Source organism: Sulfuritalea sp., assembly GCF_017302275.1.
GTDB lineage: Bacteria > Pseudomonadota > Gammaproteobacteria > Burkholderiales > Rhodocyclaceae > Sulfuritalea.
Genome location: NZ_JAFLDR010000004.1, coordinates 57672 through 112415, shown reverse-complemented (window position 1 = coordinate 112415; position 54744 = coordinate 57672). Strand labels below are relative to the sequence as shown.

Below are 54744 nucleotides of genomic sequence, written 5' to 3'. Positions count from 1 at the left end.
AGGCCGTCCTCGCCACCAGTAAAGGGCGCTTGCAGGAAGAAGAAGAACACCATCTGCGCCAGTGCCAGCGTCACCATGGCGAAATAGATGCCTTGGCGGCGGATGGCGAGGCTGCCGATCACCCAGCCCAGCAGCGTCGCGGCGCCGGCGCCGGCCAGCAGGCCGAGCAGGGTCGGCAACTCCCATACCTTCAGGGCGTGGCCGGTGACATAGGCGGCGCTGCCGAGGAACACCGCGTGGCCGAAGGACAGCAGACCCGTAAATCCCAGCAGCAGGTTGAAGGCGCAGGCGAACAGCGCGAAGCACAGCACCTTCATCACCAGGATCGGATAGATGAACATCGGCGCCAGCAGCAGCAAGCCGAGTCCGATCAGGTAGGCAATGCTGACGCGCCGGCTCATTTCTCCCTCCCGAACAGGCCGGCCGGACGGATCATGAGCACCACCGCCATGATCATGAACACCACGGTGGCACTGGCTTCCGGCCAGAAAACCTTGGTCATGCCCTCGATGATGCCGAGCGCGAGGCCCGTTACCACCGAACCGAGAATGGAACCCATGCCGCCGATCACGACCACGGCGAAGACAACGATGATCAGGTTGGAGCCCATCAGCGGCCCGACCTGGGAAGCCGGGGCGGCCAGCACGCCGGCAAATCCGGCGAGGCCGACGCCGAAGCCGTAGGTCAGCATCACCATCAGCGGCACGTTGATGCCGAAAGCCTGCGTCAACCTGGGGTTTTCGGTGGCGGCACGCAGATAGGCGCCGAGCCTCGTCTTTTCGATCATGTACCAGGTCAACAGACAGACCGACAGCGAAGCGACGATGGTCCAGGCGCGATACTTGGGCAGGAACATGAAGCCGAGGTTGAAGGCGCCGGACAGTTCCTCGGGGATCGAGTAGGGCTGGCCGGCGACGCCATACAGATCGCGGAACAGGCCTTCGATCATCAGCGCCAGGCCGAAGGTCAGCAACAGGCCGTAAAGGTGGTCGAGCTTGTACAGCCATTGCAGCATCAGTCGCTCGATGGCGATGCCGATCAGGCCAACGCAAACCGGCGCCAGCAGCAGCGACCACCAGTAGCCGACGCCAAGGTATTCGAGAAATATCCAGGCCAGCATGGCGCCGGTCATGTAAAGGGCGCCATGGGCGAAGTTGATGATGTTCAGCATGCCGAAGATCACGGCCAGCCCAAGACTCAGAACGGCATAAAAGGACCCGTTGACCAGCCCGAGCATGAGCTGGCCGAACAGGGCCTGTATGGGTACGCCGAAAATCTCCGTCATGCGAACATCCCCTGCATTGGCAGACGGCCTACTTTTTCGCCACGGCGGCGCAGCGCGACAGCGCCATCGGCTGGAACGCCTCCTCGGCGGGAATCACCTGCTTCACGTGGTAGTAGTCCCACGGCTCTTTCGACTCGCTCTGCTTCTTGACCTCGACCAGGTACATGTCATGGATCATGCGGCCGTCGTCGCGAATCTTGCCGCCCTTGGCAAAGGCGTCGTTGATCGGCGTGGCCTTCATCTGCTTCATCACCGCCGCCGTATCGTCGGTACCGGCCGCCTGCACCGCCTTGAGGTAATGCAAAACCGCCGAATAGGTACCGGCGGGCAGCATGTTGGGCATCCCCTTGTGCTTGCTGAAGAAGCGGCGGCTGAATTCGCGCGTTTCCTGGTTCAGGTTCCAGTAGAAGCCCTCGGTGAACATCATGCCTTGCGTGGTAGGCAGGCCGAGCGCATGGATGTCGACAATGGTCGTCAGCAGGCCGACCACGGTCTGGTTCTTGGTCAGGCCGAACTCGTTGGCCGCCTTGATCGAGTTGATGGTGTCGCCACCGGCGTTGGCGAGGCCGACCACCTTTGCCTTCGACGCCTGGGCCTGGAGCAGGAAGGACGAGAAGTCCGACGCATTCAGCGGATGGCGGACGGCACCGAGCACCTTGCCGCCGTTGGCCTTGACCGCATCGGTAGTATCTTTTTCCAGCGAATGGCCGAAGGCGTAGTCGGCGGTCAGGAAGAACCAGCTGTCCTTGCCCTGCTTGGTCACCGCCTTGCCGGGGCCGTTGGCCAGCGCGTAGGTGTCATACACGTAGTGCACCACGTTGCTGGGCGCGCAATCCTCGTTCGTCAGGCGTGTCGACGCGGCGCCGGTGTTGAGCATGATCTTGTTCTTTTCCGTGGTGACCTTGGCCACGGCAATCGCCACGCCGGAATTCAGAACGTCCGTGACCATGTCCACGCCCTGAGTGTCGTACCACTCGCGGACCTTGTTGGAACCCACGTCGGCCTTGTTCTGGTGGTCGGCGGAGACAAGTTCGATCTTGAACTTGGGCTTGAACTTGGCCTTGAAATCCTCGATCGCCATCTCGGCCCCCAGCACCGAACCCTTTCCGCCCAGCGCGGAATACACGCCGGACATGTCGGTCAGCACGGCGATCTTGACCACGTCGCCGGATATCTTTCCGGCCTGCGCCAGCGCGGACCCGGCGGCCGGCAGGAACAACGCGGAAAGGGTCAGGGCCAGCAGCTTGCGTTTCATCATGGTGTCTCCTCCTTGAAAAAAATGATCAGGGCCGGAAGCGTCAGACCCCGAGGTATTCCTGCAGCAAATCCTGCTTCTGTTCGATCTCGCCCTGCAGGATTTCCGCTACCACCTGGCCGTGCTCGACGATGAACATGCGATCGGCCAGGGGGGCGGCAAAGCGGAAATTCTGCTCGACCAGGATGATGGTGTAGTCACGTTCCTTGAGTTGGCGGATGACCTCGGCTATTTTCTGCACGATCACCGGCGCCAGGCCTTCCGACACCTCGTCCAGCAGCAGCAGGCGCGCCCCGGTGCGCAGGATGCGTGCCATCGCCAGCATCTGCTGCTCGCCACCCGACAGCCGCGTCCCTTGGCTGTTGCGACGTTCCTTGAGGTTGGGGAACATCTCGTAGATCTCGTCGAGTGTCAGTCCGCCGCTGGCGACCTGCGGCGGCAACAGCAGGTTCTCCTCGCAACTCAGGCTGGCATAGATGCCGCGCTCTTCCGGGCAGTAGCCGACGCCAAGCTGGGCAATGCGATGCGAGGGCATGTTGATCACTTCGCGCCCGTTGAGCATGATCGAGCCGGTGCGCCGTCCGGTCAGGCCGAGAATCGCGCGCAGGGTGGTGGTGCGCCCCGCACCATTGCGGCCGAGCAGGGAAATGCATTCGCCGCGCCGCACCGCGAAGTCCATGCCATGCAGCACATGGGACTCGCCGTAGAACGCATGCAGGTCGGATACGCGGAGGAACTCGGTAGCGCTCATCAGTGACCCGCCGGCGAGGCCAGTTCCGCGACCTCGGTACCCATGTAAGCCTCGATTACCAGGGGATTGGCCGCCACTTCGGCGTAAGGCCCTTCGGCCAGCACCGAGCCACGCGCGAGCACGGTCAGCGTGTCGGAAATTCCGGCCACCACCTTCATGTTGTGTTCCACCATGAGGATGGTGCGGTTGGCCGACACCTGCTTGATCAGCTCCATGACCCGGTGCACGTCTTCATGGCCCATGCCCTGGGTGGGTTCATCGAGAAGCATGAGTTCCGGGTCGAGCGCCAGGGTCGTGGCGATTTCCAGCGCACGCTTGCGGCCGTAGGGCATCTCCACTGTCACCATGCCGGCATGGGCTTCCAGTCCGACCGAGGTCAGTAGTTCCATGGCGCGGCCGTTGAGCTGGTCAAGGCTGCGATCGGACTTCCAGAAATGGAAGCTGGTGCCCAGATTGCGCTGCAATGCGATGCGCACGTTCTCCAGCACGGTGAGATGCGGAAACACGGCGGAGATCTGGAAGGAGCGCACGATACCGCGCCGCGCGATACGCTCTGGAGTATCGCGGGTAAAGTCGACGCCGTTGAAATGTATACTGCCGCGTGTCGGTTCGAGGAACTTGGTCAGCAGGTTGAAGCAGGTGGTCTTGCCTGCGCCATTGGGACCGATCAGCGCATGGATATGCCCGCGCCTGACCTTGAGGTCTACGCCATTGACCGCCACGAAACCGCGAAATTCCTTGACGAGACCCTTCGTCTCCAGAATGCAATCGTCTGCCATCAAGCGCCAGTCGTCGGGATGGGTGCGCCGGTCGGCGACACATGAATTGTTGTGTCGGTCGATTATGCGGTGGCGCTCTCGAATGCGCAAGCCTGTGGGATCATCCACGGCGCCAGCCTTCGAACGAGTCTGCGTTGCCCTTCGGCGAGCCGATCCTGCGCTCGCGGTGGAGGACTCCCTTGAGCCTGTTTCGGACATTTCTGGTGGTAGGTGAAACAGCCGCCGGCACGGCGACGGGCTACGCCCAGCCGGTGATTCCCGGCTTCACGGCCTTCTGTGTCCACGAAGTGCCGATTGACGAAACGGGCAAGCGGCGTTGGATCAACCTCGGCATCATCCAGTTCGTCGAGCCTACTCGCTGTGAACCAAAGATCTCTTGCGTTGGTGGCGCCTTCGGCAGCGGCCGCGAAGCCATGATTCCGGTCAACAGCATGGTAGAGGCGCTCGTCGTAATCGAAAAGCTGCATCGTGTCGCCGCCGCATGCTGCTGAAACATCGCACCGACTCACCGCTGCGATGCTCCGCCATCACGCCTCATCGCCACCGAGATCCGGTTCGCCGCATTCCCTGAGGATCACCGCTCGTGCCGCATCACGCGTGCGCAGCGCGGCGGCCCAGCCATCGCCTTGGACGGCGACAGCTTCACCGATGCTGACACGGACGCCACTTCGCTTCGGCAGCCAGGACTCGTCGCGCAGGACATCACGGGTACCCGCGAGAGCGACCGGCGTGACGCTCAGGCCGTTCTGCACGGCAATCTGGAACGCGCCGAGCCGGAATGTTCGCAGCCCGGACCTCCGCGTGAAGGTTCCTTCGGCAAAGAAGAACAAGGGCCTCGTGGCGGCAAGCACGGCCAGGTGACGCACGTCATCCACCCCCTGGCGAACGTCAAAACGCTGGACGAACTCCACGCCAAAGCGGCGCAGGAGTCGGCCCGCCAGCGGGTGGCTGGCCAATTCGGCCTTGGCGACGAAGGCGACGGGGAACGGCAGCGCCGCGATCACGATCAAACCATCGATGTAGCTGGCGTGGTTGGCGACAAAAACCTGGGGGCCGGGCAGCAGGCGCTCCAGTCCATCCACCTGTAGCGGGATGCCGCACAGGCGCAAAGCGGTCCGCACCAGGCCAGCGCAGCAGCGCCAGCGCCAGCCAAGGCCGGGTACCAGGAGTGCGATGGCGGCAAACGGCACCACCAACGCGCCGAGAATGCCCCATGCATAAACGCCGTACAGCATCGCGCCGAAGTTGTCCAGGCGGCGCCAGGCTCCGGCCACCGCCAGGCGCAGCAACTGTCGCCACGGAGCCCGCGGACGATGACCGAAGCCATCGCCGCAATACGCATCCCGCGTGGCCGCGCGCCGGATCTTGCCGCTGGAGGTCTTGAGTACGGAGTTGGGCGCCGCCAGCACCACTTCGTCCGGCGGCGCGCCGAGCAGATCCACCGCCAATGCATCGATGCGCCGGACCAGATCCTGTCTTGCCGCGGCATCCGTCAATCGGCTTTCGGCCACCACCACCAGTTTCTCTGTCCCCAGCCCCGACACCTTGGCACCGAACACGGCGACGCAGCCGCGGCGCACGCCGGGCAGGCCGCCGACGGCGTCTTCCAACTCGTAGGGGTAGAGGTTGCGCCCGCCGCGGATGATCATGTCCTTGAGGCGGCCGGCGATATATATGTCGCCATCGGCAAGGTATGCCAGGTCACCGGAATCCAGCCAGCCATCGCGCATGAGCAAGGCGGTGGCCTCCGCATTGCGGTAGTAGCCGCGCGTCGCCGAGGGGCCACGGAATTCCAGGCGACCGACGCGGCGTGGCGGCAATTCGCGGCCTTCAGCGTCAACGATGCGTACCTGGTGGCGGGGCAGTGGCCGGCCACAGGCCACGATCTGCAACGCCTCCGCGTCATCGTTCGCCGCCGGGAGTGCCTCGCCCAGGGCCAATGCCTCACGCTGCACCCGGTCGATCAGCGGGCCGCGACCCGGCGGCGAGACGGCGAGCCCGACCGAACATTCGGCGAGACCATAAACCGGCGCCAGCGCCTGGCCGCGAAAGCCGTAAGGACGAAAGGCCGCGGCAAAGCGGGCCAGCGTATCGGCCGCCACCGGTTCGGCACCGTTCGCTGCGTAGCGCCAGGAAGCCAGGTCCAGGCCCTGCAGTCGCTGCGGGTCGAGATGGCGCAGGCACAGTTCGAAAGCGAAGTTGGGTGCGGCGGTTACGGTACCGCGATGCTCGTGGATCGCCCACAGCCAGCGTTCGGGGCGCGCGAGGAAATCCAGCGGCGACATCAACACCAACGGGCAGGCGTGATACAGGCTGCCCAGCCAGGCGCCGATCAGGCCCATGTCGTGGTACAGCGGCAGCCAGCTGACCACCACGTCGGCCGGGGTCAAGGCGACGGCCTCGCCCCAGGCCCGGATGTTGGCCAGCAGGTTGCGGTGATCGAGCGTCACGCCCTTGGGGCTGCCGGTCGAACCCGACGTGTATTGGAGGAAGGCGATCTCCCCGGGCGTGCCGGGATGGTCAAGCTGCCCTACCCCGTCGGCGCCCGCCCGGCAAAGGTCTTCCGCCGTGGTCACCGTGCGCAGGCTGGGCACCAGGCTGGAAAGTATGTGGGCCACCATGCGCGCGGCATCGAAGCTCACGAGCGCGACCGCTTCGCAGTTTTTCAGGATCCCGGCCTGGCGTCGCAGGTGATCCTCGATCTGGCCCGGCCGCGTCGGCGGGTAGATCGGCACCGGTACGGCGCCCGCGAGCAGGATGCCGTAGAAGGAGTGGAAGAACTCCAGCCCGGTCGGCAGCATCACCGCGACGAAATCCCCAGGCCGCACGCCGCGGTCGCGCAAGCCGGCAGCAAGCCGGCGCGCGGTGGCCAGCAGATCATCGTAGGTCAGCGTCACGATTTCCGTCGGGCCGCGCTGGAACAGGACATGCGGCCGCGCCGGATGTTGCCGCGCATGCCAAAGCAGAACCTCGACCAGGGTTGCCGCCTGGTCCGGAACATCCGTATGGCTCGAATCCAGCGCCGCACGGCGCTCGTGTGGGCGGTCATCGGCCCCGACCTCGCCACCGCCGACGATGGCGGCGAGCAGGTCGCGCGGCGTCTCGGCGCTGCCGAGCAGGGCCTCGCCCAAGCGGATGCCGAATGTGGCTTCGATGCGCGCCAGCAACTCGACCCGGGCCAGGCTGTCCAGCCCCAGGTCCCTGTCCAACCGGCTGTCCAGCCGGGCCATCGCGCGCGCACCCGGCCTCAACTCGGCGACAAGCCCGTCGACCAGCGCGAGCAGGCTCGATGCCGGATCAGCGGATGGCGACTGCGTCATCCCCTCAATCGCCGTTGCGCCAGCGCCGACTCTTCAGTACGTCAGCGATGCTTCCACTCCGGCTTGCGCTTGTCCATGAAGGCGTCGATGCCGGCGCCGGCGTCCTCGGACATCATGTTGCAAGCCATGGTCTCCGAAGCAAGCTGGTAGGCGCCTTCCAGGCCCATTTCCAGTTGCTTGTAGAACATCTGCTTGCCCATGCCGATGGCGACGGCGGACTTGGCACAGATCGAATCGGTGAGTTTCTTCACTTCCGCGTCGAGCTGCTCGAGCGGCACGACGCGATTGACCAGCCCGCGCCGCTGCGCCTCGGCCGCATCGATGAAGTCGCCGGTGAGCAGCATCTCCATGGCCTGCTTGCGGCCCATGGCGCGTCCCAGTGCAACCGAGGGCGTCGAACAAAACAGGCCGAGATTGACACCGGAGACGGCAAACCTGGCGCCGTCCGCCGCCACCGCCAGGTCGCACATGGCGACCAGCTGGCAACCCGCCGCGGTGGCGATGCCGTGGATGCGGGCGATCACCGGCTGCGGCATCGCGACGAGGGTCATCATCATCCGCCCGCACTGCTTGAACAGCTTCTGCATGTAGGCCTTGGAGTGGTTGGCGCGCATCTGCTTGAGGTCGTGGCCGGCGCAGAAGGCCTTGCCGGCGCCGGCGATGACGACGACACGCAGCGATGGATCGCGAGCGATCGCATCCAGGGTCGCCTGCAATTCGCTCAGCATCTCCTCGGACAGGGAATTGAACTGGCTCGGCCGGTTCAGCGTCAGCGTGGTCACGCCGTCGCGATCTTCACGCAATAGCAGCGGGGCCAGGGTTTCGGGTGCGTTCATACTTGTCTCCTCGGGATCACCTTGATTACTCGATGGCGGCAGTGGACTTTGCCTTCTCGCGCAGCACGAACTTCTGGATCTTGCCGGTCGATGTCTTCGGCAGCGGCTCGAAAATGAAGCGCTTGGGTACCTTGAAGCGGGCCATCCGCTCGCGGCAGAACTCGGTCAGTTCCTCGGCCGTCACCGTCGCTCCCTCGCGCAGCTCGATGAAGGCGCAGGGCACTTCGCCCCACTTGGGGTCGGGCGTGGCAACCACGGCGACGCCCATCACCGCCGGATGGCGGTAGAGCATGTCCTCGACCTCGATCGAGGAAATGTTCTCGCCGCCGGAAATGATCACGTCCTTGCTGCGGTCCTTGATCTTCACGTAGCCGTCGGGCTGCATCACGGCGAGGTCGCCGGTGTGGTACCAGCCGCCACGGAAGGCTTCCTCGGTAGCCTTGGGGTTCTTCAGGTAACCCTTCATCACGATGTTGCCGCGGAACATGATCTCGCCCATGGTCTGGTCGTCCCAGGGTACGGACTGCATGGTCTCCGGGTCCATCACGGTGATGCCTTCCTGGCAGTGGTAGCGCACGCCCTGGCGGCCATTGAGACGCACCTGTTCATCGAGCGGCAGATCGAGCCAGGCCTCGTGCTTGGCGCAGACCGCCGCCGGGCCGTAGGTTTCGGTCAGGCCGTAGACATGGGTGATGTTGAAGCCGATCTGGTTCATGCCCTCGATCACGGCGGCCGGTGGCGGCGCCGCAGCGACCAGCGCCGACACCTTGTGGTTGATCCCGGCGCGCCACTCGGCCGGGGCGCTGATCAGCATCGAATGCACGATGGGCGCGCCGCAGTAATGGCTGACCTTGTGTTCGCGGATGGCATCGAGAATCAGCTTCGGATCAACGCGGCGCAGGCAGACATTGGTGCCCGAGTTCGCCGCCACGGTCCACGGGAAGCACCAGCCGTTGCAATGGAACATCGGCAGCGTCCACAGGTAGATCGCCTGTGGTGGCATGCCCCAGGAAACGATGTTGGACAAGGCATTGAGATAGGCGCCGCGATGGTGATAGACCACGCCCTTGGGGTTGCCGGTGGTGCCCGAGGTATAGTTGAGCGAAATCGCATCCCACTCGTCCGCGGGTGTCTGCCACGCATAGTCGGGATTGCCGCCGGCGATGAAAGCCTCGAAGGCTATGCTGCCGAGGCGCTCGCCGGGCCCGAAGTATTCGGGGTCGTCGACATCGACGACGAAGATCTCGCGACCCAGTTCGGCCAGCGCCTTCTTCACCATCGGAGAATATTCGCGGTCGGTGATCAGTACCTTTGCCTCGCCGTGGTTGAGCATGAAGGCGATGGTCTCCGCATCGAGGCGCGTGTTGAGCGTATTGAGCACGGCGCCGCACATCGGCACGCCGAAATGGCACTCAAACATCTCCGGCGTGTTGTTGAGCATCGCCGCCACCGTGTCGCCGGCGCCGACTCCCTGAGCGGCCAGCGCTGAAGCCAGGCGCCGGGCCCGCTCGTATTCCTGGCGCCAGGTGTAGCGTCGCTCGCCGTGGATGGTGGCCACGTGGTCGGGATAGATATAAGCCGAGCGCTCGATGAAGGATAGCGGCGTCAGCGGAACATAGTTCGCCGGGTTCTTGTCCAGTCCTGAAGCGTAGGGATTGCTCATGGGGGAATTCCAGTCAGGTCGGTCAGGTCCGGCAACGATCAAGGATGCCGGGATTTTCGCGCGCAAGATCGGCCAGCCAGCGACCCAGATCGTCACCCAGTGCCTGCACGGCATCACGTGCCGCGCCTGCGCCGCCGCGCGCATCGGCGGTGGCCGCCGGCCGCGCGCTGCGAAAGCCGCGGCGCACCAGGGAATCGCCACCGCGTGCCGGCACCAACTGGGCGCGCAGCTCGATCACCGCCTGGCTGTTCTGCAGGTCGTCGAAGCGCTGCTCGAACTCGTCAAGCACCAGTTGCAGCCGGCACCCCGCGCCACGCGCGTTCGGGTCCACTGCCGCCAGGCGACGCCTCAGCGCGCTTTCCAGCAATTCGGCCGGAGCGGCCGCCCAACGGCTGCCTGCATAGCTCTGGCGGCGCAGAGGTTCGGCAAAGCCGAGCCGATAATGCATCGCAGGTCCCGCAAGCCATGACGCCGCCTGAACTTCCACCGCACCAGGCGAAACGGGCCAGGCAGTGCCGCCCGCGCCCGAACTGCCAAAATCATAGTGGACCACGTCCCCGGCCCGCGGATTCGCAGCACATGCCACCAGCAAGATCCCGGCGCACAGTGCAAGCAGCCACGTCTTCATCGATTCCCCCTCATTCATTGGTTGATTCGGCACATTCGACTGGCGTTGTGCAACTCAGTTGACGCCGGCACGCGTCGCGGGCGCCGAAAAACCTGGTTCGCCCGGCCCGGGAGCCGCCGCATCACGGCCGAACAAGAGCATTTGCGGATTGTTTTCGAGGCCATCGAGGACGCGGTTCAACTGGCGCGAACTGGCCGCCAGTTCATCCATCAGCGCATTCGCGCGTGGCAATGTGCTGGTCGCAAGCTGCTCGCCGGTACTCCCGGCCAATTGGTCGACACGCCGTGCCAGGCCACCCATGGTCTTTACCAGTTCGCGCATCTCCGTGGCGAGCGGCGCGGTTTCGCCGGCGGTCTTCTCGACATGGGCGAGGACTTGCCGCAGGCTGCGCAGGTTCGACGCCGACAGAACTTCACGCATCGACGCCAGGATCGCCGGCATCTCGCGCAGCCCGTCGGACGCATTGGCGAGGTTGTCCAGCGTACGCGAAAGGTTGCGCAGGTTCTTCTCATCCAGCAACTGCGCCAGGCGCAGCGCAACGGTATCTATCTGGCCGACGATACCGCCCGCTTTGTCACCCAGCGTATCGAACAAGGTGGGTTTGAGCGCCAGGCGGGGCATGACCCCATCCTTGGCCGCCAGCGGCTCGACCGACGAACCGTCATCCTCGATCTGCACGTAAGCGAGGCCGGTGACGCCCTGGTAACCGAGCGTCGCGGTGCTGGCACGGGTCAGCCTGAAACGATTGTCGACACTGATGGTGACCAGGATCAGGCGCGGGTCGGCCGCATCCGGCTCGATCGCCGCCACCTTGCCGGCGCGAATGCCGCGATAGCGGACCTGCGCCTGGACGTTTAGTCCGGTCACATTGCGTCGCGTTTCGAGGACATAGGTCGTGGTCGAGGCGTCGCTCTGGCCCAGCCACCAGATGGCGATGGCGGCAGCGACGCCGAACAGCAGCGTGAATATTCCGGCAGCAAGCGCGTGGGATCTGTTTTCCATGGTCTCAGTTTGGCACAGCCGGAAGCCCGGAATTCTGCAGGGCGCGCACGCTGCGCTCGGAAAGGAAAAAATTGCGGATGAAGGGATGGTCGATGTGCATGATTTCGTCGATGCTGCCGTAGGCGAGGATACGCTGCTCGGCCAGCACGGCGACCTTGGTCGACAGTGCGGCCAGGGTATCGAGGTCATGGGTAACGAGCATCACGGTGAGGCCGAGTTCCTCGCCCAGCATGCGGATCAGGCGCACGAAGCTGTCGGAGCGGTCGGGGTCGAGTCCCGCGGTCGGCTCGTCGAGCAGAAGCAATTCCGGCTCCAGCGCCAGTGCGCGCGCCAGCGCGACGCGCTTGACCATGCCGCCGGAAAGTTCGGCCGGCATAAGGCGGCCGTGGCGCGGCAGCAATTCCACCATCGACAGCTTGAGCATCACCAGATCGTGGATTGCATCTTCGTCGTAGCGCTTGAGTTCCCGCAGCGGAAAGGCGATGTTGTCGAACACGTTGAAGGCGGAAAACAGCGCACCGTGCTGGAACAGGACCCCAAACCGCTGGCGCAACTCGCGCTCGCGGGCGATGCCGCCGCCGAACAGCGGTTCGCCAAAGAGCTCGATGCCGCCCTTGTCCGGCAGCAGCAAGCCGACCACCATGCGCAGCAGGGTGGTCTTGCCGCTGCCGGAACCGCCCACCAGCGACACCATTTCGCCGCGCTCGACGGCAAGATCGAGTCCCTTGTGGATCCACACCTCACCGAAGCGGGTGGAAAGCTCTCGAATGCGGATCACGGGAGTGTTCATACCGCGAAATTACATCGGCAAGCCGATGCCGCGCGTAGCGATGGCAAAGAAGGCATCGAGGATGATGACCACGGTGATCGCGGAAACTACCGAGGCCGTGGTGTTGGAAGACAGGCTTTCGGTATTCGGTCGTACGCGCAGCCCGAAGTGGCAGGCCACCAGAGCGATGAACATGCCGAACACCGCCCCCTTGGCCAATCCGATCCAGAGGTTGGCGGCCGGCACCACGCGCGGCAGGGTCTGAAAGAAGAACCCGTACGAAATGTCGAGTTGGACCTGGGCGGAAACCATGCCGCCGATCAGGGCGATCGCCGTGCTCCACAACACCAGCAGGGGCAAGGCGACGATCAGCGCCACCACCTTGGGAAACACCAGCCGCAATCCGCGCTGCACGCCCATCGTCGCCAGGGCGTCGATTTCTTCCGTAACGCGCATTACGCCAAGCTGCGCGGTCATTGCCGATCCGGAACGACCGGCAACGAGGATCGCCACCAGCACCGGACCTAGTTCGCGCACGATGCCGAGGCCAATGATGTTGACGATGAAGATGTCGGCACCGAACTGCTTGAGCTGCAGCGCCGAAAGGTAGGACAGCACCACACCGATGAGGAATCCGACCAGGGCTGTGACCGGCATCGCACGCACGCCGCTCTTGTAAAGGTTGGCCGAAATCTCGCGGCGCGGCAGGTCCGCGGGAAAGCGCAGAACATGCACCAGGTTGAGTCCGAACTGGCCGATCAGGGCCAGGAAGTCCATCACATGGCGGCCAATGCCGATGGTTGCCGAGCCGACCACGATCACGCCGTGCAGCGGCGAAATCGGGGCGTCCACCGGGCGCGGCTCGTGATCGGCGGCTTCGATGCGTTCGAATACGCGCCGGTGTTCGGGCCGAATCAGCAGAAACCCGGGCAGCTTCCTGCCCCAGGCGCGCCAGAGCAACATGGCGCCGGCGCTGTCGATCGCTTCGAGGCCGAGGCAATCCCAGCCGGCTCCGGGTTGCGCGGCGTCCTTCAGTTCCGCGGCAAGGCTGGTCGCGTCATTTGACGTGGTCGCCAGCGTCCACAGCCCGGACAGCCTGACCACGCGTTCGTCATCGTGAATGACCAGTTCAATGCGCGCGACGGACATCGTTGGGGTGCCTGCGGATGCGATTGGAGAGCGGCCGATTATAGCCACGCACGCTGCCGGCGGTGGTCAGGCGTTTCGATTGATCCGCAGTTCGCCGCCGATTCCGCTCCATTGTTGTGCCTCGTCCTCCAGCGCCGCCGCCGTGAGCGGCAAATCGTCCAGGCCGCGGGAACCCAGCGTCAATTGGAATCCGCTGCGAGTGAAACTCGCGGCCAGCGCCGGCAACGGCTGGTCGTCGCGCGACCGATGCAGCAGCACCGCCGCCCGCAGGCAGAAGATCAGCGTCCATTCCGGCGCCTCGCCACGCAGCGGCTGTGCGCGTTCCAGCTTGCCGCGATGGGCCAGCACCAGCCGTGACAAGCGGGCCTGGTCGCGCCGGGAAAACCCCGGCATGTCGGCATTGCCCAGGATGTAGGCACTATGCTTGTGGTAACTGGAATGCGCCACGGATATTCCCACTTCATGCAAGCGCGCGGCCCAGACGAGAAACTGCGCATCCGTGTTCCCGGCCTCCCGACTCGCGGGCACCAGTTGGCCGAGCAAGCCGATTGCCGTGTGCCCAACGCGCGCCGCCTGACGACGATCCACGTCGTAGCGCTGCATGAAGCGATTCACGGTCGCTTCTCGCAGGTCGTCGTGATGGAAGCGCCCGAGTTGGTCGTACAGCACGCCGAGACGCAGCGCCCCCTCGGAAAACGCCATCCGCTCCAGCCCGAACTCCTTGAAGATGGCCGACATGATGGCCAACCCGCCCGGCAACACCGGAATCCTATCCGGACGCAGGCCCTGCAGTTTCAGGCGCGCCGCATTTCCCGCACGCAGCAACTCGCCGCGCAGCTTTTCCAGTCCGTCCCGGGTCAGGCCGTGGTCCGACCAGCCGTTCAACTCCAGGAGGTCGACCAGGGCCTTGGCGGTTCCGGATGAACCGATGGCTTCGTCCCAGCCGGATTCGCGGAATTGGTGGACGATGGCTTGCAGTTCCCGCCGCGCCGCCAATTCGGCCTCGCGAAACGCGTACTTGTCCACCCGTCCGTCGGGAAAGAAACGCAGGCTGAAGCTGACGCAGCCCATGTAGAGCGATTCCAGACGGATAGGATCGAGGTTCTGGCCGATGATGAATTCGGTCGAACCGCCGCCGATATCCACCACCATCTGCCGGGTCTCGGGTCTGGCCAGGGTGTGGGCGACGCCAAGATAGATCAGTCGCGCCTCCTCCCGCCCGGCAATCACCTCGATCGGAAAACCCAGCGCCGCCTCCGCCTTTTCCAGGAACTGTTCGGCATTCTTTGCCACGCGCAGCGTATTGGTGGCCACCGCACGCACCGCACCGGGGTCGAAATCGCGCAGGCGTTCGGCGAAGCGCGCAACGGCGTCCAGGCCGCGCTTCTGCGCCGCCGCATCGAGGCGCTTGTCCGGGGTAAGGCCGGCAGCCAGCCGCACCGATTCCTTGAGCCCGTCCAGGGGATAGATCTGGTTGGCGACGATCCGCCCCACCTGAAGGCGAAAGCTGTTGGAGCCGAGGTCGACAGCGGCGATCAGTTCGTAGGCCATGATCCAATTCTACCGATTCGCGGATTCCCGTCCGTCGCTACATGACTGTAATATTTGCTGCTCCCTGCCCCGGTAGAATTCCCGCTTCCGCCCCCCATAACCACAACTTCTTCCAATGTCGACCGCGCGCCGCTTTGCCAACGAACATTTCCTGAATCGCGAGCTATCGCTGCTGGCGTTCAATCGGCGCGTGCTGGCCCAGGCCGCCGACGATCGCGTACCCTTGCTGGAGCGTTTGCGCTTCTTGTGCATCGTCTCCTCCAACCTCGACGAGTTTTTCGAAATCCGCGTTGCCGGCCTCAAGGAGCAGATCAAGCTGGCGAGCCACACCGCGAGCGCCGACGGCCTTCCGGCGCATGACGTGTTCCGGCGCGTCACGGAACAGGCACACGCGCTGATCGCGGAGCAGTACGTGCTGCTCAATGACGAAATCCTGCCGGCTCTGGCTGCCGAGGGCATAGCCTTCGTCCGCCGCAGCCTGTGGAACGACGAACAGCGCATTTGGATACGTGAATACTTCCGCAGGGAAGTGATGCCGGTGCTGACTCCGATCGGGCTGGACCCCTCGCATCCCTTTCCACGGGTCCTGAACAAGAGCCTCAACTTCGCCATCGAACTGGAAGGCACCGATGCCTTCGGCCGCAACTCCGGCGCCGCCATCGTGCAGGCGCCGCGCGCCCTGCCCCGCGTGATCCAGTTGCCGAAGGACCTTTGCGGCTTCGACTATGGTTTCGTCTTCCTCTCGTCGGTGATGCACGAATATGTCGACGAATTGTTCGCCGGCATGAACGTGCTCGGCTGCTATCAGTTCCGCGTCACGCGCAATTCCGACCTGTTCGTCGATGACGAGGAGGTCAAGAACCTGCGTATTGCGCTGCAGGGCGAATTGCCGCAGCGCCACTTCGGTGATGCCGTGCGCCTCGAGGTAGCCGACAACTGCTCCGAGGTCATGACCGAGTTCCTGCTGCAGCAGTTCGACCTCGAACGCAGTGACCTGTACCGCGTACCGGGCATCGTCAACCTGGTGCGCCTGATGTCGGTCCCCGACCAGGTCGATCGACCGGACCTGATGTATCCGCCGTTCCAGCCCGGACTGCCGAAAGTGTTGGCCAAGCGCTACGACATTTTTGCCAGCATCCGCAAGCACGACATCCTGATGCACCACCCGTTCCAGTCATTCAGCCCGGTGATCCAGTTGCTGCAGCAGGCGGCCGACGACCCTCAGGTGGTCGCGATCAAGATGACCGTTTACCGCACCGGTACCGACTCGGTGCTGATGGAACACCTGCTGCGCGCCGCGGAAAAAGGCAAGGAAGTCACCGTGGTGGTCGAACTCATGGCGCGCTTCGACGAGGAAGCCAACCTGTCGATCGCCGCCCGTCTCGAGCAGGTGGGCGCGCACGTGGTGTACGGAGTAGTCGGCTACAAGACGCATGCCAAGATGCTGATGGTGCTGCGCCGCGAGGATCACGGCTATCGCCGCTACATTCACCTCGGTACGGGCAACTACCATCCGCGCACCACGCGCTTCTACACCGACTTCGGCTTGCTGACCGCCAACACGGAAATCGGCGACGACGTGAACGAGGTATTCAAACAACTCACCGGTCTGGGCAAGGCCACTGCCCTGAAGCACCTATGGCAGGCGCCGTTCTCATTGCACCCAAGAATGCTCGAGGCGATCCGGGGCGAAATCGACGCCGCCCGCGCTGGCCATCCAGCACGCATCATCGCAAAAATGAACTCCCTGCTCGAACCGGAGATCATCGAAGCGCTCTACGACGCCAGCGCTGCGGGAGTCACCATCGACCTTATCGTGCGTGGCGTCTGTTCGCTGCGCCCCGGCGTCAAGGGTCTGTCGGAAAACATCCGGGTGCGCTCCGTGATCGGCCGCTTCCTCGAACACCACCGCATTTTCTATTTTCACGGCGGCGGCAGGCAGGACATCTATCTGTCCAGCGCCGACTGGATGGAACGCAACTTTTTCCGCCGCATAGAGATCAGCTTTCCGGTCCTGGACCCGAAGCTCAAGCGCCGCGTGCTGAAGGAAGGCCTGAAGTCCTACCTGGCCGACAACTGCCAGGCCTGGGAAATGAACGGAACGGGCGAGTACCGGATCAAGCCGGCTCGACGCAAACGCGTCAGCGCACAGGAACTCCTGCTGGCCGACATGGGTGTCGGCGTCGTCAGCGCAACGTAATCCGCGTCAGCACGTTGGCCATGCCTTCGGCCATGTCGGCGCCGAACTGCTTGGCGAACTTCTCGGCGAAATTCTGCTTCACGCTGAAATCGCGAACGTCGCTGGCCTTGAACACATCGCGCGCCACGCTTTCGACCGTGCCGTAGCCATCGGCCAAGCCCAGCTCGATGCTCCTGGCACCGCTCCACATCAGTCCGGAAAACATGTCGGGCGTTTCCTTGAGCCGCTTGCCGCGGCCCTTCCTGACCACGTCGATGAATTGCTGGTGAACCTCGCCCAGCATCTGCTTCGCATGATCCTTATGGCTCTCGTTCTGCGGTGAAAATGGATCGAGGAACCCCTTGCTTTCGCCAGCTGTCAGCAGGCGTCGCTCGACGCCGAGTTTGTCCATCGTGCCGGTGAAACCGAAGCCGTCCATCAGCACGCCGATCGAACCGACGATGCTGGCCTTGTCCACGAAGATCTTGTCCGCGGCCGCGGCGACGTAATAGCCGCCGGAAGCGCAGACGTCCTCGACGACCGCATGCAGGGGAATCTCGGGATGCTTGGCGCGCAGGCGCCGAATCTCGTCGTTGATGATGCCCGACTGGACCGGGCTGCCACCGGGGCTGTTGATGCGCAGGATCACGCCTGCCGTGTGCTTGTCCTCGAACGCGGCCTGCAGGGCGCTGATCACGTGCTCGGCATTCGCATCACCCCTGGCTTTGATGACCCCGTCGAGATTGACCAGGGCGGTGAACTTCGACCCCTCCGCAATCCCGTCACCGCGCCCCCAATCCATCGCAATGCCCAGCAGCACCACCAGGTAGGAGAATCCAAGCAACTTGAAAAAAATGCCCCAGCGACGCCCGCGCCGCTGCTCCGCGAGCGCCTCCATTGCCAGCTTCTCGAGTACCTTGCGCTCCCACTGCTGATCATTGCTGTCCGACACGTTCTCCGCCTTCCTCAACCAAATAGATTTGCCCGCCGTCTTCGACCACAGCCAATGCGATCAGACCCTTTCCGTTGCAGCGGCCCCCCAGACAACGCCCTGATTCCGGCGCATAGAGCGCGCCATGCGTGGCGCAAATCAAGTATAAGCCTGAATGATCGAAGAACTCGCCTTGCTGCCAGTCGAGTTCGACCGGCACATGGCCGCACCGGTTCAGATAGGCCCGCGCTTCGCCGCGAAAACGAACCGCGAATGCCGGCTCGCTGTGACCGTGCCGATCCACCATAAAACGCAGACCGCGGCCGCCCTCCACCAGGTCGTCGCTGGCGCAAAGCAGGCGCCGATCCGGGTTCAAGCCTGTTGCCGCAGCCAACCCGCCAGTTCGGCCACGTCGGCCGCACAAAAAAGCGGAGCTTGCGCCTCCAGGCTTTCGCGCGGATGTGCGCCGTAAGCAACCCCCAGCGCGGGAACCCCGGCGTTCCTCGCCATCAGCAGGTCATGCGTGGTATCGCCGATCATCAATGTGGCCCCCGGCGCCACGCCGAACTCGTCCATCAGCTGTTCGAGCATCTGCGGATGCGGCTTGGAATGGCACTCATCGGCACAGCGCGACGCATGGAACCGAGAACCCAGCCCGCTGACCTCGAAGGCACGATCGAGTCCCTTGCGCGTCTTGCCGGTGGCGACGGCGAGCATGTAACCCGCATCGGCCAGCTCATCGATCAATCCCTCGACACCGTCGAACAGAAGGAGTTCATGGTCCCGCGCCATGTAGTGCTGGCGGTAGCGCAGCGCCACATCCTGATAGAGTTCGCGCGGCAGATCGGGCAGGGCATGGCGCAGGGCATCGATCAGGCCAAGCCCGATGATGTGGTTGGCGCGCTCGTCAGAGGGCGGCTCCAGGCCGAGATCCCGCGCCGCCGCCTTGATGCTGGCAACAATGGCGCCGGTGGAATCCATCAGGGTGCCGTCCCAGTCGAAGACGATCAATTCAAAGCGTTTGGCCATACGTTCCCGTTTCATTCCTGTCCAGTTTTTCGACGAAGGCGCGCAGCTCCTCGGGCAGCGGCGATTCCAGCTCCAGCGGCGCTCCGGTGAGCGGGTGCGGCAGCGCCAGCTTCGCCGCATGCAGGAACATGCGGCCCAGTCCGGTCTTCTGCAACGCCTTGTTGAGTGAAAAATCGCCGTACTTGTCATCGCCAGCGATCGGAAAGCCCAAATGCGCCAGATGAACCCGAATCTGGTGGGTACGGCCGGTCTTCAGTTCGACCTCGACCAGGCTGAAATTCTCCCAGCGTGCCACCAGGCGCACGATGGAATGCGCGGCCTTGCCTTCCTTATTGACGCTGACCCGGCGCTCGCCTTCGGCCGTCAGATACTTGTGCAAGGGCAGGCGCACGTGCTGCAGTTCGTTGCGCCAGCTTCCCTTGACCAGGGCGAAGTAGCGCTTGCTTATTCCGCCGTCGCGAAACATGTCATGGAGCCTGGTCAGGGCAGCCCGCTTTTTGGCCACCACCAGCAGACCCGAGGTTTCGCGGTCCAGCCGATGGGCCAGCTCGAGGAATTTCGCCAGCGGCCGCGCCCGACGCAATTGTTCGATGACGCCGAAGGACACGCCACTGCCGCCGTGCACGGCGACGCCCGAGGGCTTGTCCACCACGATGAGCGCCTCGTCCTCGAATGCGATGTCGAAATCCCGTGCGGGAACAGCGACCTGGGATGGACGCTCGGCGGTACGGATGGGCGGCACCCGCAGGCGGTCACCGACTTTCAAGCGATATTCGGCGGGAACGCGACCCTTGTTGACCCGAACCTCGCCGCTGTGCAGGACGCGATAGATATGGCTCTTGGGTACGCCTTTGGCGATGCGCATCAGGAAGTTGTCGATGCGTTGGCCTTCGGCGTCCTCGCCGACCTCAAGCCATGTAACCGAATCTTTGCTTAAGTCCTTCATTTGCAATATACTGACCGCTTGGTTAGCCGTCCCGTGACGGTGTGCCCGGCGGCCCGAAGTGGCGTCGGTGGCACGGTTTCCGGGATGTTGTTGCCGCTTTTGCTTTCGCATTCCAGCGACCGTATGCAAAGAGGCGACAAGCTTACGTAAGCACCATCAAGATGGCCGTCGGAATCACAAACCGACCGGCACGCAAGCCGCGAACCACAGGGTATTTCGCTCGCCCGAAAGAGCGATACTACTTGATTGCGCGCTACACACGCACAAAGTTGGGCACAGTTTGCCGGACGCTGATCATGAGTCAGCGACCGCTTTACCGAAGACAAGTCGACAACCCCGTTTGCCACGCGATAACAAAGGCGTCATGAAACTGTCAAGCCAAACGCAAACCCGAGACACACTGCCCGCGTCCTGACGCCCGCCGTGTGCGATTTGTCGTGCCCTCCTGCAGTGAATGCGCGCGGGAGCACACATGAAACGCATGCTTTTCAATGCGACGCAGGCCGAGGAACTCCGCGTTGCGATCGTCGATGGTCAGAAACTGATTGACCTCGACATCGAATCGGCCAACAAGGAACAGCGCAAGAGCAACATCTACAAGGCAGTCATCACACGCATCGAGCCCAGCCTCGAAGCCGCCTTCGTGGACTATGGCGCCGAGCGCCACGGCTTCCTGCCGTTCAAGGAAATTTCCCGCAACTATTTCAAGCCCGGCGTCGACCCCGGCAAGGCGCGTATCCAGGACGCCCTCAGCAACGGCCAGGAACTGATCGTCCAGGTCGAAAAGGACGAGCGCGGCAACAAAGGCGCGGCACTGACCACCTACGTATCGCTGGCCGGCCGTTACCTGGTGCTGATGCCCAACAATCCGCGCGGCGGTGGCGTCTCGCGCCGCGTCGAGGGCGAAGACCGCCAGGAACTGCGCGAAGTGATGGACCAACTGGTGGTACCCAGCGGCACCAGCCTCATCGCCCGCACCGCAGGTATTGGCCGCAATCTCGAAGAACTGCAGTGGGACCTCAATTACCTGCTCCAGCTGTGGAACGCAATCGACGGCGCGGCCAAGGCCCAGAGCGGCGCCTTCCTGATCTACCAGGAGTCCAGCCTGGTGATCCGCGCCATCCGCGATTACTTCCACGCGGAGATCGGCGAGATCCTGATCGACACCGACGACATCTTCGAGCAGGCGCAGCAGTTCATGGCGCACGTGATGCCGGGTACGGTGAATCGCGTCAAGCGTTACCACGACGACGTGCCGCTGTTCTCGCGTTTCCAGATCGAACACCAGATCGAATCCGCCTATTCGCGGCAAGTCACCCTGCCCTCCGGCGGCGCCATCGTCATCGACCACACCGAGGCCCTGGTCTCGGTCGACGTCAACTCGGGCCGCGCCACCAAGGGCAGCGACATCGAGGAAACCGCCTTCCGCACCAACTGCGAAGCCGCCGACGAAATCGCCCGCCAACTGCGCCTGCGCGACCTCGGTGGCCTGATCGTGATCGACTTCATCGACATGGAATCGACCAAGAACCAGCGCGAGGTCGAGAATCGCCTGCGCGATGCCTTGCGTCACGACCGCGCCCGCGTCCAGACCGGCAAGATCAGCCGTTTCGGCCTGCTCGAACTCAGCCGCCAGCGCCTGCGCCCGGCGCTCGCCGAGACCAGTTACATCACCTGCCCGCGCTGCACCGGCACTGGCCACATCCGCAGCACCGAATCCGCCGCGCTGCACATCCTGCGCATCCTCGAGGAAGAGGCGATGAAGGAAAACACCGGCGCCCTGCACTGTCAGGTTCCGGTGGACGTCGCCACCTTCCTGCTCAACGAGAAGCGCGTGGATATCTCGCGCATCGAGATGCGTCACCGCGTCAATCTGGTCATCGTGCCGAATCGCCACCTGGAAACTCCGGCCCACGAGATCGTCCGCCTGCGCCACGACCAGCTCAATGCCGAAGGCATGGCACTGGCCAGCTACCAGATGGCCGAAAAGCCCATCGAAGAGAACTATCAGCCGCCCTCGGCCAACGCCGAAGCCAAGCCCGCCAGGATCGAAGCCGCGGTCAAGGGCATCACCCCCGACCAGCCGGCACCCATCGTCGAACCCAAGCCCGCCACGCCGCCCGTACCAGTGAGCCAGCCTGGCTTCTTCAGCAAGCTATTGTCGATATTCACCGGCGGTCCGAAGGTGGAAGCCCCCGTGGTCAGTGAAGAGAAGACCGAGCGGGCGCCTCGCCGCGAGGGCAATCGCGATCGCAACCGTGATGGCGGACGGGGCGGACGCGATCGCAACAATCGACGCGACGGACGTGACAACCGCGAAAACGGCGAGCGCAAGGAAAAGATGGAGCAAACGCCACGCCTGGCGGCAAAGCGCGACGAGCAAGGCGATGCGGGCAACCGCAAGCCGCGCGAACCGCGGGAGGCTCGCGAGCCGCGCGAAGTTCGGGAACCACGCGAGGTCCGTGAACCCAGGGAAGCACGTGAGCCACGTCCGCCACGTGAGCCCAAGGAAGGCCGCGAGCCGAGGGAACCGCGTGAGCCACGCCAGCCGCGCAACGACGCAAATGGCATGCAAAACGCCGTGGCGCCGGCGCCGACTGTTGGGGATTCCGCCCCTGCCGACGGCGAGGCCCGTAGCGGGCGCCGCAACCGCGGCCGCGGCCGCGGCCGTGGCCGCAGCGAGGAAGGCAGCGCGCCCGAAGTTGCCGCCGGAGTTGTCGCCGGCGACGTTGGCGCAGCCCTCCCGGCCGGGGACACGGAAGCATACACCGCACCTGCCGTCACCGTCGAGGCCACGGCCCCGATCATGGCGCCGATACCCGCCGCCGAGCCGGTTCCCGTCGCCTTGACCGAGATTCCCGCCCCGATCGAAGCGGCAATCATGGAAACCGTCGTCCCAGCCGCCGTGGAAGCAGTCGAAGTGGCGGAACCGGTCGCCGTCGAACCCGCGCCGCAGCCGGTTGCCATCCCGGCAACGGTCGCCGTCGCGGTTGCGCCGGCGCCGGCGGCCGATCCGATCATCGTTCCGCCGGCACCCGCCGCGGCCGACATCAAGGAATCGCTGCAACAAGTCGGCCTGGTGATGATCGAAACCAGCCACAGCGCCCCGGCGGCTGACAACTTCGCACCGGTGCAGCCTCTCGGCCGCAAGCCGAAACCGGCCGCGACCATCGTCAGCGAACCATTGCAGATGGTGGAAACCAAGCGCGACTGATACGCTTCGGTCATCGCAGCAACGGGCGTCCAAGGGCGCCCGTTGCATTTTCGTGGCCCCGGCTTGGCAATGCCGCGCTTCAGGCCTTTGCCGTCAGTTGGGCGATCAGTTGGCTTGCCGCATCCTCGACCATGTCCAGCACCTGCTCGAAGCCGTCGGGTCCGCCGTAATAAGGATCGGGAACTTCCCTGCCGTCGAAGCGCCGGCTGAAATCGAGAAACAGCCGCAACTTGTCGCGTTGCTCGGGCGGACAAGCGCGTCGCAACCACTGCAGATGGTCATGTCCCATCGCCAGCACATGGTGGAAACGGAGGAAATCGAACTCCGTCACGCGCCGAGCACGCAAGTGTGCGAGATCGTAACCGCGTTTGCGCGCGGCGGCCACGGTGCGCGGATCGGGTGGATCGCCGATGTGATAGCCATGGGTACCGGCCGAATCGAACTCGAAACGCTGCTCGACGCCAAGCCGGCGTGCCAGGTCGCGTGCCACCCCCTCGGCCGTCGGTGATCGGCAGATGTTCCCTGTACAAACGAACAGCACCTTGTGCACGGTCATGCCGCATCTCCCGGCGTGTCGTGCGCCTCACCGCCGAAGGCGAGGTGCTTGACTCGGAACAACTCGTCGCGCGCCGCGGCCGCTTCCTCGAACTCGAGGTTTTTCGCATGCTCCTGCATGGCCTTTTCCAGGCGCTTGATCTCGCGCGCCAGTTCCTTTTCGCTCATCACCTCGTAGCGCGCGGCTTCCTGCGCGGCCTTGAGGTCGCGCACCGCGGTATCGGCATCGTAGACCCCGTCGATGATGTCCTTGATGCGCTTGGTGACGCCCACCGGCGTGATGTCGTGCTCGAGGTTGTAGGCAAGCTGCTTGGCCCGCCGTCGCGCCGTCTCGCCCATCGCGCGCTGCATCGAATCGGTAACCCGATCGGCATAGAGAATGGCGGTGCCGTTGAGGTGGCGCGCGGCGCGGCCCATGGTCTGGATCAACGATCGGGTCGAGCGCAGGAAACCTTCCTTGTCCGCGTCGAGGATCGCCACCAGCGACACCTCGGGGATGTCGAGTCCTTCGCGCAGCAGGTTGATGCCGACCAGCACGTCGAACTCGCCCAGGCGCAGGTCGCGGATGATCTCGACACGTTCCACGGTGTCGATGTCGGAATGCAGGTAGCGCACCTTGACGCCGTTGTCGTTCATGTACCCGGTCAATTGCTCGGCGAGGCGCTTGGTCAGCGTCGTCACCAGCACCCGCTCGCCGGCCGCGATGCGCTTCTTGCATTCGGCCAGCAGGTCATCGACCTGCGTGCTGGCAGAACGCACGGCGACCACGGGGTCGACGAGGCCGGTCGGCCGCACCAGTTGCTCGACTACCTGGCCCTGATGCTTCTCCTCGTAGTCGGACGGTGTCGCCGAAACGAATACGGTCTGCGGCATCAAGCGCTCGAACTCGTCGAACTTCAGCGGCCGGTTGTCCAGCGCCGACGGCAGGCGGAAGCCATAATCCACCAGGTTCTCCTTGCGCGAGCGGTCGCCCTTGTACATGCCGCCGACCTGCGGGATCGTCACATGCGATTCATCGACGAACATGATCGCGTCGGGCGGCAGGTAGTCGTAGAGCGTTGGTGGCGGCTCGCCGGCCTGGCGCCCGGAGAGGTGGCGCGAGTAGTTCTCGATGCCCTTGCAGAAGCCCAATTGATCCAGCATTTCGAGGTCGAAGCGGGTGCGCTGCTCGATGCGCTGGCACTCGACCAGCTTCTGGTTGGCCTGGAAGAACTCGATGCGCTGGCGCAGTTCCTCCTTGATCTTTTCGATCGCCTGCAGCACCGTGGCGCGCGGCGTCACGTAGTGGCTGGAGGGAAAGACCGTGAAGCGGCCGAGCTTCTGCCGCGTGTGTCCGGTCAGCGGATCGAACAGCGCGATCGATTCCAGTTCGTCGTCGAACAGGGTGATGCGCACCGCGCTTTCGGCGTTCTCCGCGGGGAAGATGTCGATCACGTCGCCACGCACCCGATACACGCCGCGCTTGAAGTCGATCTCGTTGCGTTCGTACTGCATTTCCGTCAGGCGCTTGATGATCTCGCGCTGGCCGATCTTCTCGCCCTGCTTCAGGTGCAGGATCATGCTGTGGTAATCGACCGGGTCGCCGATGCCGTAGATTGCCGACACAGTACACACGATGATCACATCGCGCCGTTCGAGCAGGCTCTTGGTCGCCGACAGGCGCATCTGCTCGATGTGCTCGTTGATCGAGGAATCCTTCTCGATGAACAGGTCGCGCGAAGGCACATAGGCCTCGGGCTGGTAGTAGTCGTAGTAGGAAACGAAATACTCGACCGCGTTCTCCGGAAAGAACTCACGGAACTCGGAGTAGAGCTGCGCCGCCAGGGTCTTGTTCGGCGCCAGAACCAGCGCCGGCCGCCCGAGGCGGGCGATGACGTTGGCCATGGTGTAGGTCTTGCCCGAACCCGTAACACCGAGCAGGGTCTGGAACGAGAGGCCGTCGTTGAAGCCCTCGTTCAGCAGGCGAATCGCCTCGGGCTGGTCGCCGGCCGGCGGAAAGGGCTGATGCAGGCGCCAGGGGCTGCCCGCGAACTCGACCATCCTGCCCTTCAGTTCATGAATCGCCGCCAAGACCTACCCTCTTGTTTATTTATGGAAAGCCGATCAAATCCTGATGAAACCGCCCGCGCCTATCGGGTATTATTGCGCGCTTTGCGCTGCAACATAAATTCGCCGTAGCGCCCGCGCCGACTCTTTCATTCATTCAGTATCCGGAGCCCCCATGTCCTCACTCTTCGCCACCGTCGAAATGGCCCCCCGCGACCCCATCCTGGGCCTCAACGAAGCCTTCAACGCCGACGCCAATCCGAACAAGGTCAACCTCGGCGTCGGGGTCTATTTCGGCGACGACGGCAAGATCCCGCTGCTGGGCGCCGTCAAGGCCGCCGAAAAGGCCCGCCTGGAAACCCAGCCGGCGCGCGGCTACCAACCGATCGAGGGCATCGCCGCCTACAACAACGCGGTGCAGAACCTGCTCTTCGGCAAGGATTCCGCACTGCTCGCCGCCGGCTGCGCCATCACCTGCGAATGCCTGGGCGGCACCGGCGCGCTGAAGGTCGGCGCCGACTACCTGAAGCGCCTGCTGCCCGAGGCCAAGGTCTACATCAGCGACCCGAGCTGGGAAAACCATCGCGCCCTGTTCGAATCCGCCGGCTTCACGGTCGACAACTACGCCTACTACGATGCCGCCACGCGCGGCGTCAATTTTGCCGGCATGAAGGCCGCGCTGGCGGCGATGCCGGCCAAGTCCATCGTCGTGCTCCACGCCTGCTGCCACAATCCCACCGGCGCCGACCTCTCGGCCGCGCAATGGACGGAAGTCGTCGACCTCGTCAGGCAGCGCGATCTCGTCGCCTTCATCGACATGGCCTACCAGGGCTTCGCCGACGGCATCAAGCCGGACGCCATTGCCCTCGACCTGTTTGCCGCCTCGGGCCTGCAATTCGTGGTCTCCAGCAGCTTCAGCAAGTCCTTCTCGCTGTATGGCGAGCGCGTCGGCGCGCTGACCATCGTCACCGCCGGCAAGGACGAGTCGGCGCGCGTGCTGTCGCAGGTCAAGCGCGTGATCCGCACCAACTACAGCAACCCGCCCACCCACGGCGGCGCCGTGGTCGCCGCCGTGCTCGCCAGCCCGGAACTGCGCCAGCAGTGGGAAGACGAACTGGCTGGCATGCGCGATCGCATCCGCGCCATGCGCATGAGCCTGGTCGACAAGCTCAGCGCCGCCGGCGCCACGGGCTTCGACTTCATCAAGGTGCAGCGAGGCATGTTCAGCTACACGGGGCTGACGGCGGCCCAGGTCGAGCGCCTGAAAACCGAGTTCGGCATCTACGCCGTCAGCACCGGCCGCATCTGCGTCGCCGCGCTCAACACGCGCAACATCGATTACGTGGCCAAGGCCATCGCCACCGTGCTGAAAAGCTGATCCGGCTATTGCGGGCAAAAACAGGCGCGGCTATAATCCGCGCCTCTTGAATGTTCCTCGATAGCTCAGTCGGTAGAGCGCCGGACTGTTAATCCGTAGGTCCCTGGTTCGAGCCCAGGTCGAGGAGCCAAAGAATTTTGTTTTTGTTCCAGCACTTAGCCCAGCCCTAGGTTGGGCTTTTTGCATTTCTGGTGGCAGTATCCTCGATGGAAACACGGTCCGCGTCGACCGTTGCCGGAGACATGAACGTGATCCGAAACCTGTTTGCGCTGATCGCCGGCTCCGTCCTGCTGGTGCTCGGCTTCATGTTCTCGCTGGTGCTGTTCGCCGCAATTGCGGTGCTCGGGCTTGCGGTCTGGAGTTACCTGGCGTGGAAGACCCGCAAATTGCGGCGGGCCATGCGGGAACAGGCCGCTCGCGATCGGGCGGCCAGCGGCCAGGTGATCGATGGCGAAGCCGTGGTCATCGAAGACTACCGAGCGATCGATGACAAGCTGCCCCCCGGCGACGATCGGCCGCGATAGCGACGCCCTTTCCATGGCCGCGGAAGTTCCGTTCGCCACGACCGGCCGCTGACGCATGGTGCGCTCGGTTTGCGGCTGTACATTGCCCGGCCGCCGGGAATGCGGCAATGCTGCGAGTATGTCCATGTCGAAGGGTGGACGACTCAGGAACCGGCAGACCGCACACGCCGGCACGAAAGTCGGCGCTGGCCGAACGGTCCGAACGCCCGGCGACCGAACCCGGCGTAGTAGCATTTACGACCAAGAGCCCACGTCAGCGAAAGAAGCCCATGAGCAGCCTGCCACCCTGTCCGCAATGCAAATCCGAATTCACCTACGCGGATGGCGACAACTTCGTCTGCCCGGAATGCGCCCACGAGTGGCCCTGCCAGGCCGCCGCCGGTCCGGACGAGGTGCGCGTGGTGCGCGATTCCAACGGCAACCTGCTGCAGGACGGCGACACGGTCACCGTGATCAAGGACCTCAAGGTCAAGGGCTCCTCCTCGGTGGTCAAGGTCGGCACCAAGGTCAAGAACATCCGCCTGGTGGACGGCGACCACGACATCGACTGTCGGATTGACGGCATCGGACAAATGGGACTGAAGTCCGAGTTCGTGAAAAAGGCCTAGGCGTGGCTACCAGCGGCAACCTCCTCGCCAGCCTGGCCGAGGCGGCGGATACCGGCGAGACGTTCGAGGAACTGCTGGCGCGCTCCGGCTTCCGGGTGGAGCGCATCGTATCCACCGGCCAAGCCAGTCCGCCGGGCTTCTGGTACGACCAGGAGGTGGCCGAGTGGGTGTTGCTGCTATCGGGCGCCGCGCAAATCCGGTTCGAAGACGAAGCCGCGCCGCGCACCCTGGCGCCCGGCGACTGGCTCGACATCGCGGCGCATCGCCGCCACCGGGTGGACTGGACCGACCCGGCACAGCCCTCGGTCTGGCTGGCGATCCACTACCGCTGAGCCCGGCCCGACGGCCGACGCTCAGCGGGCAACAACGCTGTTGCCGGCAGACTTCACGTCGCTGCCGATGGCGAAACCGGGGTCCTTGTCGAAGCTGTAGGACTTCTCGGTACCGTTGTCGAAGCGCACCACCACGTCCCAGCGCTTGACCGCCTTCACCTTCTGCTCGATCTTGTTGCCCGCATAGGCGCCGCCGGCCGCACCGGCGAGGGTCGCGATGTCGCGACTGGCGCCCTTGCCGATCTGGTTGCCAAGCAGGGCCCCCGCCACGCCGCCGGCGACCATGCCGACCGCGCTGCCCTCGCCATCCTTCTCCACCACCGACACCGCAACCACCCTGCCGCAGCCCTCGCAGGTCTTTGCCACGGCCGGCTTCGCCGTGACGCCGGCGCCGACTGTCTTGTCGTACTCGGCCTTGGCGTCGCGCAGGCATTGCATGCGCGCGCTCGACGAGGATTCGTCGGCGCACAGCTTGCGATCCTCGGCATAGCGCTTCTCGGCCGCGCTGGCCGGCGCATCGGCGGCGAAAACCAGGTTGGCGAGGAAGGTGGCGGCGAACAGGAGGCTAAGGCGGGTTTTCATGGCGGACTTTCGGTGGCTGGGAAATGCCGGAAAGTATGGCTCAAGTCCGCAATGAAGGCCATAACCCGCGCCTTGCGCCAAACACCACCCGGGAGACAGACTCGACAAGGTGCAAAAAAGGATGCTCGCCACCGGCGGGAATTGCCTTCCGGGGATGACACCTAGAGGACACATGGCAGTTGCCTCTGCAGGCTTGGCTCACCTGGCACTTTACGGCGTCCAGAACTTGCCAGCAGGTGGCTCACCGCCGGATCATGAAAGCCCTTCAGTCGCGCCGCATCATCCACCGCAGGGGTGGACGACGCGAACAGGCGCACGATGGTCGATTGCGGCTCTGCCTGGCGCCCGTGGAACTGCTGCGTCCGCCTACCTTGCAGCGGCGACGCTCTGCAGCCCGCCAGTTGGAACACACACGGAGCGGTGATCCGCCGAATCTGCTGCGCAGACCCAAAAGTCGGCGCCGGCAATACGGCGCTCAGACCTTGAGATCCTCCGCGCGAAACGGCAGCCGTCCCGGATACCTGCCTGTCGCGGCGCCGATGGCATTCGCCACGGCCGGCGCCAGCGGCGGCACGGGTGGCTCGCCGATGCCGGTGGGATCGGCTGGCGAGGGAACGATGTGCACCTCGACCTTGGGCATCTCGTTGATGCGCAGGATCGGATAGGCATCGAAGTTGCCGGCGGTCACCACGCCGTCCTTGAGCGCGATCTCGCCATAGAGGGCGGCAGAGAGCGCGAAGCCGACCGCGCCCTCGACCTGGGAACGCACGTTGTCGGGGTTAACGGCGATGCCGCAATCGACGGCGCAGACCACGCGGTCGACCGTCAGTGTGCCGTCGGCGGCCACCGTCACCTCCGCCACCTCGGCGACATAGGAATGGAAGGACTCATGCACGGCCACGCCGCGGCCGCGCCGCGTGCCCGGCTTGCCCGGGGCCAGCGGCTTGTCCCAGCCGGCCTTCTCGGCCGCCAGGCGCAGCACGGCGGCATGGCGCGGATGCTTGGCCAGCAGTTCCAGGCGCAACGCCACCGGATCCTTGCCCATGGCCTTGGCTGCCTGGTCGAGGAAGACCTCGGTCGAATAGGCGGTGTGTGAAGACCCGACCGAGCGCCACCACAGCACCGGCACGGCGATGTCATCGGGCGAATGCAGGTCGACGCGCATGTTGGGGATCGCATAGGGCAGGTTGGCCGCGCCCTCGACCGAGACGGCGTCGATGCCATTCTTGACCATGCCCTCGAAGGGCGAGCCCTTGAGGATGGACTGGCCGACCAGGCGATGGCGCCAGCCGGCGAGCCGGCCCTCGGCGTCGATCGCGGCTTCCAGCGCGTGGTGGAACAGCGGCCGGTAGTAGCCGCCGCGCATGTCGTCCTCGCGCAGCCAGACCAGCTTGACCGGCGCGCGGCCATCGATCGCCTTGACGATGTTCGCCGCCTCGACCACATAGTCCGACCTGGTGTTGGCGCGCCGACCGAAGCTGCCGCCGGCGTAGAGCATGTTGATCTTGACCTGCTCGGCCTTGAGGCCGAACACGGCGGCCAGCGCGTACTGGTCGCCGGTGTGCAGCTGCTCACCGTTCCACACCTCGCAGCCCTCGGCCGTGCGCCGAACCACGCAATTCATCGGCTCCATCGCCGCGTGCGCCAGGTAGGGGAAGTCGAACTCGGCGCGGATCACCTTGGCCGCCTTGGCGAAGGCCGCGTCGACGTCTCCTGACGCATGGGCCACCAGTCCCGGCTTCTTCGCCAGTTCCCGGTACTTCGCCAGGATCTCGTCGGTGCCGAGCTTGAACGCCTTGGCTTCGTCCCAATCGAGTTTGAGCGCGTCGCGCCCCTTTTTCGCCGACCAGGTATCGCTCGCCAGCACGGCGACGCCCGAGGGGATCTGCACCACGTCCGCCACACCCTTGACCCGCTTCGCCGCCGCGCCGTCGAAACCGCGCAGCACGGCGCCGAAGCGCGGCGCATGGGCGACCACCGCGACCAGCATGCCGGGCAACTGCACGTCCTGCGTGAACTGCGCCTTGCCATTGACCTTGTCGGCGCTGTCCAGGCGCCGCGCATGACGGCCGACGAGGCGGAACTCGGATGGCTTCTTCAGCGCCACGTCGATCAACAGCTTCTCTTGCGCCGCCGCCTCGGCCAGTTCGCCGAAGCGCGCGCGGCGCCTGGAGGCGGCATGCATGACCACGCCATCGCGCACCGTGATCTCGGAGGCAGGCACCTGCCAGCGCTTGGCCGCTGCAGCCACCAGCATGGCGCGCGCGGTGGCGCCGGCGGCGCGCAACTGGCCCCAGGAGTTGGCTATCGCGGTGCTGCCGCCGGTACCCTGCGCCGGGCCCCAGAACAGGTTGTTGTAACGGCTGGCGTCGGCCGGTGCACCCTCGACGCGCACCGCCTTCCAGTCGGCGTCGAGTTCTTCGGCGAGTATCGTCGCCAGGCCGGTGTAGGTGCCCTGCCCCATTTCGAGGTGCTTGGAGATCACGGTCACCGTGTCGTCGCTGCCGATGCGCAGGAATGCGTTGAAGCCGAAAGTCGGCGCCCCACGGGGGCTTCCTTTGGTCGCTGGCGCGACGGCGATCCTGGCCAGCGCGGCCGGTCCCAGCGGCGCGGAAATGCAGAAGCCCAGCGTCAATCCGCCGACACCCTGCAGGAAGCCGCGGCGGCTCAGGTTCTCGATAACGGGCGCGTTCATGCCTGCTTCTCCTTGCCGAGCTTGCGCGCCGCCTCGTGGATCGCGGCGCGGATGCGCTGGTAGGTGGCGCAGCGGCAAAGGTTGCCGGCCATCGCGTTGTCGATGTCGGCATCGCTTGGTTTGCGGTTCGCCGCCAGCAGCGCCACGGCGCTCATGATCTGGCCGGACTGGCAGTAGCCGCACTGCACGACATCGAGCTCGCGCCAGGCCTCCTGCACCGCGCGGCCGACCCGGCCGGCATCGACCGCCTCGATGGTGGTGATGCTGCGCCCGGCCACGGCGGAGACCGGCGTGACGCAGGAGCGCGTCGGCACGCCATCGACATGAACGTTGCAGGCGCCACACAGCGCCTGGCCGCAGCCGTACTTGGTGCCGGTGAGTTGCAGCGTGTCGCGCAAAGCCCAGAGCAGGGGCGTGTCGGGCGAGACATCAAGCTGGCGCGGCTTGCCATTGACTTTGAGGGTAACCATGCGCGGACTCCGTCGGGGTTTTGCCAGCGGTTATGATGCACCGGTTTGCCACCTTTCGGATGCCCCCATGACGAGCTTGTTCGATCCCCTGCGCCTCGGCGCCCTAACCGCCCCCAACCGCATCTTCATGGCCCCGCTGACGCGCTGCCGCGCCGGCGAGGAGCACGTCGCCAACGCCCTGATGGCAGAGCACTACGCGCAGCGCGCCAGCGCCGGCCTGCTGATCGCCGAGGCGACCATGGCCGTGGAGGGCAACTCGGCCTTCTGGCGCGAACCCGGCATCTACGGCCCGGCGCAGGTCGCCGGCTGGAAGCTGGTAACGGACGCGGTGCATGCCGCCGGCGGGCGCATCTTCCTGCAGATCTGGCACGGCGGCCGCGCCTGTCATCCGCTGCTGAACGGCGGCAAGCAACCGGTCAGCGCCAGCGCGCTGGCGATCACCAACGACACCGTGCATACGCCGCAGGGCAAACAGCCCTACGTCGTGCCGCGCGTGCTCGACGACGCCGAAATCCCCGGCATCGTCGCCGGCTTCCGCGCGGCCGCCGACAACGCCAGGGCGGCCGGCTTCGACGGCGTCGAGGTGCATGGCGCCAATGGCTACCTGCTCGACCAGTTCCTGCGCGACGGCAGCAACCGGCGCAGCGGCCCCTATGGCGGAGCGCTGGAGAACCGAGCGCGGCTGATGCTGGAAGTGATCGCCGCAGTGAGCGAGGTCTGGGGTTCCGACCGCGTTGGCCTGCGCATCTCGCCGCTCAACAGCTACAACGACATGATCGACAGCGACCCGGTCGGGCTCGCCACCTGGCTGGCGACGCGGCTCAACGACTGCAAGCTGGCCTACCTGCACCTGATGCGCGGCGATTTCTTCGGCAGGCAGAAAGGCGACGTGCTGACCCCGGTGCGCGCCGCCTACCGGGGCGTACTGGTCGGCAACATGGGCTACACCCCGGCCGAGGGCGAGGCCGCAGTCGCCGCGGGCAAACTCGACGCCATCGCCTTCGGCACCGCCTTCCTCGCCAACCCGGACCTGCCGGCGCGGATCAAGGCCGGCGCGGCGCTCAACGCCGTCGACCCGGCCACCTTTTACAGCCCCGGCCCCAAGGGCTACACGGACTATCCGGCCCTGCCCGCCTGAAGCCTGGTGGAAAGTCGGCGCTGGCGGCACGGCACTGCGCAATGCCGTGTCACCGGCGCCGACTTTTCCAGAGGGTGCCTCGCCCACCTCGCTTCCCGACGTCAACATGGCTCGCCGGCCAGACCGGAACATGTCCTAGAATCGGTAGCCAGATTCCATTGCCGGATATCGCCGTGATTCAAAAACTCATCGCCGCGACCGCCCCTTCGCTTGCGCTCGCCTTCGCCGCCTGTGCCGCCACGCCGGGCACGCTGCGCGAGGCGCGCCTGGAGCTCGGGAACATGCTCGGCGCCAACCGCATCCCGCTGATCCTGCTGATCGCCGCGCAGGGCCCTGTGCTGGCCAAGCACTACGACGCCAAGGACTGGGACAGCCCTGCGACGTGGCCGATGATCGTCCGGGCCTTCGGCAGCAAGCTGTAATCCGGAAAAGGACACCGCCATGGGCAAGCTGCGCGACGACGTCACCATCGAAGTGCTGAACCGGCGCGGCGGCGAATACCTGCCCGGCTATCTCGGCATCGAGATGCTGGAACTGCTGGAAAACTCGCTGCGCAGCCGCATGCCGGTGAAGAAGCTGCATTTCGCGCCGAACGATTTCCTCCATGCGGCCAGCATCGTGGCGCTGGCCGACACGACCTGCGGCTACGCCACCATGGCCCACCTGCCCAAGGGCGCGCAGTCCTTCACCACCATCGAACTGAAGAGCAACCACCTCGGCACCGTGTCGGAAGGCAGCATCGCCTGCCTGGCCACCGCCCAGCACCTCGGCCGCAACACCCAGGTATGGGATGCCGTGGTCACCGACGAGGCGAACGGCAAGAAGATCGCGCTGTTCCGCTGCACGCAGATGGTCCTTTGGCCGAAAGGCTGAGCGGCAAGCGAGGCTGACCGGCGGCGCCCGGCTGCAGCGCCTAGCGCCCGCCCCAGGGCATCACCGGCACCGTCGAAATGCTGCTCGCCGGCGCGCCCTCGATCAGCTTGCGGCTGATCGCGAGGTAGACCAGGACGCGGTTCTTCTCGTCCCACAGGCGCACCACCCGGGTTTCCTTGAACAGGATGGAGGTGTCCTCGGCGAATACCGTCTCGTCCTTGCCCAGCTTCTCCGGCAGGACGATCGGCCCGGTCTGGCGGCAGGCCAGGGAGAACTCCGACGGGTCCTGCGCCAGGCCGAAGCTTCCGGCGACACCCCCGGTACGCGCCTGGCTGACGTGGCAGGTGACGCCCGGCACCTTCGGATCGTGGAAGGCTTCGACGCAGATCCGGTGGTTGGAGCCGATCAGCTTCCAGGCCGTCGTCACGCAAGCGACCTGTTCCGCCCGCACGCCTGCCGCACAAAACAGCAGCAACGCCAGGGATGCCACCCGATGCCATGGGATTTCCATTTTTCGCTCCGAACTGTTGGTCGCCCCGTCCGCCGGCCGAGGCGGTGGGCCGGCGCAGTCTACCTGCTCGCGCCGCGATTCAAGGACGCCGTGTCGCCAGCGACCGAAGGAAGCCCCTGTGGGGTGCCGAATTTTCTGGCGAATCGACGGCACGGCCCGGAGCGCAAGCAGCGCGCGACAGGTAAGATCGGCACATGCCCACCTTTGAGATCATCAGCTTCGTGGTACTCGGCGCGCTGGCCTGGTTGTGGTTCGACAGCATCCACGTGCGCGAAATCGGCGTGCGCGCCGCGAAGGCCGCCTGCGATGCCGAAAACCTGCAACTGCTGGACGACACGGTGTCGATCAGCAGCCTGCGCCTGGCCCGCGACGACGACGGCCGCCTGCTGCTGCGCCGCGCCTACGCCTTCGACTATAGCGATACCGGCGACGATCGATGCCGCGGCAGCGTGGTCCTGCTCGGGTCGCACGTGATCGTGGTAAATGTCGGGCGGCGCGAAGCACCGCACCTGACCCTGCTGCACTGAAGCGCCATGGCCGCGCGGCTTCGCCTCAGAAATGGGCGAACATGTTGTGCGGCGCCTCGGTCCCCATCCGCTTGTGGATTTCCATCGCCATCTTGCGGTCCGCCCACTGGATGTGCTGCTTCAGCCAGGCGGTAAGAAAGGCCAGCACCTCGTCGGCGGCGGCGTCACTGCCGGCGACGCTGTGGCGGCGGAACTCGCCGAGGCGTTCGACAAACACCGCGTGGGCGGCAAGATGCTCGTCCTGGTGCGCGGCATCGACGCCCGCGTCGCGCATCAGTTTCTCTTCCAGCGCAAAATGGTCACGGACGTAGTCGCCCAGCTCGTTCAGCACCCGTTCCAGCATCTCGCCGCGACCGGCCTTCGCCGCGTCCAGGCGATTGACCAGCGCGTACAGTTCTTGATGCTGGCGATCCACTTCCGGCAGACCGGTGTAACAATCCACACCCCACTGAATCAGCGCCATGCGCCCCGCCTCCCCGTTCGTTTCCAAAGTCACCGCCGCGCCGCGGGATTTCGCAATCCCGGCCGCATCGGCGTGGGCACGGAGTATCCCGCAGCTGCCACGACCGCGTCAATCGCGATCGACCGCCAGGGCGGACCGCCTTTGGTAGCATGGCTGCCCGCCGTCGCGTGCGGCGCCTGGAGCGATCCCGCCATGATCGATGTTCGGTCGGTGTTCCGCCGCTGCCTGCCGTGGCTGGTCCTGGCAGGCCTGCTCGCCGCGCCCGTGGCGCGGTGCGAAACCTTCCAGGCCACCGTGGTCGAGGTGGCTCGCGGCGACATCGTCGTCGTCGAGGACGCGCTCAAGACCCGCCATACCGTTCGTCTCGCCGGCATCGATGCGCCCGACCTGAAGCAGGCCTTCGGCAAGGAATCGCGCCAGGGCCTGAGCGACCTGCTGCTCGGCCGGCGCATCGCGGTCGAACGCCGCAAGCAGGACACCTATGGCCGCACCGTCGGCCGCGTCACGGTTGCGCCGGCGGGCTGCGCGACATGCCCGCCGACGCGCGACGCCGCGCTGTTGCAACTGGAAGCGGGCCTCGCCTGGTGGTTCCGCGACGAGCGCCGTGAGCAACCGCTGGCTGAACAGGGCTACTACGAATATGCCGAATTCGACGCCCGCAACCGGCGCCTCGGGCTATGGCGGGACGCAGCGCCGGTCCCGCCCTGGCAGTGGCGCAAACGAGAAAACAAGCCATATATCACCAGGCTGCCACCCCACTGTGCGCAAGGTTGATATTCGACCGGTGCACGGGTAAAAACGCCGTGTCGCCGGCGCCGACTTTTGGTTGGCCACCTTCCGGCCCACTCCCGGCACCGCACCATGAACGACATCCCGCGTCACCCATCCGGCATTGCCCCGCTGCTCGACCTCTGCGACCCCGCGCTGGCGGAACGCTTCGACAACCGCTTCGTGCGCGAACTGCCGGCCGATCCGCTGCGGCGCGACGTTCCGCGCCCGGTGCGCAATGCCTGCTACAGCCACGTCGAACCTGCGCCGGTCGCGGCACCCCGATTGCTGGCCTGGAGCGATGCCGTGGGCGCCCTGCTCGGCCTTGCCCGCCCGGCCTCGGCAACCGCACCCAGCGTCGACGTCCTTGCCGGCAATCTCGTGCTGCCGGGCATGCAGCCCTATGCCGCACGCTATGGCGGCCACCAGTTCGGCAACTGGGCCGGCCAGCTCGGCGACGGCCGAGCCACGACGCTGGCGGAACTGCGCGGCGCCGACGGCCGCCATCACGAACTGCAGCTCAAGGGCGCCGGCCGCACGCCCTATTCGCGCCATGCAGACGGGCGCGCGGTGCTGCGTTCCTCCTTGCGCGAATTCCTCTGCAGCGAAGCCATGCACCACCTCGGCGTACCCACCACACGCGCGCTGTCGCTGGTCGCCACGGGCGAGCCGGTCGAGCGCGACATGTTCTACGACGGCAACGCGAAGGACGAACCGGGCGCCATCGTCTGCCGCGTCGCGCCCTCCTTCCTGCGTTTCGGCAATTTCCAGATCCACGGCGCCCACGACGAAACGGACGAACTTCGACGCCTGGCGGACCACACGATCGCCACGCACTTCCCCACGCTCGGCGCGCCCTCGCCCGAGGTGTACGCGCACTGGTACGCCGAGGTCTGCCGCCGCACCGCGCGCATGGTGGCGGAATGGATGCGCGTCGGCTTCGTGCACGGCGTGATGAACACCGACAACATGTCGATCCTCGGCCTCACCATCGATTACGGACCCTACGGCTGGCTCGAACGCTACGATCCGGAGTGGACGCCGAACACCACCGACGCCCAGATGCGGCGCTACTGCTTCGGCCGCCAGCCCGCGATCGCGCAATGGAACCTGATCCGCCTGGCCGAGGCCCTGCTGCCGCTGATCCCGAAGCACACCGACCTCGAAGCCGGCCTGCGCGAATTCAACCGCACCTTCGCCATGGCCTCGAACCGCATCACCGCCGACAAGCTGGGCCTGCTCGCCATCGACGAAAGCGATGCCGCCCTGCTCGACGACCTGGAGAACCTGCTGCCGCAGGCGTCCATCGACATGACGCTGTTCTACCGCCGGCTGGCCGACCTGCCCCTTGATGGCCCTGCGGCGGACAGCGACGGCGAGTCCCTGCTGGCGCCGCTGCGCGACGCCTTCTATGCGGGCGACGAAGCCGGCGCGCGCCTGCTGCCCTGGCTGCGCCGCTACCTCGACCGCGTGCGGCGCGACGGGGAGCCGGCGGCCGCGCGGCGTACCCGGATGAATCACGCCAACCCGAAGTACGTGCCGCGCAACTACCTGGCCCAACTCGCCATCGATGCGGCTGAACAGGGCGACACCTCGGTCCTCGAGCGCCTGATGAAGGTGCTCGAACACCCCTGCGATGAGCAGCCGGAACACGAGGAACTGGCCGCGCGCCAGCCCGAATGGGCGCGCAACAAGGCCGGCTGCTCGGCGCTGTCGTGCAGTTCCTGATGATCCGTCCTGGTTTTCGCAGGCAGTGAACGGCAAAAAGCCTGTTTCGGCAATATCGTCAAAACAGGCTTTTTGCTTGTCGCTTTAGCGAATTTGTCATGCGCCCGCAAGCTGAAATTCAAATGGCGCGACCCAATCGGGCTGAAGTCAGAGAGACTTCCGGGTGCAGCGAAGAACGATGGAATGGCAAGTGTTGTTCAGCGCTAAGTTCCTCCTTGAAATGCCTTCAAGTCGAACGCAGCTTCAATGTATGCCCTCGTGCGGCGAAAGTCAAATTTCGATCAGCGAGCGGCACAGGTCGAGGATGGCGCGGGCGGTGACGAAGCCTGCGTCGCGATAGGGGTTGTATTCGACGCTCTCCAGCGCCAGCAGGCGTTCGTCGCCGTCGGCCAGTGTCAGCGCTGCGGCCAGTTCGGCGCCCGCCAGGTCGTCGAGAAAGTGCAGGGCACGCCGCATTTCCGAGCGTCCTGGGAGTGTGGAAGGCCCGCCCCGTAGCCGCAGGCGACGCCGATGACCCGTATCCTGCGCTACGCAGTTCCCCAGGCTCCGATCTGTAGTCTAATGTGGCGCCGTTTCGCGCTGCCACCATGGCCCTCAAGTCGACAATCTACAAGGTCGAGCTGCAAATCGCCGACCTCGAACGCAACTACTTCCAGACCCACGCGCTGACGGTCGCCCGCCATCCCTCGGAAACCGACGAGCGCATGATGGTGCGCGTGCTGGCCTTCGCCATGCATGCCGACGAGGCGCTGGTGTTCGGCAAGGGCCTCTCCTCGGAAGACGAACCCGACGTCTGGCGCAAGGACCTGACCGGCGCCATCGAACTCTGGATCGACGTCGGACTGCCCGACGAAAAGCGCGTCCGTCGCGCCTGCGGACGATCGGACAAGGTCGTGGTCCTGACCTACGGCGGTCGCGTCGCCGACATGTGGTGGCAGCAGAACCAGGCCGCGCTGCGGCGCCAGGACAAGCTGACGGTGATCAACCTCGCCGCCGGGGACACGCGCGCGCTGGCGGCGCTGGCCGAGCGCGGCATGCAGGTGCAATGCACGCTGCAGGACGGCGAGCTATGGCTGATCGTCGATGGAGAAAGCACCCGCATCGTGCCGGAAGTACGGATGGCCCCTGCGACGGATTGATGCCGTCACGGCTCCTGACCCGACGCTGATCGCTCCAGCGCCGCAAGCGCCACCGCGATTCCGCCCTGTACCAGTTGCAGCGGCACCGCCAACATCAGGTTGCGGGGCAGTCCGAAGTCTTCCACGGCATTGCCCGCACCATCCCGGTAACGGCCATCGGCCCCCGGCCCGCTGGCGCCCAGCCGCTCGCGCAGGGGGCGCAGGTCTTCGGCGTAGCCGATCACCGGCTTGCCCAGCGCGAGCGCATAGCCGATTTCGACGCAGGTGCCGGAATCGGGTTCGTCGCCGCGGAACGGGTTGAGGTTGGCCAGCACGACATCGGCCTCGGCAATCAGAAGCAGGTTGTTGCGGTAGATGTCGCCGGCGGTCGCGCCGGCGGCGTCGAGCGGGACCAGTGCCCGATGGCCGCATTCGTGGCAGCGGGCGACGGCGTGTGCGGCCCACGCGGCGGCGTCCGGACGAAACACGTCGGGCCCGGCCAGATACAGTTTACTCAAGCGCTTCCTGCCCGAGCAGGATCAGTTCGCGAATGCCGCCCGGGGTTCCCGGTAGCTGGGCGATATCGACCACGGTCAAACCGTCCACGCGCGTGACATCCATGTCGGCGCCCACCGCCAGCAGCAGCTCCACCGGCGCGGCGTGGCCGTGCAGCACGGCCGTGATCAGCGCCGTGTTGCCGTCCTCGTCCTGGGCATCGACCTCGCAACCGGCGCTGACCAACGTCGCCGCGATGCTGTCATGCCCGCCGGCCGCCGCCGCATGCAGCGGACGTTCCCGTTTCGGGCCGAGCACCTCGACGTTGCTGCCGGCCTCGCACATCACCTTCACCGCGGCCAGGCAGCCGAGCTTGGCGGCGACGTAGAGTGGCGGCCCGTCGCGCGCCAGCAGCGCTTCTGTCAAGCTGATGTTCACCCAGTCGGCGGGCGTCAGTTCGGGGGTCGGCACGTTATCAACGGAAAACTGTAGATCGGGTCGCCGGTGATATCGAGCGCAGCGAGCCGATTGGTAACCCCCCGCGAGGGGGGCGAAGGGGGGCGGGCCGAATTTGCCCGCGCATGACGGGACAAGGGTGGGAGCGTTTCATGGTTCGACGATGGCTTTCAAAGGCACGGGTCAGCCCAGATGCTTGGCGAGAAAGGCTGCCATGCGCTCCCAGGCCTGGTTGGCGCAGGCCGCGTCATAGACTTCGCCGCGCCGCTCGTTGAAGAAGGCATGATCGGCTTCGTAGCGGTACAGTTCTGGAGGATTGCCGGCGGCGCGCATGGCCGCGTCCAGCGCGTCGGCCGCGGCCGGCGTGCACCAGTCGTCCTTGCTGGCGAAGTGACCCTGGAAGGGAATGCGGATGTTGGCCGGGTCGGCAAACTCTTTCGGTGGGATGCCATAGAAGCATACCGCCGCCGCGATGTTCGGCACATGCACCGCCGCCCCGATGGTCAGCGCGCCGCCCATGCAGAAGCCCATGGTCGCGACCTTGCCACCCATGCCTTTCAGGTGCTCGACCGCGCCGCGGATGTCCTGGTGCGTGGCGCCGGGAAAATCGAGGCCGTTCATCAGGTGGCTGGCCTCATCGGGCTGCTGCGTGACGCGGCCCTGAAACAGGTCGGGCGCCAGCGCGTTGTAGCCGGCACGGGCGAAGCGATCGGCGATGCCGCAGATCTGGTCGTTGAGCCCCCACCATTCCTGGATCACCACCACGCCGGGGCGGCCCTGCCCCGCACTCGCCAGGTAGCCGCGGCAGGCGCTGCCGTCCGGGCGCTTGAAATCGATCATTTGTCCCATGTCATCCTCCGTCCTGTTGATCAGGCGGCAATTTACCGGAAATCCGCCGCCATCGATGCGGGGGCCGCCTCGTATAATGCGGCCTAGCCCAATTTGCCATGACAGACGTGAATCCCGACCTCGACCGCCTGCAGCCCTATCCCTTCGAAAAGCTGCGCCACTTGTTCGCCGCCGTACCGCCGGCGCCGACTTTCAAGGAAATCAAGCTGTCCATCGGCGAACCGCAGCATCCGACGCCGCCCTTCATCCAGCGCGCGCTGGCCGACAACCTCGCAGGACTGGCCAACTATCCCACTACCCAGGGCGGCGATGCGCTGCGCCAGGCTATTGCCGCCTGGGTCGCGCGCCGCTATGCCGTGCCGGCGCCCGACTTCTCGACGCAGGTGGTCCCGGTCAATGGCTCGCGCGAGGCGCTGTTCGCTTTCGCCCAGACCGTGATCGACCGCAACGGCGGAGCGGCGAAGGTGGTCTGCCCCAACCCCTTCTACCAGATCTACGAAGGCGCGGCCCTGCTCGCCGGCGCCCAGCCGGTGTTTCTCAATACCGTGCCGCACAACAACTTCGCCATGGACTGGAGCGAGCTGCCCGCGGCCACCTGGCGCGACGTGCAACTGGTGTATGTCTGCACCCCGGCCAACCCGACCGGCAAGGTGATGGACCTGGCCGCGTGGAAGGCATTGTTCGAACTTTCCGATCGCCACGGCTTCGTCATCGCCTCCGATGAGTGCTATTCCGAGATTCATTTCGACGAGGCCAAGCCGCCGCTGGGCGGGCTGACCGCCGCCGCGCAACTGGGACGTGCCGAATACCGCAATCTGGTGATCTTCTCCAGCCTGTCGAAGCGCTCCAACGTGCCCGGCCTGCGCTCCGGCTTCGTCGCCGGCGACGCGGCGATCATGAAGAAATTCCTGCTCTACCGTACCTACCACGGCAGCGCCATGAACCCGGCGGTGCAGGCGGCCAGCATCGCCGCCTGGAACGACGAGGCCCACGTGCGCGACAACCGCCGCATGTACGCCGAGAAGTTTCACGAGGTGACGCCGCTGGTCGCGCGCCACCTCGACTGCCAGATCCCCGACGCGGGCTTCTACCTGTGGGCGAAAACGCCGATACCCGATACCGATTTCGCGCGCGAGCTGCTGCGCCGTAAGAACGTCGTGGTGCTGCCCGGCAGCTACCTTGCGCGCGAGGCCAATGGCATCAACCCGGGCGCCGACTTCATCCGCATCGCACTGGTCGCCAGCCACGAGGAATGCCTCGAAGCGGCGCGGCGCATCAACGATTTCTGTCAATCTCTTTGAAGGATTCCAGCATGAACGAACTGCAGCAAACCATCGAGCAGGCCTGGGAAGACCGTGCCAGCCTGAGCCCCGGCAAGGCGCCCGCCCGCATCGGTGACGCCGTGGCCCACGTCCTCGGCGAACTGGACGCCGGCACGCTGCGCGTCGCGGAGAAGATCGACGGCGCCTGGACCACGCACCAGTGGATCAAGAAAGCCGTGCTGCTCTCCTTCCGCCTCGAGGACAACGTGCTGATGGACGGCGGCCCGATGCGCTACTTCGACAAGGTGCCGACCAAGTTCGCCAACTACGACACGCATTCCTTCCAGAAGGGCGGCTTCCGCGTGGTGCCGCCGGCCGTGGCGCGGCGCGGCAGCTTCATCGCGAAAAACGTGGTGCTGATGCCCAGCTTCGTGAATATCGGCGCCTACGTCGATGAAGGCACCATGGTCGACGCCTGGGCCACCGTCGGCTCCTGCGCGCAGATCGGCAAGAACGTGCACCTGTCCGGCGGCGTCGGCATCGGTGGCGTGCTGGAGCCGCTGCAGGCCAACCCGACCATCATCGGCGACAACTGCTTCGTCGGCGCCCGCTCGGAAGTGGTCGAGGGCGTCATCGTCGAGGACAACTGCGTGATCTCGATGGGCGTGTATATCGGCCAGAGCACGAAGATCTACGACCGCGCCACGGGCGAAGTCATGTATGGTCGCATTCCGGAGGGCTCGGTCGTGGTCAGCGGTAACCTGCCGTCGGCCGACGGCAGGTACAGCCTGTATTGCGCCGTCATCGTCAAGCGCGTCGATGCGCAGACGCGGGCCAAGACCGGCATCAACGAACTGCTGCGCGACTAAAACCGGGAGACCGCACCATGGGCACGATGGACAGACTGTTTCACTTGATGGCCGAGAAGAAGGCCTCGGACCTGTTTCTATCGGTCGGCGCCCCGATCACCATCAAGCTGCTGGGCAACTCGGTGCCGATCAATCCGGCCATCCTCGATGCCGCGACGGTGAGGAACCTGCTCGCCGAAGTGCTCAGCGCGGACCAGATGGCGGAGTTCGATCGCGAAAAGGAACTGCAGACGCGCGTCGTGGCGCCCGACGTCGGCGTTTTCCGGCTCTCCTGCTTCTTCCAGCGCGGCACGCCGGCACTGGTGGCGCGCTATATCCCGGTGGACATTCCGAAATTCGAGACCCTCGGCCTGCCACCCGTCCTCAAGGACGTCATCATGGAAAAGCGTGGCCTGATCCTGATGGTCGGTGCCACCGGTTCCGGCAAATCGACGACGCTGACGTCGATGATCGACCACCGCAACGAGACCGCCTCTGGCCATATCCTGACGCTGGAGGATCCGCTGGAGTTCCTTTTCAAGAACAAGAAGTCCATCGTCAACCAGCGCGAAGTCGGCACCGACACCAAGGCCTACCAGATCGCGCTGAAAAACGCGCTGCGCCAGGCCCCCGACGTGATCTTCATCGGCGAGATCCGCGACAAGGACACCATGAGCCAGGCCATCGCCTACGCACAATCCGGCCACCTTTGCCTCGCGACGCTGCATGCCAACAACAGCTACCACGCGATGAGCCGGATCATCAGCTTCTACCCGCTGGAGAACCGCCCCTCGCTGCTGGCCGACCTCGCGGTGACGCTCAAGTGCGTGATCTCGCAGCGCCTGTGCAAAAAGCCCGATGGCGGGCGCATCCCTGCCATCGAGGTGCTGCTCAATTCGCGCTACATCGCCGAACTGATCGAAAAGGGCGACCTTGCGGAAATCAAGGACGCCATGGAAAAGAGCATGGTGCCGGGCAGCCAGACCTTCGAGCAAAGCCTGTATTCGCTGTACAGCACCGGCGTCATCACCCTCGAAGAAGCCCTGGCCAACGCCGACTCGGCCAACAACCTGCAGCAGGTGATCAACAACGCGGCGGCACCGGGAGCGGCGGCGGCCGAGGGCGCCGGCGCACAAGCCGACAAGCCCGGCGCCGCACCCGACTACACCAAGTCCACCGCGCCCGGTTCCTTCAGCGATTTCAAGCTGGACATGGGCAGCTAGGATGTTGTGAAGGAATCGTCGCGAGCAGGCCGGAGAGCAAGGCGCGATTGAGCGAACGACGAGACATATCAAATGGATAGGCAAGGAGTGAGCGAATGAGCAACGCCGCAATACGGTCGCGCAGCAGATTCGTTCGCGACATCTGATGGAGGTGCTGGAAAAAGCGCGGGCGCTGATCGCGCGCCCGTCGGTCACGCCCGACGATGCCGGCTGCCTCGACCTGATCGCCTCGTGGCTGGTGCCGCTCGGGTTCAGCATCGAGCGCATCGATGCCGGCGGCGTGTCGAACCTCTGGGCGCGGCGCGACCCCGCTGGCAAACCCGCCGGTCGCCTGATCTGCTTCGCCGGCCACACCGACGTGGTGCCGACCGGACCGCTGGATCAATGGACCTCGCCGCCCTTCGAGCCGACCATACGTGACGGCTATCTCTACGGGCGCGGCGCGGCCGACATGAAGACCTCGATCGCCGCCTGCATCATCGGCATGGAACGGCTGATAAATCGCCGCGAGTTGGCAAACGCGGTCGGCGCCGGCTCTTTGGCATTGCTGCTCACCTCCGACGAGGAAGGCGACGCCATCGACGGCACGGTGCGCGTGGTGGAAGCGCTCAAGGCGCGCAACGAAACCATCGACTTCTGCATCGTCGGCGAGCCGACCTGCGTCGCCCGCCTCGGCGACACCATGAAAAACGGCCGCCGCGGTTCGCTCTCGGCGAAGCTTTCGGTGCGCGGGGTGCAAGGCCACGTTGCCTACCCGCAGCTGGTGAGGAACCCGGTGCACCTGGCGGCGCCGGCCCTGGCCGAACTCGCCGCCACCACCTGGGATGCCGGCAACGAGTATTTTCCGCCCACCAGCTTCCAGGTCTCAAACGCCCACGCCGGCACCGGCGCCGGCAACGTGGTGCCCGGCAGCTTCGTGATCGACTTCAACTTCCGCTTTTCCACCGCCAGTACGGTCGACGGCCTGCAAGCGCGCGTCCATGCCCTGCTCGAGCGCCACGGCCTCGACTACGAGATCGCCTGGACGCTGGGCGCCAGGCCCTTCCTGACCCCGCGCGGCGAACTTTGCATCGCGCTGGCGGCGGCCTCCGCCGAAGCCACCGGCGTCGCCACCGAACTGTCGACCACCGGCGGCACTTCGGATGGCCGCTTCATCGCCGATATCTGCCCGCAACTGGTGGAGTTCGGACCGGTCAATGCCAGCATCCACAAGATCGACGAACGCGTCGCGGTCGCCGACCTCGAACCGCTGGCGCGCATCTACGAACTCACGTTCGAGCGCCTGCTGTTCTCCCACGCCTCCCCCAATGACAAGAAAGCGATTTAATCGCCCCCACCCCCCAACCCCCGCCCGGGCGGGGGTGACTGTTAGCTCCCTGCGCTCGACAGCGACGGGTCGCTTCGTCCGCCACGCTGGAGGCCCTTCACGCCCATGATCAACAGCGCCACCGACGACTTGGTCACCATTCGCGACTGGCTGCGCTGGGCCGTCAGCCGCTTCAACGAAGCCGGGCTCAGCTACGGCCACGGCACCGAGAATGCCTGGGACGAGGCGGTCTGGCTGGTGCTGGCCACCCTGCACCTGCCGCGCGACACGCTCGAGCCCTGGCTCGACGCGCGACTGACCCACGGCGAACGCCTGGCGCTACTCGACATGCTGCAGCAGCGCGTAGCCCATCGCATGCCCACCGCCTACCTGCTGCATGAGGCCTGGCTCGGCGAGTTCCGCTTCTATGTCGACCAGCGCGTGATCGTGCCGCGCTCCTACTTCGCGGAACTCCTCGAAGACGGCTTCGCGCCCTGGATCGAGGATCCCGACGCGGTCGGCTCCGCGCTCGACCTGTGCACCGGCTCGGGCTGCCTCGCCGTGCTGATGGCCCACGCCTTCCCCAATGCCGCCATTGATGCCATCGACATCTCGCCGGACGCGCTGGTGGTGGCCTGCCGCAACATCGCCGACTACGGCCTCAACGAGCGCGTGAAGGCCATCGAATCCGACCTGTTCGCCGCCGTGCCCGGCAAGCGTTACGACCTGATCGTCTGTAACCCGCCCTACGTCACGGCGCAGGCGATGGACGCGCTGCCCGCGGAGTATCGCCACGAGCCTGCCTTGGCCCTGGCCGCCGGCCCCGACGGTCTCGACGTGGTACGCCGCATCCTCGCCGAAGCCGCCGCCCACCTGAATCCGGGCGGCGTGATCGCCATCGAGGTCGGCCACAACCAGAACCTGGTGACTGCCGCCTTCCCCGAGCTCAATGCCGTCTGGCTCGATACCGAGCACGCGACGGGCAAGATTTTTCTCGTCACCCGGGAAGACCTGCCCCCGGTGCCGTAGCGTCGGCGCCGACTTGCATTGCCCGCAATCCCCCGCCGCTCAGGGCTTGCGCGCAACCAGCCCGATCAGCGCCGAGCGCCCCTTGTGGCCAAAGCCCTCGACGATCTCGTCCTCGTACTCGACCAGTTCCTCGACGACCCAGTCGGCAAAGGCTGCGCGCAGGATGTCGGCGGTATAGAGGTTTTCGAGCACGCCGGGGCCGCCGGTGCCGTACTCGAGTTGCTTTGGGGTGTACCCCTGCAACAGGATGCGTCCGCCGCGGGCAGTCAGTTGCTTCATCGCCGCGAACTGCCGCGCGCGATCGACGGCGCCGGTGAACTGGATGAAGACGCCGATCACCCAGTCGAACAGGCCGTGCAGCGGCGCCGGCGGCCAGCCCGGCGCCAGCATGTCGACCAGCTCGAAACGGATATCGACGCCGCGCCCGGCGGCCAGCCGGCGCGCCTTTTCCACGGCGAAGGAGGATATCTCAACGGCGGTGACCTCCAGCCCCTGCTCCGCCAGCCAGACCGAATTGCGCCCCTCGCCATCGGCCACGCACAGGGCCGAGCGGCCATTGCGCAACAAGTCGGCGCGATGCGCCAGGAAGCGGTTCGGCTCGGTGCCGAACAGGTAGTCGTCGCCGGCATCGCGGTAGCGCGTATTCCAGCGGGTTTCCTGATTCATGGGAACGATTCCGTAGGTAGATGGAGGACGGATAGTACTGCGAGAGCCCCCGACCGCGCCCGCGCGCCGCAGCGCCTGCGGCCGGAGGAAGTCGTCTTGGTGGGGCACCGACTTTCCTGCGCCCGGACGCCGGAGCTCAATATTGCTGGCTGCGCAGGCGTTGCGCCTCGTTGTGGTTGCCGCGCGCCATCGCATCCTGGATCGCCTGTTGCCGGATCACCCGCGTCGCCGCCTGGGCTTCGGCATCGCGGCGCCGGATTTCCGCCAGCGTCCGCGCCTGTTCGGCCTGTACCCGACGCTGTTCCGCCTGCTCCGCACGCTGTTCCTGGCGCAGCGCCGATTCGAAGTTCTGCCGGTCCTGGCGCTGGATGGATTCCTGCACCATCCGTTCGCGCTGCTCGTTGGCCCGCTGCTGCTGCTCGATCGAGGCCTCGACCTGCATGGCACGGGTTTCGACCAGCCGCTCGGTGGCCTGGGCCTTGAGGCGAACCTCCTCCTTGTGCGCCTCGACTTCCTTCAGGCGCACTTCGCGTTCCGCCATGTCGCGGCTGTGGCCCTGCCACAGGTAGCCGGCGCCGAGCACCACCAGCCCAACCGCCAGCCACGCCTGCCAGCGGGCGCCGCGCGAGACGACCGGTTCGGGGTCGGCCATGTCGCTCGTCCGCGCGGCGGCGACGAAGCGGGTGCTCAACTGGCCCAGCAGGTTCCTGTCGAACTGCTCGCGCGCTTGCGGATTGCCGAGGATTTCCACCGCGTAGCGCGTTTCGGCATCGAGCGACGCCCCCGCATCGACCCGCAGCGCGATGGTCCGCGCGATCTCCGTGTCGCCCGCATCGGCCGGCACGCCCAGCACCGAGTACAGCGACTTGCGGTTTTGCAGCGCCAGTTGCCGGCGAATCTCCGCGCGCAGGCGGGCCAACTTGGCCTCGGGGGAATCCGGCTCCGGCTCCTTTGCCGCGAGGGCCGCCATGCGCCGCTGCACGTAGTGCGCCGCGGCCTTCTCGCCGTCGCCGCCGGCTTCCGCCAGCGCCCAGGTCCAAACCTCCAGGTCCTGCCGCCCGGTGCCGATCTCGTCCGCGATCTTCTTGAGTACCTTGCTTGTGTTCATGACATTGAATTCAGTGGAAACCTGATGGAAGGCCGCGCCGGCGGCGCACGCAATTTGAATGGCCGGAACTTATCAGGTCCGGCGCAGGAAAGCACCTGTCAGAAATGACAGGTTTTATAGAAGCCTCAAGTGATTCCGCCGAAAATCCCCTTTGGATAGCCCGAACGAACTATTGCGCCGGCACCCGCGCCGCCCTTAGACTCGGCGCCATCGGCCCCCTGCCCGAGGAGACACACGATGGCCCGATTCCGAATCCTGCGCACCGGCTGCGCCCTTGTCCCGATCCTGATCGCCGCGCCGGCGCTGGCCGGCCCGATCCCCGGCCAGGGCACCTGGGAATCCACCCTGCAGGCGCGCGACCTCACCGGCGACAACGTCGCCGATGCCTTCTACGACACCGTGCTCAACATCACCTGGCTGGCCGACGCCAATGCCAACCTGGCCAACGCCAACCAGGTGCCCTACGTCTACGCCGGCGGCAACCTGACCTGGGGCGCGGCGATGTCCTGGGCGGGAAACCTCGCCCTCGGCGGCTACACCGAATGGCGCCTGCCGAAGATGCTCGACACCGGAACGGCCGGCTGCAACTTCAGCTTCGCCGGCGGCACCGACTGTGGCCACAATTCCCTGACCAAGTCCGGCGCCACGGTGTATAGCGAACTGGCCCACCTGTTCCACGAAACGCTCGGCAATGTCGGCAAATACACCACCGCCGGCGCCGTGCGACCCGGCATCATGGGCATCGACTACGGCCTTACCAACACCGGCAACTTCAGCAACTTCGAAGACCTGATCACCCCGACCCTGGCGACCTACTACTGGTTCGGCCAGGAGTACGCGCCGAACACCGTCTATGCCTGGGCCTTCGTTCCCGCCGATGGCGGCCAGTTCATGTTCAGCAAGGTCGACCTGAGCGGCCAGCGGCTGGCGATCGCCGTCCATGAGGGTGACATCGGCGTTGCGGTCACCGCCGTGCCCGAACCAGAAACCTACGCCATGCTCCTCGCCGGCCTCGGCTTGGTCGGGCTGGCGCGACGGCGCCGGAGTTGCGCGCGATAGTTCGCCCCGCTCCACTAACGCGAGAGAGATCTAGGTCCGTTCGAATGAACGGGCCTTTTCTTTCCTGCTACCAGCAACGATCGCCGTACCGCCAGCGCCGACTTTTCGCCAAACTTGCCCAGGAAAACGCTGAGCAAGTCAAACCGTTCGGGCTGAGCCGTGAGCTTGTCGAACGGTCGAAGCCCTTGAATTGACTGGCTTGCGTTTCGACAAGCTCAACGCGAACGGCCTTAGTTTGTGGTAACGTACCTACATTCATTGGACAAGAGGTAAGGCCATGACCCTCACAACCCTTTCCAGCCGTGAATTCAACCAGGATGCAAGCAAAGCCAAAAAGGCTGCGAAGTCCGGCCCGGTCGTGATCACCGATCGCGGACGACCCGCTCACGTTCTTTTGAGCTTCGAAGACTACAAGCGCCTCACCCGTGGGCGCACCCGTATCGCCGACCTGCTGTCGATGACTGGCGTCGAAGACATCGATTTCGATGCCCCGAAGGCGCCCGACCTCGCACAAGCCGCCGACCTCGCCTGATGTACCTGCTCGACACGAATGTCGTTTCCGAACTGCGCAAGGTCCGTTCCGGCAAGGCCGCCCGCAATGTCGCCAAGTGGGCAGACAGCGTGGATGCGAATGAACTCTTCATTTCAGTCATCACGGTTCAGGAACTCGAAATTGGCCTCCTCCTCGTTGAGCGTCGCGACCCGAAACAGGGATCTCTGCTGCGCACCTGGGTCCACCGTCACGTGCTGCCCGCCTTCGACAACCGGATTCTTGCCGTCGATGTCGCAGTGGCTCTGCGCAGTGCCCAACTGCATATTCCCGATCCGCGTCCCGTGCGCGACGGGATGATTGCCGCTACCGCCCTCGTCCACGGCATGACCGTGGTGACCCGCAACACCGCCGACTTCGAACCCACCGGCGCCGCTACGCTGAATCCCTGGCTTTCGCGTTGACCGCCGGGCCGGGCGGAGTGGCATGTCATATGCTTACAATATCGAATGACCCCTTTGGTCAGACCTGTCCGGGGGAAAGTCGGCGCTGGCGGGACGGCGCCGCGGCGGCGGCGGGCACAGGGGCGACTTCTAGACCTGCCCATTCACCTAGCCGGTGCCTATGCTGGACGAGAACTTGCCGTTGGCGTACTCTGATTGCCTGTTTCGCAATCTGTCCCGGTCGCCAACTTTCCTTGCCCGATTCAAGCCCCACTATTCTGATCTAAGCGACTGATCCCAATCAGCACGCCTGCAGGTGCCGGATTTTTATTCGTCACTATTGATGAAAAGCTTCCCGTCATGATGGAAAGCATTCCGTCGATAGGCTTCCACATTTAACGTAGACCCCACGACAAACCCTATGCCACGCACACGTATTTCTGACACGGTTCGGGCCCTCGTGCTACTCGAAGCAGGGTATAAGTGCGCAAATCCAACTTGTCGACATATCCTCACGCTGGAGTTGCACCACATCGTGTGGGTCAAGGACGGTGGCCAGAACGATCAAAGCAATCTTCTAGCTCTATGCCCCAACTGTCACTCGCTGCACACCTACGGCCATATCCCTGAAGAGGCGATCCAGACCTGGAAGAGCCTGTTGGTCGCCCTCAACACCGCGAATCACGGAACGGCCGATTTACTCCTCGTCCTTGCTAGCGACGAGATGCGCACACGGGAGTCAAAACCAGGAAAGCTAAGTCTGCCGTTTCGCTTCACTGGGGACGGACTACCGGCACTTGCCGGCCTAATTACGTCGGGCATCATTCAAATATCTAAGCACTACTCGGGTGTCAACTCCTGGGGAAGTTCCATGCCTTCGTTCGAGGTAGAACTCACCGAGAAGGGCCGCACACTTGTTGCCGCTTGGCAGGCGGGCAGCGCAGTTGCCGGCAATATAGTTCAAGGGCCAGAAAGTGGGGCCTAACCTTGAGGTCGACCCCGTTCGCTTCGCTCTCTGTACGCTGCGCAATAATGCCGCGCAGCGCCGGTCACCTTCACGTTGAACTAAACCGCTGACGCGTTGATGGCGCGACTCCCCACCGGGAGAAACGCCCTACCCCCTCAGCCGCCCAGCCCGATTTCGTCCCGGTGCCCGAAGCCCTTGCTGTTGTCGATGAAGTACATGCGGCTGGGCGTGAGGCGGTACCAGTTCACGCGGGCGAAGGCTTCGACGATGGCGGGCGGCAGTTTGGCCAGCGGGCGGGCGATGGGGAACTTTTCGCCGTACTGACGGCGCGCCTCGGCTTCGTCGGCGCCGCCAAGGCGGGCGACCCGCCCTTCGAGCTGGATGCCCTTGATGCGCGGCCAGTCGCTGTAGTCTTCCTGGATGGTGGCGGCGCAGCGCGGGTCGGCGGCGAGGTCGCCGGCATGGCGCGACTTGGCCGAGGAAAGGAAGATTAGCGAGGCGCCGTCCCAGGCATAGAACACGGCGGCGGCCCAGGGGCCGGCGGCGCCCTGGGTGGCCAGCGTCATGACATGGTGCTCGGCGAGATAGGCTGCCGCGTCGGCCGGCAGCCGAGGCGCGGCCATCAGGACAGGCCGGCGCGCGGCGAATCGATGCCGTCGTAGGCCGGGACGCCGGCGTCCTTGCCTTCGTGCAGGCGCTTCAGGCGATACGCAATCTGCGGCCGGGTCAGGCCCAGCATTCGCGCCGCCGAGGAGAGGTTGCCGCGCGCCTTGTCCACGGCGGTTTCCAGCAGCATGGCCTCGACCTGGTCGAGCGTGAGCGATCCGTTGAACACGGCTTCGCGCAGGTCCTTGCCGGTTTCCCAGCAGTTGATGTCGACGTTGCCGGTGGAGCCGAGGCCGAACTCTTGCGGCTGAACGTCGCCGCAGGACATGAACAGGTGGCTGACCTCGATGCGGGTTCCGCTGGGGGCGAGAATTACGCCGCGCTCGACGGAATTCTGCAGTTCGCGGATGTTGCCCGGCCAGGGGTAGGAAAGCAGCGCGCGCTTGGCCTTGTCGGTGAAGCCGCGCAGCTTCTTGCCGTGGATGGCGGAGTGCTTGGCGAGGAAATGCTTGGCCAGCAGCGGGATGTCCTGCTTGCGCTCGCGCAGCGGCGGTATGACGATTTGGTAGGCGTTGAGGCGGTAGAACAGATCGGAGCGGAAGCGCCCTTCCTTGACCAGTTGTTGCAGGTTGGCATTGGTGGCGGCCACCACGCGCACGTTGATCTTGCGCGTCTTCTGGTCGCCCAGGCGCTCGATCTCGCCTTCCTGCAGCACGCGCAGCAGTTTGGCCTGGGCCGAGGCCGGCAGGTCGCCGATCTCGTCGAGGAACAGGGTGCCGCCGTCGGCGCGCTCGAAGCGTCCGGGTCGCGACACCAGCGCGCCGGTAAAGGCGCCCTTCTCGACGCCGAAGAGTTCGGATTCGACCAGTTCGTGCGGGATAGCGGCGCAATTGACGGCGACGAAAGACTTGTCGCGGCGCGCGCTCATCTCGTGCAGGCTGCGGGCGAAAACTTCCTTGCCGACGCCGGTTTCGCCGCGCAGCAGCACGCTGATGTGGCTGCCGGCGGCCTGCTTGAGCAGTTCGTAGGCGGCGCGAAATCCGGGCGAGGCGCCGGTGACGTCCTCCGGCATCTGGTCGCGGTCGCCGATCGAAGAGCGCAGTTGCACCACCTGGGTCTGCAGGTCGATCAACTGGTCGGCGATCGACTCGCCGTTGAAGTAGCGCATCTGCTCGGCGGCGTCGTCCCATTCCTCGGCGGGCTTGCCGACTATGCGGCAGTTGTTGTGGCCCATGCCGGTGCACTCGACCTCCTTGTAGAGGATGGTGCGCCCCATGAAGGCCGAGGTATAGCCACAGGCGTAGCCGATCTGGGTCCAGCACACCGGCTCGCTGTGGATACCGTAATGGTGGCGGTGCCACTGGCCTTCCCAGGAATGCTCCCAGAGGAACTCGGCGTGGAACTTGCCGGCATGGCGGTTGAGTTCGAGCGTGATCGGGGTGACGCGGACGATGCCTTCGAGGGTGTGCAGTTGCGGGCCGGTCATGAAGGCTTCGAGGTCGCTCGAATCCTCGGCGCGGGTGCGCGCCAGTTCGGCGTCGCGCACGCCGGAGGCGTAGCCCATGCGCGTCAGCAGGCCGCGCGCGCGTTCCATGCCCAGGGTGTCGATCAGTTCCTTGCGCAGGGTCGCCTGCGCCTCGGCATGCACCAGCAGCATGCGGTGTTCGTGCAGCCAGATCTGCCCGGTCTCGGCGCAGAAATGCACGCGGGCGCGCAGATCCTCGCTGGTGTTGCGTCCTACGCTGCGGAGTTTGGTCATAGCCTCGCTCTCCTCCTCGGCCGGCCCTTTTACCCGTGGATCGTGAACCCTGCCTTGATGGATGTCAAACAGTCCAGTCAAAGGCCCGTCATTCCGGGGCCGCGATAGCGGAATCCGGAATCCGGAACCGGAGTACGGGAGCCATCGCGGCAACTGATGGAAACATCAATTGGCGATATCGGCGGCCGAAATGTTTACCAAATGATCAAGGGTCGATTTTCGTCCGAGCCTCGCCGTGGCGCCAGCGCCGACTTTTGCATGTCATTTTTGCTGCGCGCGCAAAATGCCGGATCGCATCCTGTCACCTTCATTGCGCCGCGGTCGCCCGCTTTCACCGGGCGGAATTTATTGCACCGCCACAAGCCGGGTGGCCCGTCGCTTGCTATAGAACTATCGCTCCGGACATTTCCGGGACCAAACAATCCGACGTTCAAAACAACTACAGAAGGAGACATTCAATGAAGTTTCCAGTGCCGCACGATGTAAAAGCCGCCACGATTCCCGGTACCGAAGGCTGGGAGCGGATGTATCCGTACCAGTACCAGTTCGTCACCGACGACCCCGAGCGCAACAAG

At 65.2% G+C, this 54744-nt stretch carries 57 protein-coding genes and 1 tRNA gene (2 of these 58 running past the window's edge); 26 read left to right on the top strand and 32 right to left on the bottom strand.

The genetic code is table 11. The features are described from left to right. The 5 genes in view from J0M27_RS03515 to J0M27_RS03495 are tightly spaced (at most 40 nt apart) and all read right to left on the bottom strand, a layout consistent with a single transcriptional unit that may run on beyond the window. Positions 1–401, bottom strand: partial view of a branched-chain amino acid ABC transporter permease gene (locus J0M27_RS03515; RefSeq protein ID WP_294987512.1) — the beginning only. 538 nt of this gene lie to the left of the window's left edge; only the first 401 of its 939 coding nucleotides appear in the window; it begins with the start codon at positions 399–401; the stop codon falls past the left edge of the window. Beyond that, entirely contained in the window at positions 398–1285 is an 888-nt protein-coding gene (locus J0M27_RS03510) for a branched-chain amino acid ABC transporter permease (RefSeq protein WP_294987510.1), read from the bottom strand. The genes J0M27_RS03515 and J0M27_RS03510 overlap by 4 nt, the downstream gene beginning before the upstream one ends. A 28-nt stretch (positions 1286–1313) precedes the next feature. After that, the gene (locus J0M27_RS03505) at positions 1314–2543 is read right to left on the bottom strand and encodes an ABC transporter substrate-binding protein (protein ID WP_294987507.1); all 1230 of its coding nucleotides are present in this window, start codon (positions 2541–2543) and stop codon (positions 1314–1316) included. A gap of 40 nt (positions 2544–2583) precedes the next feature. After that, positions 2584–3291, bottom strand: coding sequence for an ABC transporter ATP-binding protein (locus J0M27_RS03500; RefSeq protein WP_294987505.1), 708 nt, complete (start codon positions 3289–3291; stop codon positions 2584–2586). Next, a complete protein-coding gene (locus J0M27_RS03495) occupies positions 3291–4073 on the bottom strand; it encodes an ABC transporter ATP-binding protein (protein WP_365962100.1) in 783 nt (260 codons plus the stop codon). The genes J0M27_RS03500 and J0M27_RS03495 overlap by 1 nt, the downstream gene beginning before the upstream one ends. A gap of 176 nt (positions 4074–4249) precedes the next feature. On the opposite strand from J0M27_RS03495, the gene J0M27_RS03490 reads away from it, so the two are divergent. After that, positions 4250–4561: a hypothetical protein gene (locus J0M27_RS03490; RefSeq protein ID WP_294987501.1), complete on the top strand. Its 312-nt coding sequence runs from the start codon at positions 4250–4252 to the stop codon at positions 4559–4561. A gap of 36 nt (positions 4562–4597) precedes the next feature. On the opposite strand, the gene J0M27_RS03485 is transcribed toward J0M27_RS03490, so the two are convergent. The 8 genes from J0M27_RS03485 to ppx form a co-directional block, all read right to left on the bottom strand. Further along, complete coding sequence (locus J0M27_RS03485) at positions 4598–7390, bottom strand: AMP-binding protein (RefSeq protein WP_294987499.1); 2793 nt, start codon at positions 7388–7390, stop codon at positions 4598–4600. A gap of 41 nt (positions 7391–7431) precedes the next feature. Continuing rightward, the gene (locus tag J0M27_RS03480; protein WP_294987497.1) at positions 7432–8226 is read right to left on the bottom strand and encodes an enoyl-CoA hydratase; all 795 of its coding nucleotides are present in this window, start codon (positions 8224–8226) and stop codon (positions 7432–7434) included. A gap of 25 nt (positions 8227–8251) precedes the next feature. Further along, entirely contained in the window at positions 8252–9889 is a 1638-nt protein-coding gene (locus tag J0M27_RS03475) for an acyl-CoA synthetase (RefSeq protein WP_294987495.1), read from the bottom strand. 22 nt (positions 9890–9911) lie between these two features. Further along, positions 9912–10517, bottom strand: coding sequence for an ABC-type transport auxiliary lipoprotein family protein (locus J0M27_RS03470; RefSeq protein WP_294987493.1), 606 nt, complete (start codon positions 10515–10517; stop codon positions 9912–9914). 54 nt (positions 10518–10571) lie between these two features. Beyond that, positions 10572–11519 carry an MlaD family protein gene (locus J0M27_RS03465; RefSeq protein ID WP_294987491.1) on the bottom strand — a complete coding sequence of 316 codons (948 nt, stop codon included), beginning with the start codon at positions 11517–11519 and terminating at the stop codon, positions 10572–10574. A gap of 4 nt (positions 11520–11523) precedes the next feature. Next, on the bottom strand, positions 11524–12309 hold the full coding sequence (locus J0M27_RS03460; RefSeq protein ID WP_294987489.1) for an ATP-binding cassette domain-containing protein: 786 nt from the start codon (positions 12307–12309) through the stop codon (positions 11524–11526). 9 nt (positions 12310–12318) lie between these two features. Next, positions 12319–13437, bottom strand: a complete 1119-nt coding sequence (locus J0M27_RS03455; RefSeq protein WP_294987487.1) for an ABC transporter permease — start codon at positions 13435–13437, stop codon at positions 12319–12321. A 66-nt stretch (positions 13438–13503) separates the two neighbouring features. Beyond that, positions 13504–14988: an exopolyphosphatase gene (gene ppx / locus J0M27_RS03450; RefSeq protein WP_294987485.1), complete on the bottom strand. Its 1485-nt coding sequence runs from the start codon at positions 14986–14988 to the stop codon at positions 13504–13506. 115 nt (positions 14989–15103) lie between these two features. Here ppx and ppk1 point away from each other — a divergent pair, with 115 nt between their 5' ends. Next, positions 15104–17188 (top strand): polyphosphate kinase 1, encoded by a 2085-nt coding sequence (gene ppk1 / locus J0M27_RS03445; protein WP_294987483.1) that lies wholly within the window; start codon positions 15104–15106, stop codon positions 17186–17188. Here the strand turns inward: ppk1 and J0M27_RS03440 are convergent. From J0M27_RS03440 to J0M27_RS03425, 4 genes are read right to left on the bottom strand one after another with little or no spacing between them, the layout of a single operon-like run. Next, positions 17175–18065: a S49 family peptidase gene (locus J0M27_RS03440; protein WP_294987598.1), complete on the bottom strand. Its 891-nt coding sequence runs from the start codon at positions 18063–18065 to the stop codon at positions 17175–17177. The two genes, ppk1 and J0M27_RS03440, sit on opposite strands and share 14 nt — an antisense overlap. 37 nt (positions 18066–18102) lie before the next feature. Then, positions 18103–18474: a Rieske 2Fe-2S domain-containing protein gene (locus J0M27_RS03435; protein ID WP_365962078.1), complete on the bottom strand. Its 372-nt coding sequence runs from the start codon at positions 18472–18474 to the stop codon at positions 18103–18105. Continuing rightward, positions 18471–19127 (bottom strand): HAD-IA family hydrolase, encoded by a 657-nt coding sequence (locus J0M27_RS03430; protein ID WP_294987481.1) that lies wholly within the window; start codon positions 19125–19127, stop codon positions 18471–18473. Before J0M27_RS03430 ends, J0M27_RS03435 begins: the two co-directional genes overlap by 4 nt. Next, positions 19111–20073, bottom strand: a complete 963-nt coding sequence (locus J0M27_RS03425) for an RluA family pseudouridine synthase (RefSeq protein ID WP_294987480.1) — start codon at positions 20071–20073, stop codon at positions 19111–19113. The genes J0M27_RS03430 and J0M27_RS03425 overlap by 17 nt, the downstream gene beginning before the upstream one ends. A gap of 472 nt (positions 20074–20545) precedes the next feature. Between J0M27_RS03425 and J0M27_RS03420 the strand changes: the two genes are divergently transcribed. Next, a complete protein-coding gene (locus J0M27_RS03420) occupies positions 20546–23287 on the top strand; it encodes an Rne/Rng family ribonuclease (protein ID WP_294987478.1) in 2742 nt (913 codons plus the stop codon). A gap of 79 nt (positions 23288–23366) precedes the next feature. On the opposite strand, the gene J0M27_RS03415 is transcribed toward J0M27_RS03420, so the two are convergent. Continuing rightward, complete coding sequence (locus J0M27_RS03415; RefSeq protein WP_294987476.1) at positions 23367–23843, bottom strand: low molecular weight protein-tyrosine-phosphatase; 477 nt, start codon at positions 23841–23843, stop codon at positions 23367–23369. After that, positions 23840–25882, bottom strand: coding sequence for an excinuclease ABC subunit UvrB (gene uvrB / locus J0M27_RS03410; RefSeq protein WP_294987594.1), 2043 nt, complete (start codon positions 25880–25882; stop codon positions 23840–23842). The genes J0M27_RS03415 and uvrB overlap by 4 nt, the downstream gene beginning before the upstream one ends. A gap of 181 nt (positions 25883–26063) precedes the next feature. On the opposite strand from uvrB, the gene J0M27_RS03405 reads away from it, so the two are divergent. The 5 genes from J0M27_RS03405 (at position 26064) to J0M27_RS03385 (ending at position 28730) form a co-directional block, all read left to right on the top strand. After that, complete coding sequence (locus tag J0M27_RS03405; protein WP_294987474.1) at positions 26064–27266, top strand: amino acid aminotransferase; 1203 nt, start codon at positions 26064–26066, stop codon at positions 27264–27266. A 54-nt stretch (positions 27267–27320) separates the two neighbouring features. After that, positions 27321–27396, top strand: a tRNA-Asn gene (locus J0M27_RS03400). Between the two features lie 112 nt (positions 27397–27508). Then, the gene (locus J0M27_RS03395) at positions 27509–27790 is read left to right on the top strand and encodes a hypothetical protein (protein ID WP_294987473.1); all 282 of its coding nucleotides are present in this window, start codon (positions 27509–27511) and stop codon (positions 27788–27790) included. A 269-nt stretch (positions 27791–28059) separates the two neighbouring features. Next, positions 28060–28398, top strand: a complete 339-nt coding sequence (locus J0M27_RS03390) for a zinc ribbon domain-containing protein YjdM (protein ID WP_294987471.1) — start codon at positions 28060–28062, stop codon at positions 28396–28398. 2 nt (positions 28399–28400) lie between these two features. After that, positions 28401–28730: a cupin gene (locus tag J0M27_RS03385; RefSeq protein WP_294987470.1), complete on the top strand. Its 330-nt coding sequence runs from the start codon at positions 28401–28403 to the stop codon at positions 28728–28730. Between the two features lie 21 nt (positions 28731–28751). Here J0M27_RS03385 and J0M27_RS03380 read toward each other — a convergent pair whose 3' ends face one another. The 3 genes from J0M27_RS03380 to J0M27_RS03370 all read right to left on the bottom strand — a co-directional run bounded on the left by J0M27_RS03380 (position 28752) and on the right by J0M27_RS03370 (position 32477). Further along, complete coding sequence (locus J0M27_RS03380) at positions 28752–29312, bottom strand: glycine zipper 2TM domain-containing protein (protein WP_294987468.1); 561 nt, start codon at positions 29310–29312, stop codon at positions 28752–28754. A gap of 475 nt (positions 29313–29787) precedes the next feature. Further along, on the bottom strand, positions 29788–32007 hold the full coding sequence (locus tag J0M27_RS03375) for a xanthine dehydrogenase family protein molybdopterin-binding subunit (RefSeq protein ID WP_294987466.1): 2220 nt from the start codon (positions 32005–32007) through the stop codon (positions 29788–29790). Next, positions 32004–32477, bottom strand: a complete 474-nt coding sequence (locus J0M27_RS03370) for a (2Fe-2S)-binding protein (protein ID WP_294987464.1) — start codon at positions 32475–32477, stop codon at positions 32004–32006. The genes J0M27_RS03375 and J0M27_RS03370 overlap by 4 nt, the downstream gene beginning before the upstream one ends. 67 nt (positions 32478–32544) lie before the next feature. On the opposite strand from J0M27_RS03370, the gene J0M27_RS03365 reads away from it, so the two are divergent. The 3 genes from J0M27_RS03365 (at position 32545) to J0M27_RS03355 (ending at position 34488) form a co-directional block, all read left to right on the top strand. Further along, a complete protein-coding gene (locus tag J0M27_RS03365) occupies positions 32545–33615 on the top strand; it encodes an alkene reductase (RefSeq protein ID WP_294987462.1) in 1071 nt (356 codons plus the stop codon). Positions 33616–33788: 173 nt separating this feature from the next. Then, a complete protein-coding gene (locus tag J0M27_RS03360) occupies positions 33789–34037 on the top strand; it encodes a hypothetical protein (protein ID WP_294987460.1) in 249 nt (82 codons plus the stop codon). Positions 34038–34056: 19 nt separating this feature from the next. After that, positions 34057–34488, top strand: coding sequence for a PaaI family thioesterase (locus J0M27_RS03355; RefSeq protein WP_294987458.1), 432 nt, complete (start codon positions 34057–34059; stop codon positions 34486–34488). A 40-nt stretch (positions 34489–34528) separates the two neighbouring features. Here the strand turns inward: J0M27_RS03355 and J0M27_RS03350 are convergent, their stop codons facing one another. Next, on the bottom strand, positions 34529–34999 hold the full coding sequence (locus J0M27_RS03350) for a CreA family protein (RefSeq protein ID WP_294987456.1): 471 nt from the start codon (positions 34997–34999) through the stop codon (positions 34529–34531). Between the two features lie 194 nt (positions 35000–35193). Between J0M27_RS03350 and J0M27_RS03345 the strand changes: the two genes are divergently transcribed. Next, positions 35194–35526 (top strand): DUF3301 domain-containing protein, encoded by a 333-nt coding sequence (locus J0M27_RS03345; protein ID WP_294987454.1) that lies wholly within the window; start codon positions 35194–35196, stop codon positions 35524–35526. A 25-nt stretch (positions 35527–35551) separates the two neighbouring features. Here J0M27_RS03345 and J0M27_RS03340 read toward each other — a convergent pair whose 3' ends face one another. Next, positions 35552–35989 carry a bacteriohemerythrin gene (locus J0M27_RS03340; RefSeq protein WP_294987452.1) on the bottom strand — a complete coding sequence of 146 codons (438 nt, stop codon included), beginning with the start codon at positions 35987–35989 and terminating at the stop codon, positions 35552–35554. Between the two features lie 192 nt (positions 35990–36181). Here J0M27_RS03340 and J0M27_RS03335 point away from each other — a divergent pair, with 192 nt between their 5' ends. Together J0M27_RS03335 and J0M27_RS03330 are read left to right on the top strand one after the other, a co-directional pair. Continuing rightward, complete coding sequence (locus J0M27_RS03335; RefSeq protein ID WP_294987450.1) at positions 36182–36763, top strand: thermonuclease family protein; 582 nt, start codon at positions 36182–36184, stop codon at positions 36761–36763. Between the two features lie 87 nt (positions 36764–36850). Further along, on the top strand, positions 36851–38485 hold the full coding sequence (locus J0M27_RS03330) for a protein adenylyltransferase SelO (protein ID WP_294987448.1): 1635 nt from the start codon (positions 36851–36853) through the stop codon (positions 38483–38485). 270 nt (positions 38486–38755) lie between these two features. Here J0M27_RS03330 and J0M27_RS03325 read toward each other — a convergent pair whose 3' ends face one another. Continuing rightward, positions 38756–38941 (bottom strand): hypothetical protein, encoded by a 186-nt coding sequence (locus tag J0M27_RS03325; RefSeq protein ID WP_294987446.1) that lies wholly within the window; start codon positions 38939–38941, stop codon positions 38756–38758. Positions 38942–39072: 131 nt separating this feature from the next. On the opposite strand from J0M27_RS03325, the gene J0M27_RS03320 reads away from it, so the two are divergent. After that, positions 39073–39624, top strand: coding sequence for a YaeQ family protein (locus J0M27_RS03320; RefSeq protein WP_294987444.1), 552 nt, complete (start codon positions 39073–39075; stop codon positions 39622–39624). Between the two features lie 5 nt (positions 39625–39629). On the opposite strand, the gene J0M27_RS03315 is transcribed toward J0M27_RS03320, so the two are convergent. The 3 genes from J0M27_RS03315 to J0M27_RS03305 all read right to left on the bottom strand — a co-directional run bounded on the left by J0M27_RS03315 (position 39630) and on the right by J0M27_RS03305 (position 41403). Then, the gene (locus tag J0M27_RS03315; RefSeq protein WP_294987433.1) at positions 39630–40121 is read right to left on the bottom strand and encodes a nucleoside 2-deoxyribosyltransferase; all 492 of its coding nucleotides are present in this window, start codon (positions 40119–40121) and stop codon (positions 39630–39632) included. After that, positions 40114–40569 (bottom strand): ankyrin repeat domain-containing protein, encoded by a 456-nt coding sequence (locus J0M27_RS03310; RefSeq protein WP_294987431.1) that lies wholly within the window; start codon positions 40567–40569, stop codon positions 40114–40116. Before J0M27_RS03310 ends, J0M27_RS03315 begins: the two co-directional genes overlap by 8 nt. Positions 40570–40737: 168 nt before the next feature. After that, entirely contained in the window at positions 40738–41403 is a 666-nt protein-coding gene (locus J0M27_RS03305) for a dienelactone hydrolase family protein (protein ID WP_294987429.1), read from the bottom strand. A gap of 107 nt (positions 41404–41510) precedes the next feature. Between J0M27_RS03305 and dapC the strand changes: the two genes are divergently transcribed. From dapC to prmB, 5 genes are all read left to right on the top strand, one after another. Next, the gene (gene dapC / locus J0M27_RS03300; RefSeq protein ID WP_294987592.1) at positions 41511–42704 is read left to right on the top strand and encodes a succinyldiaminopimelate transaminase; all 1194 of its coding nucleotides are present in this window, start codon (positions 41511–41513) and stop codon (positions 42702–42704) included. A gap of 11 nt (positions 42705–42715) precedes the next feature. Beyond that, the gene (gene dapD / locus J0M27_RS03295) at positions 42716–43534 is read left to right on the top strand and encodes a 2,3,4,5-tetrahydropyridine-2,6-dicarboxylate N-succinyltransferase (protein WP_294987427.1); all 819 of its coding nucleotides are present in this window, start codon (positions 42716–42718) and stop codon (positions 43532–43534) included. Between the two features lie 17 nt (positions 43535–43551). Next, the gene (locus J0M27_RS03290; protein WP_294987425.1) at positions 43552–44736 is read left to right on the top strand and encodes a PilT/PilU family type 4a pilus ATPase; all 1185 of its coding nucleotides are present in this window, start codon (positions 43552–43554) and stop codon (positions 44734–44736) included. Between the two features lie 145 nt (positions 44737–44881). Next, positions 44882–46063 (top strand): succinyl-diaminopimelate desuccinylase, encoded by a 1182-nt coding sequence (gene dapE, locus J0M27_RS03285; RefSeq protein WP_294987423.1) that lies wholly within the window; start codon positions 44882–44884, stop codon positions 46061–46063. Positions 46064–46168: 105 nt separating this feature from the next. Continuing rightward, positions 46169–47071 (top strand): 50S ribosomal protein L3 N(5)-glutamine methyltransferase, encoded by a 903-nt coding sequence (prmB, locus tag J0M27_RS03280; protein WP_294987421.1) that lies wholly within the window; start codon positions 46169–46171, stop codon positions 47069–47071. A gap of 39 nt (positions 47072–47110) precedes the next feature. On the opposite strand, the gene J0M27_RS03275 is transcribed toward prmB, so the two are convergent. Further along, positions 47111–47737: a class I SAM-dependent methyltransferase gene (locus J0M27_RS03275; RefSeq protein WP_294987419.1), complete on the bottom strand. Its 627-nt coding sequence runs from the start codon at positions 47735–47737 to the stop codon at positions 47111–47113. A 136-nt stretch (positions 47738–47873) separates the two neighbouring features. Continuing rightward, positions 47874–48845 carry a hypothetical protein gene (locus J0M27_RS03270; protein ID WP_294987416.1) on the bottom strand — a complete coding sequence of 324 codons (972 nt, stop codon included), beginning with the start codon at positions 48843–48845 and terminating at the stop codon, positions 47874–47876. Positions 48846–49082: 237 nt separating this feature from the next. On the opposite strand from J0M27_RS03270, the gene J0M27_RS03265 reads away from it, so the two are divergent. The 4 genes from J0M27_RS03265 to J0M27_RS03250 all read left to right on the top strand — a co-directional run bounded on the left by J0M27_RS03265 (position 49083) and on the right by J0M27_RS03250 (position 51822). Beyond that, complete coding sequence (locus J0M27_RS03265; protein ID WP_294987414.1) at positions 49083–49904, top strand: PEP-CTERM sorting domain-containing protein; 822 nt, start codon at positions 49083–49085, stop codon at positions 49902–49904. Positions 49905–50181: 277 nt separating this feature from the next. Continuing rightward, positions 50182–50436: a type II toxin-antitoxin system prevent-host-death family antitoxin gene (locus tag J0M27_RS03260; protein WP_294987412.1), complete on the top strand. Its 255-nt coding sequence runs from the start codon at positions 50182–50184 to the stop codon at positions 50434–50436. Continuing rightward, positions 50436–50858, top strand: a complete 423-nt coding sequence (locus J0M27_RS03255) for a type II toxin-antitoxin system VapC family toxin (protein WP_294987410.1) — start codon at positions 50436–50438, stop codon at positions 50856–50858. The genes J0M27_RS03260 and J0M27_RS03255 overlap by 1 nt, the downstream gene beginning before the upstream one ends. 400 nt (positions 50859–51258) lie before the next feature. Then, the gene (locus tag J0M27_RS03250; protein ID WP_294987408.1) at positions 51259–51822 is read left to right on the top strand and encodes an HNH endonuclease signature motif containing protein; all 564 of its coding nucleotides are present in this window, start codon (positions 51259–51261) and stop codon (positions 51820–51822) included. 137 nt (positions 51823–51959) lie between these two features. Here the strand turns inward: J0M27_RS03250 and J0M27_RS03245 are convergent, their stop codons facing one another. Continuing rightward, positions 51960–52427, bottom strand: coding sequence for a pyridoxamine 5'-phosphate oxidase family protein (locus J0M27_RS03245; RefSeq protein ID WP_294987406.1), 468 nt, complete (start codon positions 52425–52427; stop codon positions 51960–51962). Then, a complete protein-coding gene (locus J0M27_RS03240; protein WP_294987404.1) occupies positions 52427–54169 on the bottom strand; it encodes a sigma-54-dependent Fis family transcriptional regulator in 1743 nt (580 codons plus the stop codon). The genes J0M27_RS03245 and J0M27_RS03240 overlap by 1 nt, the downstream gene beginning before the upstream one ends. A gap of 156 nt (positions 54170–54325) precedes the next feature. Here J0M27_RS03240 and J0M27_RS03235 point away from each other — a divergent pair, with 156 nt between their 5' ends. Beyond that, complete coding sequence (locus tag J0M27_RS03235) at positions 54326–54631, top strand: hypothetical protein (RefSeq protein WP_294987402.1); 306 nt, start codon at positions 54326–54328, stop codon at positions 54629–54631. After that, positions 54628–54744 carry the beginning of a PEP-utilizing enzyme gene (locus tag J0M27_RS03230; protein WP_294987400.1) on the top strand. Its footprint extends 1719 nt past the window's final position, so only the first 117 of its 1836 coding nucleotides appear in the window; the start codon lies at positions 54628–54630; the stop codon falls past the right edge of the window. The genes J0M27_RS03235 and J0M27_RS03230 overlap by 4 nt, the downstream gene beginning before the upstream one ends.

Excerpts from the sequence above, each read along its gene's own strand:
- J0M27_RS03510 (WP_294987510.1), bottom strand. The coding sequence starts at position 1,285 with ATGACGGAGATTTTCGGCGTACCCATACAGGCCCTGTTCGGCCAGCTC.
- J0M27_RS03505 (WP_294987507.1), bottom strand. The coding sequence starts at position 2,543 with ATGATGAAACGCAAGCTGCTGGCCCTGACCCTTTCCGCGTTGTTCCTG.
- J0M27_RS03500 (WP_294987505.1), bottom strand. The coding sequence starts at position 3,291 with ATGAGCGCTACCGAGTTCCTCCGCGTATCCGACCTGCATGCGTTCTAC.
- J0M27_RS03485 (WP_294987499.1), bottom strand. The coding sequence starts at position 7,390 with ATGACGCAGTCGCCATCCGCTGATCCGGCATCGAGCCTGCTCGCGCTG.
- J0M27_RS03480 (WP_294987497.1), bottom strand. The coding sequence starts at position 8,226 with ATGAACGCACCCGAAACCCTGGCCCCGCTGCTATTGCGTGAAGATCGC.
- J0M27_RS03475 (WP_294987495.1), bottom strand. The coding sequence starts at position 9,889 with ATGAGCAATCCCTACGCTTCAGGACTGGACAAGAACCCGGCGAACTAT.
- J0M27_RS03470 (WP_294987493.1), bottom strand. The coding sequence starts at position 10,517 with ATGAAGACGTGGCTGCTTGCACTGTGCGCCGGGATCTTGCTGGTGGCA.
- J0M27_RS03465 (WP_294987491.1), bottom strand. The coding sequence starts at position 11,519 with ATGGAAAACAGATCCCACGCGCTTGCTGCCGGAATATTCACGCTGCTG.
- J0M27_RS03460 (WP_294987489.1), bottom strand. The coding sequence starts at position 12,309 with ATGAACACTCCCGTGATCCGCATTCGAGAGCTTTCCACCCGCTTCGGT.
- J0M27_RS03455 (WP_294987487.1), bottom strand. The coding sequence starts at position 13,437 with ATGTCCGTCGCGCGCATTGAACTGGTCATTCACGATGACGAACGCGTG.
- ppx (WP_294987485.1), bottom strand. The coding sequence starts at position 14,988 with ATGGCCTACGAACTGATCGCCGCTGTCGACCTCGGCTCCAACAGCTTT.
- ppk1 (WP_294987483.1), top strand. The coding sequence starts at position 15,104 with ATGTCGACCGCGCGCCGCTTTGCCAACGAACATTTCCTGAATCGCGAG.
- J0M27_RS03440 (WP_294987598.1), bottom strand. The coding sequence starts at position 18,065 with ATGGAGGCGCTCGCGGAGCAGCGGCGCGGGCGTCGCTGGGGCATTTTT.
- J0M27_RS03430 (WP_294987481.1), bottom strand. The coding sequence starts at position 19,127 with ATGGCCAAACGCTTTGAATTGATCGTCTTCGACTGGGACGGCACCCTG.
- J0M27_RS03425 (WP_294987480.1), bottom strand. The coding sequence starts at position 20,073 with ATGAAGGACTTAAGCAAAGATTCGGTTACATGGCTTGAGGTCGGCGAG.
- J0M27_RS03420 (WP_294987478.1), top strand. The coding sequence starts at position 20,546 with ATGAAACGCATGCTTTTCAATGCGACGCAGGCCGAGGAACTCCGCGTT.
- J0M27_RS03415 (WP_294987476.1), bottom strand. The coding sequence starts at position 23,843 with ATGACCGTGCACAAGGTGCTGTTCGTTTGTACAGGGAACATCTGCCGA.
- uvrB (WP_294987594.1), bottom strand. The coding sequence starts at position 25,882 with ATGGTCGAGTTCGCGGGCAGCCCCTGGCGCCTGCATCAGCCCTTTCCG.
- J0M27_RS03405 (WP_294987474.1), top strand. The coding sequence starts at position 26,064 with ATGTCCTCACTCTTCGCCACCGTCGAAATGGCCCCCCGCGACCCCATC.
- J0M27_RS03395 (WP_294987473.1), top strand. The coding sequence starts at position 27,509 with ATGAACGTGATCCGAAACCTGTTTGCGCTGATCGCCGGCTCCGTCCTG.
- J0M27_RS03390 (WP_294987471.1), top strand. The coding sequence starts at position 28,060 with ATGAGCAGCCTGCCACCCTGTCCGCAATGCAAATCCGAATTCACCTAC.
- J0M27_RS03380 (WP_294987468.1), bottom strand. The coding sequence starts at position 29,312 with ATGAAAACCCGCCTTAGCCTCCTGTTCGCCGCCACCTTCCTCGCCAAC.
- J0M27_RS03375 (WP_294987466.1), bottom strand. The coding sequence starts at position 32,007 with ATGAACGCGCCCGTTATCGAGAACCTGAGCCGCCGCGGCTTCCTGCAG.
- J0M27_RS03370 (WP_294987464.1), bottom strand. The coding sequence starts at position 32,477 with ATGGTTACCCTCAAAGTCAATGGCAAGCCGCGCCAGCTTGATGTCTCG.
- J0M27_RS03365 (WP_294987462.1), top strand. The coding sequence starts at position 32,545 with ATGACGAGCTTGTTCGATCCCCTGCGCCTCGGCGCCCTAACCGCCCCC.
- J0M27_RS03355 (WP_294987458.1), top strand. The coding sequence starts at position 34,057 with ATGGGCAAGCTGCGCGACGACGTCACCATCGAAGTGCTGAACCGGCGC.
- J0M27_RS03350 (WP_294987456.1), bottom strand. The coding sequence starts at position 34,999 with ATGGAAATCCCATGGCATCGGGTGGCATCCCTGGCGTTGCTGCTGTTT.
- J0M27_RS03345 (WP_294987454.1), top strand. The coding sequence starts at position 35,194 with ATGCCCACCTTTGAGATCATCAGCTTCGTGGTACTCGGCGCGCTGGCC.
- J0M27_RS03340 (WP_294987452.1), bottom strand. The coding sequence starts at position 35,989 with ATGGCGCTGATTCAGTGGGGTGTGGATTGTTACACCGGTCTGCCGGAA.
- J0M27_RS03335 (WP_294987450.1), top strand. The coding sequence starts at position 36,182 with ATGATCGATGTTCGGTCGGTGTTCCGCCGCTGCCTGCCGTGGCTGGTC.
- J0M27_RS03330 (WP_294987448.1), top strand. The coding sequence starts at position 36,851 with ATGAACGACATCCCGCGTCACCCATCCGGCATTGCCCCGCTGCTCGAC.
- J0M27_RS03325 (WP_294987446.1), bottom strand. The coding sequence starts at position 38,941 with ATGCGGCGTGCCCTGCACTTTCTCGACGACCTGGCGGGCGCCGAACTG.
- J0M27_RS03320 (WP_294987444.1), top strand. The coding sequence starts at position 39,073 with ATGGCCCTCAAGTCGACAATCTACAAGGTCGAGCTGCAAATCGCCGAC.
- J0M27_RS03305 (WP_294987429.1), bottom strand. The coding sequence starts at position 41,403 with ATGGGACAAATGATCGATTTCAAGCGCCCGGACGGCAGCGCCTGCCGC.
- dapD (WP_294987427.1), top strand. The coding sequence starts at position 42,716 with ATGAACGAACTGCAGCAAACCATCGAGCAGGCCTGGGAAGACCGTGCC.
- J0M27_RS03290 (WP_294987425.1), top strand. The coding sequence starts at position 43,552 with ATGGGCACGATGGACAGACTGTTTCACTTGATGGCCGAGAAGAAGGCC.
- dapE (WP_294987423.1), top strand. The coding sequence starts at position 44,882 with ATGGAGGTGCTGGAAAAAGCGCGGGCGCTGATCGCGCGCCCGTCGGTC.
- prmB (WP_294987421.1), top strand. The coding sequence starts at position 46,169 with ATGATCAACAGCGCCACCGACGACTTGGTCACCATTCGCGACTGGCTG.
- J0M27_RS03275 (WP_294987419.1), bottom strand. The coding sequence starts at position 47,737 with ATGAATCAGGAAACCCGCTGGAATACGCGCTACCGCGATGCCGGCGAC.
- J0M27_RS03270 (WP_294987416.1), bottom strand. The coding sequence starts at position 48,845 with ATGAACACAAGCAAGGTACTCAAGAAGATCGCGGACGAGATCGGCACC.
- J0M27_RS03265 (WP_294987414.1), top strand. The coding sequence starts at position 49,083 with ATGGCCCGATTCCGAATCCTGCGCACCGGCTGCGCCCTTGTCCCGATC.
- J0M27_RS03260 (WP_294987412.1), top strand. The coding sequence starts at position 50,182 with ATGACCCTCACAACCCTTTCCAGCCGTGAATTCAACCAGGATGCAAGC.
- J0M27_RS03255 (WP_294987410.1), top strand. The coding sequence starts at position 50,436 with ATGTACCTGCTCGACACGAATGTCGTTTCCGAACTGCGCAAGGTCCGT.
- J0M27_RS03250 (WP_294987408.1), top strand. The coding sequence starts at position 51,259 with ATGCCACGCACACGTATTTCTGACACGGTTCGGGCCCTCGTGCTACTC.
- J0M27_RS03245 (WP_294987406.1), bottom strand. The coding sequence starts at position 52,427 with ATGGCCGCGCCTCGGCTGCCGGCCGACGCGGCAGCCTATCTCGCCGAG.
- J0M27_RS03240 (WP_294987404.1), bottom strand. The coding sequence starts at position 54,169 with ATGACCAAACTCCGCAGCGTAGGACGCAACACCAGCGAGGATCTGCGC.
- J0M27_RS03235 (WP_294987402.1), top strand. The coding sequence starts at position 54,326 with ATGGAAACATCAATTGGCGATATCGGCGGCCGAAATGTTTACCAAATG.